This window comes from Flavobacterium filum DSM 17961, from assembly GCF_000425465.1.
Taxonomy (GTDB): Bacteria; Bacteroidota; Bacteroidia; order Flavobacteriales; family Flavobacteriaceae; genus Flavobacterium; species Flavobacterium filum.
In genome coordinates this window covers 57,672-115,342 of the sequence record NZ_AUDM01000009.1, presented here as the reverse complement: position 1 = coordinate 115,342, position 57,671 = coordinate 57,672, and the positions used below count along the sequence as shown (strand labels likewise).

51 protein-coding genes and 1 pseudogene (2 of these 52 cut by a window edge) are annotated in these 57,671 nt (G+C 33.1%); 14 read left to right on the top strand and 38 right to left on the bottom strand.

Annotated elements, in window-relative coordinates:
* A protein-coding gene (locus H601_RS0106750; protein ID WP_026710797.1) for a hybrid sensor histidine kinase/response regulator crosses the window boundary here: on the bottom strand, positions 1–1,606 show its 5' portion. It extends 779 nt beyond the left edge of the window; 1,606 of the gene's 2,385 nt are visible here — the first part of the coding sequence; it begins with the start codon at positions 1,604–1,606; the stop codon falls past the left edge of the window.
* A gap of 183 nt (positions 1,607–1,789) precedes the next feature.
* Complete coding sequence (trhA, locus tag H601_RS0106745) at positions 1,790–2,428, bottom strand: PAQR family membrane homeostasis protein TrhA (protein ID WP_026710796.1); 639 nt, start codon at positions 2,426–2,428, stop codon at positions 1,790–1,792.
* A 114-nt stretch (positions 2,429–2,542) separates the two neighbouring features.
* Between trhA and H601_RS0106740 the strand changes: the two genes are divergently transcribed.
* A complete protein-coding gene (locus tag H601_RS0106740; RefSeq protein WP_035655649.1) occupies positions 2,543–3,124 on the top strand; it encodes a non-canonical purine NTP diphosphatase in 582 nt (193 codons plus the stop codon).
* A gap of 5 nt (positions 3,125–3,129) precedes the next feature.
* Here the strand turns inward: H601_RS0106740 and H601_RS0106735 are convergent, their stop codons facing one another.
* The gene (locus H601_RS0106735; protein WP_026710794.1) at positions 3,130–3,750 is read right to left on the bottom strand and encodes an SOS response-associated peptidase; all 621 of its coding nucleotides are present in this window, start codon (positions 3,748–3,750) and stop codon (positions 3,130–3,132) included.
* A 98-nt stretch (positions 3,751–3,848) separates the two neighbouring features.
* A complete protein-coding gene (locus H601_RS0106730; protein ID WP_026710793.1) occupies positions 3,849–5,726 on the bottom strand; it encodes an alpha-amylase family protein in 1,878 nt (625 codons plus the stop codon).
* A 240-nt stretch (positions 5,727–5,966) separates the two neighbouring features.
* Between H601_RS0106730 and H601_RS0106725 the strand changes: the two genes are divergently transcribed.
* Positions 5,967–7,931, top strand: coding sequence for an AAA family ATPase (locus H601_RS0106725; RefSeq protein ID WP_026710792.1), 1,965 nt, complete (start codon positions 5,967–5,969; stop codon positions 7,929–7,931).
* A 2-nt stretch (positions 7,932–7,933) separates the two neighbouring features.
* A complete protein-coding gene (locus H601_RS0106720) occupies positions 7,934–8,833 on the top strand; it encodes an HNH endonuclease (RefSeq protein ID WP_026710791.1) in 900 nt (299 codons plus the stop codon).
* Between the two features lies 1 nt (position 8,834).
* Here the strand turns inward: H601_RS0106720 and H601_RS0106715 are convergent, their stop codons facing one another.
* The 15 genes from H601_RS0106715 to fabG all read right to left on the bottom strand — a co-directional run bounded on the left by H601_RS0106715 (position 8,835) and on the right by fabG (position 26,416).
* On the bottom strand, positions 8,835–9,653 hold the full coding sequence (locus H601_RS0106715; RefSeq protein WP_026710790.1) for a prohibitin family protein: 819 nt from the start codon (positions 9,651–9,653) through the stop codon (positions 8,835–8,837).
* Positions 9,654–9,718: 65 nt separating this feature from the next.
* Complete coding sequence (locus H601_RS0106710; protein WP_026710789.1) at positions 9,719–10,213, bottom strand: hypothetical protein; 495 nt, start codon at positions 10,211–10,213, stop codon at positions 9,719–9,721.
* Between the two features lie 10 nt (positions 10,214–10,223).
* Complete coding sequence (locus H601_RS0106705) at positions 10,224–11,336, bottom strand: efflux RND transporter periplasmic adaptor subunit (protein ID WP_026710788.1); 1,113 nt, start codon at positions 11,334–11,336, stop codon at positions 10,224–10,226.
* Between the two features lies 1 nt (position 11,337).
* Positions 11,338–15,675: a CusA/CzcA family heavy metal efflux RND transporter gene (locus H601_RS0106700; RefSeq protein WP_026710787.1), complete on the bottom strand. Its 4,338-nt coding sequence runs from the start codon at positions 15,673–15,675 to the stop codon at positions 11,338–11,340.
* 87 nt (positions 15,676–15,762) lie between these two features.
* Positions 15,763–16,101, bottom strand: a complete 339-nt coding sequence (locus H601_RS0106695; protein WP_084139944.1) for a hypothetical protein — start codon at positions 16,099–16,101, stop codon at positions 15,763–15,765.
* Positions 16,102–16,206: 105 nt separating this feature from the next.
* Complete coding sequence (locus tag H601_RS0106690; RefSeq protein WP_035655647.1) at positions 16,207–17,607, bottom strand: sensor histidine kinase; 1,401 nt, start codon at positions 17,605–17,607, stop codon at positions 16,207–16,209.
* Positions 17,600–18,262, bottom strand: coding sequence for a response regulator transcription factor (locus tag H601_RS0106685; protein WP_026710784.1), 663 nt, complete (start codon positions 18,260–18,262; stop codon positions 17,600–17,602). Before H601_RS0106685 ends, H601_RS0106690 begins: the two co-directional genes overlap by 8 nt.
* 10 nt (positions 18,263–18,272) lie before the next feature.
* The gene (locus H601_RS0106680) at positions 18,273–19,877 is read right to left on the bottom strand and encodes a hypothetical protein (protein WP_026710783.1); all 1,605 of its coding nucleotides are present in this window, start codon (positions 19,875–19,877) and stop codon (positions 18,273–18,275) included.
* A 63-nt stretch (positions 19,878–19,940) separates the two neighbouring features.
* A complete protein-coding gene (locus H601_RS0106675; protein ID WP_026710782.1) occupies positions 19,941–21,257 on the bottom strand; it encodes a DUF3570 domain-containing protein in 1,317 nt (438 codons plus the stop codon).
* Between the two features lie 157 nt (positions 21,258–21,414).
* A complete protein-coding gene (locus H601_RS0106670; protein ID WP_026710781.1) occupies positions 21,415–21,624 on the bottom strand; it encodes a DUF4266 domain-containing protein in 210 nt (69 codons plus the stop codon).
* Between the two features lie 48 nt (positions 21,625–21,672).
* The gene (locus H601_RS0106665) at positions 21,673–22,659 is read right to left on the bottom strand and encodes an FAD:protein FMN transferase (RefSeq protein WP_035655646.1); all 987 of its coding nucleotides are present in this window, start codon (positions 22,657–22,659) and stop codon (positions 21,673–21,675) included.
* Positions 22,659–23,093: a thioredoxin family protein gene (locus tag H601_RS0106660; RefSeq protein ID WP_026710779.1), complete on the bottom strand. Its 435-nt coding sequence runs from the start codon at positions 23,091–23,093 to the stop codon at positions 22,659–22,661. The genes H601_RS0106665 and H601_RS0106660 overlap by 1 nt, the downstream gene beginning before the upstream one ends.
* A gap of 77 nt (positions 23,094–23,170) precedes the next feature.
* A complete protein-coding gene (locus tag H601_RS0106655) occupies positions 23,171–25,198 on the bottom strand; it encodes a hypothetical protein (RefSeq protein ID WP_026710778.1) in 2,028 nt (675 codons plus the stop codon).
* Positions 25,199–25,254: 56 nt separating this feature from the next.
* Entirely contained in the window at positions 25,255–25,626 is a 372-nt protein-coding gene (locus tag H601_RS0106650; protein ID WP_026710777.1) for a four helix bundle protein, read from the bottom strand.
* Positions 25,627–25,669: 43 nt separating this feature from the next.
* On the bottom strand, positions 25,670–26,416 hold the full coding sequence (fabG, locus tag H601_RS0106645) for a 3-oxoacyl-[acyl-carrier-protein] reductase (protein ID WP_026710776.1): 747 nt from the start codon (positions 26,414–26,416) through the stop codon (positions 25,670–25,672).
* A 127-nt stretch (positions 26,417–26,543) separates the two neighbouring features.
* Between fabG and H601_RS0106640 the strand changes: the two genes are divergently transcribed.
* Positions 26,544–27,725 (top strand): cytochrome-c peroxidase, encoded by a 1,182-nt coding sequence (locus tag H601_RS0106640; RefSeq protein ID WP_035655645.1) that lies wholly within the window; start codon positions 26,544–26,546, stop codon positions 27,723–27,725.
* 41 nt (positions 27,726–27,766) lie between these two features.
* Here H601_RS0106640 and sucD read toward each other — a convergent pair whose 3' ends face one another.
* The 8 genes from sucD to H601_RS0106600 form a co-directional block, all read right to left on the bottom strand.
* A complete protein-coding gene (gene sucD, locus H601_RS0106635) occupies positions 27,767–28,639 on the bottom strand; it encodes a succinate--CoA ligase subunit alpha (RefSeq protein WP_026710774.1) in 873 nt (290 codons plus the stop codon).
* A 117-nt stretch (positions 28,640–28,756) separates the two neighbouring features.
* Positions 28,757–29,119 carry a nuclear transport factor 2 family protein gene (locus H601_RS0106630; protein WP_026710773.1) on the bottom strand — a complete coding sequence of 121 codons (363 nt, stop codon included), beginning with the start codon at positions 29,117–29,119 and terminating at the stop codon, positions 28,757–28,759.
* A complete protein-coding gene (locus H601_RS0106625) occupies positions 29,120–30,049 on the bottom strand; it encodes a UDP-3-O-(3-hydroxymyristoyl)glucosamine N-acyltransferase (protein ID WP_026710772.1) in 930 nt (309 codons plus the stop codon).
* 72 nt (positions 30,050–30,121) lie between these two features.
* Positions 30,122–30,688: an elongation factor P gene (efp, locus tag H601_RS0106620; RefSeq protein ID WP_026710771.1), complete on the bottom strand. Its 567-nt coding sequence runs from the start codon at positions 30,686–30,688 to the stop codon at positions 30,122–30,124.
* 74 nt (positions 30,689–30,762) lie between these two features.
* Positions 30,763–31,548, bottom strand: coding sequence for an acyl-ACP--UDP-N-acetylglucosamine O-acyltransferase (gene lpxA / locus H601_RS0106615; protein WP_026710770.1), 786 nt, complete (start codon positions 31,546–31,548; stop codon positions 30,763–30,765).
* 11 nt (positions 31,549–31,559) lie between these two features.
* Positions 31,560–32,948, bottom strand: coding sequence for a bifunctional UDP-3-O-[3-hydroxymyristoyl] N-acetylglucosamine deacetylase/3-hydroxyacyl-ACP dehydratase (locus H601_RS0106610; RefSeq protein ID WP_026710769.1), 1,389 nt, complete (start codon positions 32,946–32,948; stop codon positions 31,560–31,562).
* Positions 32,949–32,956: 8 nt separating this feature from the next.
* A complete protein-coding gene (gene lpxD / locus H601_RS0106605; protein WP_026710768.1) occupies positions 32,957–33,982 on the bottom strand; it encodes a UDP-3-O-(3-hydroxymyristoyl)glucosamine N-acyltransferase in 1,026 nt (341 codons plus the stop codon).
* 24 nt (positions 33,983–34,006) lie between these two features.
* Positions 34,007–35,251 (bottom strand): HD domain-containing protein, encoded by a 1,245-nt coding sequence (locus H601_RS0106600; RefSeq protein ID WP_026710767.1) that lies wholly within the window; start codon positions 35,249–35,251, stop codon positions 34,007–34,009.
* A 168-nt stretch (positions 35,252–35,419) separates the two neighbouring features.
* Between H601_RS0106600 and porX the strand changes: the two genes are divergently transcribed.
* From porX to H601_RS0106570, 6 genes are all read left to right on the top strand, one after another.
* Positions 35,420–36,973, top strand: coding sequence for a T9SS response regulator signal transducer PorX (gene porX / locus H601_RS0106595; protein WP_026710766.1), 1,554 nt, complete (start codon positions 35,420–35,422; stop codon positions 36,971–36,973).
* 279 nt (positions 36,974–37,252) lie between these two features.
* On the top strand, positions 37,253–37,657 hold the full coding sequence (gene tsaE / locus H601_RS0106590; RefSeq protein WP_026710765.1) for a tRNA (adenosine(37)-N6)-threonylcarbamoyltransferase complex ATPase subunit type 1 TsaE: 405 nt from the start codon (positions 37,253–37,255) through the stop codon (positions 37,655–37,657).
* Positions 37,658–37,793: 136 nt separating this feature from the next.
* Positions 37,794–38,987, top strand: a complete 1,194-nt coding sequence (locus tag H601_RS0106585) for an alanine dehydrogenase (protein WP_026710764.1) — start codon at positions 37,794–37,796, stop codon at positions 38,985–38,987.
* A gap of 37 nt (positions 38,988–39,024) precedes the next feature.
* Positions 39,025–39,411, top strand: coding sequence for a DUF4258 domain-containing protein (locus H601_RS0106580; RefSeq protein ID WP_026710763.1), 387 nt, complete (start codon positions 39,025–39,027; stop codon positions 39,409–39,411).
* Position 39,412: 1 nt separating this feature from the next.
* Positions 39,413–39,850, top strand: coding sequence for a GNAT family N-acetyltransferase (locus H601_RS15400; RefSeq protein ID WP_035655673.1), 438 nt, complete (start codon positions 39,413–39,415; stop codon positions 39,848–39,850).
* Between the two features lie 449 nt (positions 39,851–40,299).
* Complete coding sequence (locus H601_RS0106570; RefSeq protein ID WP_026710762.1) at positions 40,300–42,747, top strand: FG-GAP repeat domain-containing protein; 2,448 nt, start codon at positions 40,300–40,302, stop codon at positions 42,745–42,747.
* Positions 42,748–42,880: 133 nt separating this feature from the next.
* Here the strand turns inward: H601_RS0106570 and H601_RS15395 are convergent.
* The 6 genes and pseudogenes from H601_RS15395 to H601_RS0106530 form a co-directional block, all read right to left on the bottom strand.
* Positions 42,881–43,902: pseudogene (locus H601_RS15395) on the bottom strand (IS3 family transposase); the annotation flags it as partial.
* Between the two features lie 329 nt (positions 43,903–44,231).
* Positions 44,232–45,704: an IMP dehydrogenase gene (gene guaB, locus H601_RS0106555; protein WP_026710761.1), complete on the bottom strand. Its 1,473-nt coding sequence runs from the start codon at positions 45,702–45,704 to the stop codon at positions 44,232–44,234.
* 52 nt (positions 45,705–45,756) lie between these two features.
* Complete coding sequence (locus tag H601_RS0106550) at positions 45,757–46,455, bottom strand: lysoplasmalogenase family protein (RefSeq protein WP_026710760.1); 699 nt, start codon at positions 46,453–46,455, stop codon at positions 45,757–45,759.
* 288 nt (positions 46,456–46,743) lie between these two features.
* Positions 46,744–47,037 carry a hypothetical protein gene (locus H601_RS0106540; RefSeq protein ID WP_156900357.1) on the bottom strand — a complete coding sequence of 98 codons (294 nt, stop codon included), beginning with the start codon at positions 47,035–47,037 and terminating at the stop codon, positions 46,744–46,746.
* Between the two features lie 198 nt (positions 47,038–47,235).
* Positions 47,236–47,787, bottom strand: a complete 552-nt coding sequence (locus H601_RS0106535; protein ID WP_026710758.1) for a hypothetical protein — start codon at positions 47,785–47,787, stop codon at positions 47,236–47,238.
* Positions 47,787–48,203 carry a hypothetical protein gene (locus H601_RS0106530; RefSeq protein ID WP_026710757.1) on the bottom strand — a complete coding sequence of 139 codons (417 nt, stop codon included), beginning with the start codon at positions 48,201–48,203 and terminating at the stop codon, positions 47,787–47,789. Before H601_RS0106530 ends, H601_RS0106535 begins: the two co-directional genes overlap by 1 nt.
* Before the next feature lie 55 nt (positions 48,204–48,258).
* Here H601_RS0106530 and H601_RS0106525 point away from each other — a divergent pair, with 55 nt between their 5' ends.
* Positions 48,259–48,759: a BTB/POZ domain-containing protein gene (locus tag H601_RS0106525; RefSeq protein WP_026710756.1), complete on the top strand. Its 501-nt coding sequence runs from the start codon at positions 48,259–48,261 to the stop codon at positions 48,757–48,759.
* Between the two features lie 247 nt (positions 48,760–49,006).
* Positions 49,007–49,240, top strand: coding sequence for a hypothetical protein (locus H601_RS0106520; protein ID WP_026710755.1), 234 nt, complete (start codon positions 49,007–49,009; stop codon positions 49,238–49,240).
* A gap of 296 nt (positions 49,241–49,536) precedes the next feature.
* On the opposite strand, the gene ligA is transcribed toward H601_RS0106520, so the two are convergent.
* The 3 genes from ligA to H601_RS0106505 all read right to left on the bottom strand — a co-directional run bounded on the left by ligA (position 49,537) and on the right by H601_RS0106505 (position 54,560).
* On the bottom strand, positions 49,537–51,531 hold the full coding sequence (gene ligA / locus H601_RS0106515; protein WP_026710754.1) for an NAD-dependent DNA ligase LigA: 1,995 nt from the start codon (positions 51,529–51,531) through the stop codon (positions 49,537–49,539).
* A 50-nt stretch (positions 51,532–51,581) separates the two neighbouring features.
* Entirely contained in the window at positions 51,582–52,058 is a 477-nt protein-coding gene (locus tag H601_RS0106510; RefSeq protein WP_026710753.1) for a DUF6495 family protein, read from the bottom strand.
* Between the two features lie 180 nt (positions 52,059–52,238).
* Positions 52,239–54,560: a UvrD-helicase domain-containing protein gene (locus H601_RS0106505; RefSeq protein WP_026710752.1), complete on the bottom strand. Its 2,322-nt coding sequence runs from the start codon at positions 54,558–54,560 to the stop codon at positions 52,239–52,241.
* 422 nt (positions 54,561–54,982) lie between these two features.
* On the opposite strand from H601_RS0106505, the gene H601_RS0106500 reads away from it, so the two are divergent.
* On the top strand, positions 54,983–55,507 hold the full coding sequence (locus H601_RS0106500) for a DUF7935 family protein (protein ID WP_026710751.1): 525 nt from the start codon (positions 54,983–54,985) through the stop codon (positions 55,505–55,507).
* On the opposite strand, the gene H601_RS15385 is transcribed toward H601_RS0106500, so the two are convergent.
* Both H601_RS15385 and H601_RS16905 read right to left on the bottom strand, forming a co-directional pair.
* Entirely contained in the window at positions 55,504–57,324 is a 1,821-nt protein-coding gene (locus H601_RS15385; protein ID WP_342663348.1) for a M1 family metallopeptidase, read from the bottom strand. The two genes, H601_RS0106500 and H601_RS15385, sit on opposite strands and share 4 nt — an antisense overlap.
* 9 nt (positions 57,325–57,333) lie before the next feature.
* On the bottom strand, positions 57,334–57,570 hold the full coding sequence (locus H601_RS16905; protein WP_342663347.1) for a hypothetical protein: 237 nt from the start codon (positions 57,568–57,570) through the stop codon (positions 57,334–57,336).
* A 53-nt stretch (positions 57,571–57,623) separates the two neighbouring features.
* On the opposite strand from H601_RS16905, the gene H601_RS0106490 reads away from it, so the two are divergent.
* Positions 57,624–57,671: the 5' portion of a tetratricopeptide repeat protein gene (locus H601_RS0106490; protein WP_035655669.1), read on the top strand. Its footprint extends 888 nt past the window's final position; the window shows 48 of its 936 coding nt (coding positions 1–48); the start codon lies at positions 57,624–57,626; its stop codon lies off the right edge, out of view.

Sequence of the window (57,671 nt, the reverse complement as noted above, 5' to 3'; positions counted from 1 at the left end):
CGCCTAAAATCATTTCCGGTAGTTCATCTGAAATATCAATATTAAATCCAAGTCCTTTATTTTTGGCACGATAGGCCATATTTTTAACCAAATGCTCTATCATTTGTTTTGGATTAAATTCCTCACTATCCAATTTCAACTCTCCCTTTTCAATTTTAGAAAAATCCAAAATATCATTGATGGAACTCAACAAACTATAGGATGAATCTTTAATCAAATTGCTGTTTTTTTGAATAGCATCATCTGCTGTATCTTTCGAAATTTCTTTCGATAAATTTAAAATAGCATTTAAGGGAGTACGTAATTCATGACTGATATTCGATAAAAAATAAGACTTCATTTCGTTCATTTCTTCTGACTTTTGAAGTGCATCCTGTTGAAATTCTTCTCGCTCATCACGCATTTTTCTAATCAAGTTAGCCATCGAAAGCGAAAGAAAAATCACTTCCATTCCGGTGCCTAATTTAGAACCGTTTTCTGTAGTGAAATTTACAGGCAATACACCAAAATTCTTCAAAATGAACATGATAAATCCGATAATCAAAAACAAAATACCAAAAACGAAAAAACGATCTATTTTTTTAGTTTTGTTATAAATTACAACAACCGAAGCGATGATTAATATCAATAAGATCAATCCGAGAGCATTGGCCAAAGGATAGGATATTTCTAAAGCTTTTGGTGAAACTATTAAGGAAAGTAATAAAGCAAAATCAAGTATAAAAATGATGTAAAAAGCTCCATTTATAAATTCACTATATTTTTTGATCTGAAGAAAAACTTGTGCATATCTACCTAAAAAGAAGTTGGCTAAACATGCTGATAAAATTACCGCATTCAAACATAACCATCCTGAATTTGGCGTAATTAATTGATAAAAATATCCATCTAACGAAAATTGTAAAGCTCCAATAAATACCACATATAAACTGTAATACAGGAAACTTCTTTCTTTCATAGCAAAAAAGAAGAACATATAAATGATAGCCGCAATCAACAAAATGCCATAAAAAATTCCAAAAATAACTTGTTCAAAAGACATTGTTTGCATCAAGTTATCCATTGAACGAAGCATAATTCCGGCATTAATTACTTCACCATCACTTTTTAAATGTAAATAATAGGTTTGCAATTCATTAGGTGGTAATTCTATTTTGAATAAAATTTTTCTGTTTTGAATACTTCTTTCCTTGAAAGGGATTGCATCACCACTAACCTGTTTGTTTATTTTTTGTTCCTGATCAATGGTATAAAAAGTTGCATAATCTACAATTGGTCGACAAGCTTCCAAATAAAATGTTTGTATCTTGGAGGTTTCATTTTTAATTTGAAAGGTTAACCAATAATGATTACTTGTAAAACCTAAATCTGTGTTCTCGATGGGCAATATTTCAAAAACAATTTTACCGTCCTTTAAAATTTGATGTAAAGAACGGTCTTCTTGCTCTAAATTGGCGATTTTGGCATAAGGGTGTAATGAAATTTCATCAATTTTTTGATTGTCATTGATAACAAACTGTGACCATAATGGATTATAGAATACTAACAGCAATAGGAATAAAACACAGCTTCTAACAAACGATGGGGCTTCGTTTTTTTGTTTCATTTTGTATTTTGTTTTGGTTTTGGTTCTTTACTTACGTAAAAAATTAAATTATGGTTTTATTATTTTTAATATTTTTTTACCATGATATTTAACTATACGAAAAGCAATAATAAACAAAATTGTAAAGTATAAAAAAACTTTAACTTTTGTAGAAGTAAGAATCAACAATAAACTGATAATTAATCAATTATAAATACTGATATAAACAGAAACAAAATGAGCAATTGTTCCGAAAAGAACAAATAAATGCCAGATGGAATGATAATACATTTTATGGTCTTTCACATAAAAATACACCCCAATGGTATAGCTTAAACCTCCCAAAATAATCCAAAGAAAAACTGAAAATGGAATGGTTTCAAGTAGTGGTTTAATAACAAAAACAATCATCCATCCCAATGCTAAATAAAGCACTGTAGATAAAAATTTAAATTTTTTAGTAAAGAAAATTTTAAAAATAGTACCCAACAACACAATAGACCACATAACACTTAAAAAAAGTATTGCTGTTTCCGTTTCTAAATATTTAACCATCAGTGGAGAATAGGTTCCGGCGATTAAAAAATAGATACTAATGTGGTCACAGACTTGAAGTATGTTTTTTGTTTTATCATCTTTTGAAATGTGATACAATGTTGAAAAAGTATAAACCAACAACATACCTATTCCAAATGCAACAAGAGATACAAACAAACTAAATTGCTGATTATCAAAAGCATCTGTCAACAAAAAAGGAAGTGCTATGAAACAAAACAGTATGCCAATTCCGTGTGAAATGGCATTTACAATTTCTTCATTTCGAGTTTGTTCACGATTCTTCATTTTAGTAAATTAATTAAGTAAACAAAAAATACAATCAAAGTTGCAAAATGCTCACACAAAATTAAAAATTAAATAGTTGAAAAAGTTATCTTTATACACAAAAATGAGTTAAATATGGCTTTATCTATTGTATTCGCTTCCAATAATTTACATAAAATAAATGAAATACAACAATTAATTCCTTCTGAATTAAAATTACTTAGTTTAGATTCTATTGGCTGTTATGAAGAAATACCTGAAACTGCTTTGACTATTGAAGGTAATGCCATTTTAAAAGCCAATTATGTTACTGAAAAATATGGTCACTTCTGTTTTGCTGATGATACCGGATTAGAAGTTGAAGCCCTTAATGGCGAACCCGGCGTTTATTCCGCTCGTTATGCAGGTGAGCAAAAAAATGCAAACGATAACATGCAAAAGTTGTTGAAAAATCTTGAACATTCAACCAATCGAAACGCACAGTTTAAAACAATTATCTGTTTGAATATCAATGGTGAACAACATTTATTTGAAGGAATCGTAAAAGGAAAAATTGGTTTTGAACCAAAAGGAAATCAAGGTTTTGGATATGATCCAATCTTTATTCCGGATGGTTATACTACTACTTTTGCTGAAATGAGTAGGGAAGAAAAATCAAAAATCAGTCACCGTGGACTTGCTGTTGAAAAGCTAGTACGTTTTTTAACATCAATGTAGATGCTTTACACAGGAAAAGCCAATAAATTCGCACTATACGGAAAAGCAAATTCTTCAATCTTGTGATGTGTATCCAACCAAGTTGATTCATCTTCTTTTTTAAGTACAATCGGCATTCGCTTTTTGTGATTATGTACAAAACGCATCGTCTCATTGGCTTCCGTTGTCAGAATAGTAAATGAATTTTTAGGCTCTCCATCGGCAGGATTTCGCCAAAAACTATATAAACCCGCCATGGCAAAAAGCTCCTCTTCGCCATAAATAATGTATTTCTGTTTTGATTTTCCTTTTTCATCCAACCATCGCCATTCATAAAAAGCAGTGGCAATCACTAAACAACGTTGATGAATGATGTTTGAAAAACTAGGCTTTTCAGTAACCGTTTCCATTCTTGCATTAATTGTTTGTTGCTGAATAGATACATCTTTTGCCCAATGCGGAATCAATCCCCATTGAAAATTAGTTACAATTTCCGTTGGGTTCGTATTTAAGATAATAGGCGAACATTTATGTTCAAAGGCATTGATAACATCGGCTTGCAAAAAAGATTCGGGCTTTTGGACAATCGCTTTAAAACGTTTTTCCACTTTTGGTATCGCATCTTTTTGTTGCATGTAAAAGCACATAGCCTTTTTATATTATTTCTAATAAGAATTGAAATTTACGATTAACACCTGACAGGTTTTCAAAAAAAACCTGTCAGGTGTAACTTTCTTAAACAAATCTATAATTTATAAATAAAACTCTCTCCCGGTTGAATCTCAATTGAAAATTTCCCTACGCCATTTTTGATGATTAATTCCGTTGCATTTTTTAAATACAATTGGTCTTTCATTTTATAACTACCATCTTTCAGATTCATTTTTTTCACTACTCCGGCCGGCAAAATAACTTGACATTTCACAGCCGTATTTTGATTAAAATTGGTCACGATAATCAATTTTTCATTTTCACTCCAACGCACATACGAATATAACCCGAAATCATACCCTAAACCGGCTTCTAAATTGGCATCGTGAATTTGTTCGTAATCACCCATCAACGCACTACTTTTCAACGTAAAATTCAATAATCGTTTGTAAAAATCACGTAATTCTTTTTCTTCTTTAGATAGTTGTCCGCCATCAAATTTTCCGCCATTCATCCAACGTTGGTGATGTGGAACGCCTACATAATCAAAAATTGATGTACGTGATTGTTTCCCAAAACCGGCATCAATTGCACCTGGTTCACCTACTTCCTGACCAAAATAAATCATCGTTGGTGAAGAACTAATAGTAGCTGAAACCACCATCAACGGCATTCCTTTTTTCGGATCACCAGCAAATTGCGGACTCGCTAAACGTTGTTCGTCATGGTTATCTAAAAAGTGAAGCATGTGGTGTTCAATATCTTTTAAATCTTCTTGAATACCCGAAATATGCTTAGGTAAACCTCGTCCTTGCACAATATTTTTGAGTGTATCATACATTTGTACTTTGTCATACAAATAATCCATTTTTCCTAAATGAATGTAATTTCTATATTCCGCAGGATTATACACTTCAGCCAACAAAAAAGCATTTGGATTTTTCATTTTGATAGAGGAATTCATATAACTCCAAAATTCTACCGGCACCATCTCAGCCATGTCATAGCGAAAACCATCTACGCCTTTGTCTATCCAATAATGCGTGATGTCTTTGAATTTTTTCCAGGAATCCGGAACGTCTTTTCCTTTCCAAAAAGCAGCATGAGCTTTATAATCTTTTTTGTCATATCCTTCCGGTAAGGTTGGAAAATCCTTTGTACCGTCCGGTTTTACACCATAATTGATTTTTACTGTTTCATACCAATCATTGATATCCGGTTTAGCTAATCGTGAACCATTTCCGGTCCATTTTGCCGGAATTTCTTCAAATTTTCCATCAGCTAATGCATTTTTTTCACCACCAAGTGGTTTATAATTGGCATCGGTTGGCACTTCAAATTTAGAATTGGGAATGTAATAAAAGTTGTTATTTCGTTTGTATTCCACAGACTTATCATCATCCGCTCCAAAATCTTTCACCCCATTCGGATTGGTTTTTCCTTCATAACGACGAGCAATGTGATTGGGCACAATGTCAATGACAACCTTCAATCCATTTTTGTGTGTGCGTTCAATCAACGCTTCAAATTCTTCCAATCTTTTTGCAGGGTCAACCGCCAAATCAGGGTTTACGTTGTAATAATCTTTTACGGCATAAGGCGAACCGGCACGACCTTTTACCACATCCGGGTCATCATTGGAAATTCCGTATTTGGTATAATCACGAACTACGGCATGATGCGGAACACCTGTATACCAAATGTGCGTTACGCCTAACTCTTTGATTTCTTGAAGTGCTTTATCTGTAAAATCATTGAACTTCCCTACTCCGTTTTCTTCGATGGTTCCCCACGGTTTATTGGTAGTATTCATATTACCAAACAAACGTGTAAACACTTGATATACCACTATTTTATTTTCTCTATTCGATTCATTAACGGTTTCCGATTGACCTTTCATATTTTTTTGTTCGCAGGATAAAGTTGAAAATAAGACGATAGAACTTAATACAACTGATGACTTTTTAAACATAATTCATTTTTTTGAGGTTGAAAGGTACAAAATGAATTGATAATTTTCTTAACTTTTTGACATAAAAAAACACCGAAAAATATTTTCTAACGGTGTTTCAAGAAGTATAGATATTTTTTACTGATTCCCCAAAATAATCGGCATTCCGTCTTTACCGGAACCAATGACAATAACTTTGCAAATATTTAATTTACATTATTAATTATGCAGATTTAGTATATTTGGGAAAATACTATATTTATGAGACTAGCAGCAGTTTTAATTAAAAATCATTTTTTATTTGATGAACCACAAATAATAAATTTTGGTGGTGAATACATTTATGATTATAAATTTGAAAATATTGAAAATGATAATTTTATTTTAATAAAAACAAAAAATAAAGATTTTATAGCTGATTTTTTTGGAAAGAAAATTGAATTATTAACTGCAATAGTTGGAGAAAATGGTTCTGGTAAATCAAGTTTATTAAATGAATTTTCTTCAGAATCTCAAAACTTAGGAAATAATTACAATTACCAAATTAATAAAATTAACACAATCTTTATATATGAAAAAGATGAAAATAATATTTTAACAACCAAAATTTATTATAATAACGATGAAAAGAAATATGATGAATTTCAAAAATTTAAAAGACCCACAGAATCATTAAGACAGTCAACTATATTATACAATATTTACGACAAAAACTTTGATTCAATTTATATAGATTTTAAAGAATTTAAAAGAGGTAATCAGTATGCAACTTACTTTTACAGTTACAATTCTCTAGAACTTAACTATAAAGCTAACAATAATATTGAAATTTCAGGTTTAGCAGATTTAATGGATGAAATCATTTTCTTTTCTAATGAAGAATTAATTGAAAATTTGAATCAAATTTATTCAGATATAACCTTTTACAAAAGTATTAATTTAAAAGCTAATCAATATGGTTTTAATTTGAAGAGCCTTGAATCATTCATTAATTCAAACTATAAAAAACAATTTAAAACAGAAGATGAACTTTTTAGTTATATCGAAAAAGAATCTTCAAAAGATGGTGTTTTTTTCTTCTTTAATCATTTATATAAAATATATTTAAAAGAAAATGAAAATAGTGCTTCTTTTGATATTGATGGTAAAATTTTTGTTACAGGGCTAAATGAAAATTATAAACTATTTGAAATATATTATCATTTAATAGCTAGATTGTTCTTTTATAATTTAAAAAATTTAAATTTTTATGATTTGCTTTGTAATAGATATAAAGATGATATAACAGTTGAAAATTTAAATAACAAAGTAAGATTTTTAAGGCTTATAGAAGTGATTATAAATTTCATAAAAAAATCGAATCTAGAATTAACTCAAATAGATATAAATTTTTACGATTCTCTTTTAAATTTTATAACAGTTTTGCCCGAAGATTTAAAACTAAATTTAAAAAAAGAAAACATTGAAAAAAACAGTACTCTGATTAAGAACTATATGAATATAGTTAATACCGTTAGCTTATTCTGTATAATTGACAACACAGAAAAATACGATTTCTTTAATAGATATTTTATTAATTTCCTTCCTGATTTTAGAATTTCACAAGGGGAAAAATTTTTAATTAAGCTTTTTTCTAAATTATATGCTAATAAATTTTATTCAAGCAGAATGTCTGTTGACAATTATCTTTTATTAGATGAGCCAGATATTGGATTTCACCCAGAATGGAAAAAAAAATATATTAATGCAATGTTGAAATGTCTACCGTTAATTTTAGATATTAAAGATGAAAAAAAATTACAAATAATATTTACTACACATGAGCCATTAACATTATCAGATATTCCAAATAACAATGTTGTCTATTTAAAAAAAGATAAAAAAAGCGGGAAAACAAAAATTTTAAAAGACTCAGAAAGACCGCAAAAATCATTTGGTGCAAACATTACAGATTTATTGGCAGATAGTTTTTTTATAGAAGATGGATTAATTGGCGATTTTGCAAAAAGTAAGATAAGTGATGTAATTGAATTTTTAAATAAAAGAGACTCAAAAATAGAAACTAAGGAAGAAGCCAAACAAGTCATTGAGATAATTGACGAACCTTTGATGAAAAATAAATTATTAGAAATGTATTTTAATCGTTTTCCAGAAGAATACGATATAGAAAAAGAAAAAGACCAAATCCGAAAAAGAGCTATTGAATTAGGATTAATCCCAGAATAAATATGATAAAAATAACTCCAACTTCAGAAGCAGTTAAATTTCATAACGAAAAGGTTAACGAAATCTTTGATAAATTAATTTCTGATGGTTACATTCTAAGAAATAAAAAACAAAAAAAAATATGTAAAGATTTTATTAACTTTCTAATAAAATACAAAGATGAGTTGATTAATGCGTTACCAAATCGATTACTTGAAATTCATGAAGAATTTGAAATGAAAAATTTTTCAAAACATCAAATAGTATTAATAAGAAGTTTTTTTATCCAAACGGGTTATGGTAAATTTCAAAATAAAGAATTTTTAAATTTTCTTGGTATTGACACTTGTGTTTACTGTAATCGAAATTATACTTTATATTTTGGAGAAAATAATGCCAGAGCTGAATTAGATCATTGGTTTCCAAAATCTGAATTTCCAATATTAGCATTATCTTTCTATAATTTAATTCCAAGCTGTCATTCTTGCAATCACATTAAACTTAATAATTCGCCAATTGGTGGATGGAAAAATGCTTTAAACGTTATAAATCATCCATATTTGGATAAAAATGATTTTAAATTTAGTTATTACTATAATTCATTTTCCGATTTTAATCTAAACATAAACGTTAAGATGAATTCAAAATCTAATGAAACTTTAAAATTTAATAAAATAAATGAAATTTATTCAGCACATTCTAATAAAGAACTGAATGATTTATTAAGTTTAAGATATAAATATTCAGATAACTATATTGATATTTTAGTAAACAAAACATTTATAGGCACTCCTTTTTCAAAAGAAGAAATATACCGAATGATTTTTGGGATCGAGATTCATCCTGAAGATTATCACAAAAGACCATTTAGTAAATTTAAACATGATATAATAGAGGAATTAAAACAAACTAAAAAATATTAATTTACTGATTCCCCAAAATTATCGGCATTCCGTCTTTACCTGAACCGATAACAATTACTTTTGAATTGGTTGACTTTGAAAGTTCTAAAGTCGCTTGAATTCCTTTTTCCTGTAGAATTTTATCGGTTAAAGAAGCACTTAAAATTTGGTTGGCACGGGCTTTACCTTCAGCTTCAATACGTTGACGTTCGGCTTCTTTTTGAGCTTTTTCTAAACGGAATTCATATTCTAAACTTTCTTGTTCTTGTTTAAGCTTAGTTTCAATCGCAGTTTTAATGGTGGATGGTAACGTAACATCACGCACTAATACTTCATTTAATTGAACATATTGATTGGCTAAAATCTTTTTCGTTTCAGTAAAAATTTCGTCTTGAATGGCATCTCTTTTGGTAGAATACAATTGTTCAGGTGTATATCTTCCTACCACACTCCTGGCAGCAGAACGAATAGCAGGACGAATCACTCTTTCGATGTAATTTTCGCCTTTTTCTTGATGTAATTTTCCGGTATTTTCATATTGGGGATGAAACCAGGCAGTAGCATCCAATTTGATTTCCAAACCATTGGAAGACAAAACTTGCATTTGTTCAGACAATTCTTGTTGACGTACTTCGTAAATAAACACTTTATTCCATGGAGCTACCAAATGAAATCCTTCACCAAGTGGCGGTTCATCTGTAACCACACCTCCTCCAAACGTTTTGTATAAAACTCCGGCTTCACCAGAACCAATAGTTACAGTAGATTTTGCGATAAAAATGATAAGAAAGATAACGCCAATAATCATCGGAATTAACTTAAAATTGAATGGTTTATTCATAAAAAAGTATTTTGGTTTACTTTTTATACGCAGAAAAAGAAAGAAAGTTACAATAGAACGTTCAATTAATGATCGTCGTCTTCATGTTTCATTTCTTGCATTTCATTGGTTTGAGTTGTCATATTTTCGCGAATTTCTGTATGGCGAATTTCACCACCGGAAGTACCCACAAATTTAGAAAATACCACTCCAGCAACGGCTAATAAAAGTACCAAATAAGAAACCAAACTTGCCTTTGCATGTTTTTTGGTATTGGTTACCAATCCTGCAATGGATAGTAATCCTAAAGCATACAATACTTTCATGTACTTTTCAGCCAATTCTTCGTGCTCATGAATAATGTCGTGTGATATGCCTAATTCTTCCACAATTTCCTCGGCTCCTTCGCCGGTCATCATGGTGGCTTTAGCCATGATCATGCAAAAAATAAACATCATATAAGCCGTGTTGATGAGAATGGTTTGCTTTTTCAAGATTCCGTAAAGTAAGATAGCTGTTCCGAAAAATAATCCGATAATGGGGAAATGGTTAAAAACCATGTGTAAATGAGCTTGATTCATGAGATAAAAATTAATTGGTTAGTTCATAGACTCCTTTTGTTAGTATTTTTGCATTTTGATTAACGTTTTGATTGAGTTTAATTTCTGTAAAACTTTCAGTTACTTCACCAATTTCACTCAACGTTTTTTTAAATACAAAACGGTCTTGTTTTTGTTGTCCTAAAAGTACAAAATATTTATTGTCTTCTTTAATAATAGCATCTTTTGGTACACTCCATCCTTTTTTTGTAGAAGTAATAACTTTAGCTTCTACAAACATACCTGAAAGAAATTTTTCTTTTAGTTCTTTTTGCAAAGTTCCGTAAACTGAAATGCTTCTATCTTCATTTTCAATAGATTTACCTACTGTTTGAACATTAGAATAAAATTGTTCTTTACTGGCTTGCGGAATGGTAAAAAGAATTTTTTGACCCTGCTTGATGGATAAAATATCACTTTCAAAAATAATCAGGTTTAGCATTAAATGTTCGGTATTTACTACTTCCATCATTACGTCTGAAGGTGACATAAACATGCCAACATTGGCATTCATTTTTGTGACATCGCCGCTAATTGGTGAAGTTAATGTAATGATTGATGTAAATTTTCCATTCTCTACATTATTCGGATTAATGTTCAATAAAAGCAATTTTTCTCTTAATCCTTGGTACATTCCTTTCGCTTGACGGTAATCACTTTCTGCTTTTAAATAATTTTTTTGAGAAGTAATTTTTTCTTCGAATAATGTTTTTTGACGTTCGTATTCTGATTTTAGATACTTGATTTGCTCTGCCACTTCTACATAATCTTTTTGCAAATCCAAGTATTCTGTATTTTCAAGCGTAATTAGAGCTTGTCCTTTGGTTACTTTATCCCCAATTAACAATGAGGTTGATTTTACATAGCCCCCAATAAACGGAGAAATTTTGGCTTTGTATTGTGGCGGTACATCAATTTTTCCTGTGGCTTGAACTACCACATCAAAATCTTGTTCTATCGGAGAACTAATTTCCATTTTACTGGCTTCAAATTGTTGTTGAGTAACGGTAATTAATCCGTTATCACTTACCTTCTCTTCTTTTTCTTTTTGTTTACAAGAAAGTAAAAATGTTGCTATTGCAAACAGTATAACTATATTTTTCATTTTATTGATAATTGATGTATTGAATATCGAGTTGTGTTTGATTGAATTGATTCACAGCCGATAGATAATCGACCTGGATAGAAGTGGCGTTTTCTAAACTAATGATGTATTGAAAGAAATCAATTTCACCCTGTTGATAACTTAAATTGGCTACTTTTATAATTTCTTCTGCTACTTTTTTGCCAAATTGATTATAATAGTCAATGGCTTGAAAATGTTGCTCCAATTCATTTTTTTTCTGAATGATATGTGATTCAAGTCTAATCGCTTCGTTTTGCTTTTGCTGCTCCCAAACTTGTGTTTCCAACTTTGCTACTTTGGATTTAGCCAGATTTCCGTTGCATAAAATTGGAACAGCAATACCCACTTGAAAACCATACAAGGATTGTGACAAACCGGTATTTCTTCCCTGAAAGTATTCCAAGTTCAAATCGGGTAACCAATTTTGCTTTTGTAATTTTTCATTGGTTTGGTATTTTTTGGAAACACTTTGCCAATAATCCTGATAAAGTCCTTGACTTTTGGATTGTTGAAAGTCAATTAATGGCACAATTGTAGTCGATTGAATAACTATTTTTTCATCCGTTTGAACCAACGATTGTAAAATTTCAAGTTGTACTTTTTTTTCTTTTTCCAACTGAGAAAGCTTAGTTCTTATTTGTCTAAACTTAGCCTCTGCGGTAATCTTTTCTAAATAATTGGTTTCACCCAATTCAAAACGACGATGACTGGCTTTTGAAAAATTTTGGTACAAACTATCCAAATAACGATACAGTTTCTCTTGATGTTGAATATATACAATCTGATGATATACTTTAGAAATATTGTTTTGCAATTCATTTTTCTGCAATTCAAATGATGCTTTTTGAATTTCGGATTCTGATTGCAATACCTTTTTTTGAGCTCCATAAACAGTTGGAAATGCAAACGATTGTTGCACACCAAAAACCTTTAAAGGTAAATTATTTAACGCTAAGTTATTCTGATCATAACCATAATAAAGCGTGGTTTTATCAAAATTATAAGCCGTTTGAATGGCAGCATTTGCTTTATCAATTTGCAATTTTCCTGCTTTTATTGCCGAGTTATTTTGCAACGCTTTTGCCATTATCGAGTCTAATTCAGATGGATTGTTCTGAGCAAATCCAACACTAGTTACAAGTAAAAATATTAAGCAATACGTTCCACTAACATGCTTTTTGAACTTAGGTTTTTTAAATTCTTTTTCGTCAAATATTTTAAATAATAATGGTAGAACGATCATGGTTAATAAAGTGGCCGTAAACAAACCACCAATCACAACCGTTGCTAAGGGTCGTTGTATTTCTGCACCGGCACCGGAAGAAATAGCCATTGGCAAAAATCCTAAAGCAGCAGCGGTAGCGGTTAATAATACGGGACGTAATCGATCGGTTGTTCCTTTTAGAATTAATTCATTCATATCTTTCATACCGCTGTGTTTTAGTTCTTTAAAATGTTCGATTAACACAATTCCATTGAGTACTGCAATTCCGAAAAGAGCAATAAATCCAACTCCGGCAGAAATACTAAACGGTAAATCACGCATCCATAAAAATAAAACGCCACCAACAGCCGATAATGGAATAGCAGAATACACCATCAATGCTTCTTTAATGGAACCAAAAGCAAAGTGCAACAACACAAAAATTAAAAACAAGGCAATTGGAACGGCAATTAACAATCTGGCTTTGGCACTTTCTAAATTTTCAAATTGACCACCATAAGTGATTCGGTAACCCGGTGGTAACGTGACTTTAGACTCAATTTGCTTTTTCACATCATCTACCACACTTTGCAAATCTCTGTTTCTGACATTGATTCCCACTACAATTCGACGATTAGTATTGTCCCGTGAAATTTTTGCCGGTCCTTCAGTGTAAGTAATATTAGCCAATTCACGTAACGGAATTTGGTCGCCGTTGGGAGTAGAAACAAATAAATTTTGGATATCTTCAATATCCGTTCTGTTTTGTTTTTCTAATCGAATGACCAAATCAAATCGTTTTTCTCCCTCAAAAACATTTCCAACTGTTTTTCCGGCGAATCCTAAAGCAATCATATCATTTAAATCGGCAATATTCAGTCCGTATCGGGCTATTTTTGTTCGGTCGTATTCCACAAACATTTGAGGCAAACCTTCCGTTTTTTCAATGATGATGTCTGATGCTCCTTCTACATTTTTAATTGCTTTTTCAATTTCATGAGCTTTTTTGGCCAAAACTTCCAAATCTTCACCAAAAATTTTAATGGCCACATCAGAACGTGAACCGGAAATTAATTCGTTGAATCGCATTTCGATAGGTTGTGTAAATTCAATTTCCATGTTTGGGATTTTTGCTTCCAAAGCCGCTTTTATTTTATCGGCCAATTCATCTTTTGAAGTTGCAGAAACCCATTCCGATTTTGGTTTCAATTTTACAATAATATCGCTTTCCTCCATACTCATTGGGTCGGTTGGCACTTCTGCTGCCCCTATTCTACTCACTACTTGAGCAACTTCGGGAAAATTATTTAAAATAATAGACTCAATTTTAGTAGTTGTTTCGATAGTTTTTGAAAGAGATGTTCCGGTTTTTAAAACAGGTTGAATAACAAAATCACCTTCATCAAGTTGTGGAATAAACTCTCCACCCATGGTAGAAAATAAAACGATGGCAAAAAACAATAAACTTACTGCTCCTACCAATACTTTTTTGGCATTTGCTAATGACCATTTCATCACCGGTAAATACCAATTATTCAATTGACTTATTAAACGATTGGAAATTGAATTTGGATTTTCTTCTTTCGGTTTTAAAAACAAAGAAGCAGCCACCGGAACATAGGTAAAACAAAGCAACATGGCACCCAATAAAGCAAAACTAAATGTCATGGCCATGGGTTTAAACATTTTACCTTCGACTCCGGAAAGGGATAAAATGGGTATAAAAACGATAAGGATGATTAACTGACCAAACACAGCTGAATTCATCATTTTGGAAGCACTTTTATAGGTAATTTGATCAATTTCCATCTGACGTTCTTCTTTTGCTAAACCTACTATATGTTTGGATTTATGAGCAATTTGAAAGGCAATGAACTCAACGATGATAACCGCTCCGTCAATAATGATTCCGAAATCGATTGCACCTAAACTCATTAAATTAGCATCGATTCCGAAAATATTCATAAACGAAATCGCAAACAACAAACAAAGTGGAATGACAGAGGCCACAACCAATCCAGAACGCCAATTTCCTAACAATACAACCACCACAAAAATGACGATTAAACATCCTAAAATTAAATTTTCAGCAACGGTGAAAGTTGTTTTTCCAACTAATTCACTTCTTTCTAAAAACCCGTTGATGTAAATACCTTCGGGGAGTGTTTTTTCGATTTCAGTTACGCGAAGTTTCACATCTTCAATAACTTGTTTGGAATTGGCTCCTTTGAGCATCATCACTTGACCTAGTACTTTTTCACCTTCTCCATTACCGGTAATGGCTCCAAAACGATTGGCATGACCAAATTGAACTTTGGCGATATTTTTTATGTAAATCGGATTTCCGTTTACATTTTTAATCACGATATTTTCAATATCTTCAAGTTTTGTTACTCGACCTTCACCTCGAATAAAGTAACTTTGATTGGTTTTTTCTATATAGGAACCACCGGCAATACTGTTGTTTTTTTCTAAAGCGGTAATAACATCTGACACAACAACATTCATCGCTTTGAGGCTAGAAGTGTTGATAGCCAATTCGTATTGTTTCAAATAGCCGCCCCAAGTATTGATTTCAACTACACCTTTTATTCCGGATAGCTTTCTTTTTACGACCCAATCTTGAATGGTACGCAAATCGGTAATCGAAAAACGGTCCTTAAATTCAGGTTTGACCTCCAACGTGTATTGATACACTTCACCTAAACCGGTTGTAATAGGCCCCATTTCAGGTGTTCCAAAACCTTGTGGGATTTTTTCAGAAGCGGTTTTTATTTTTTCGGCAATCAATTGACGGGGTAAATAGGTGCCTATTTCATCTTCAAAGACAATGGTTACGACAGATAAACCAAATTTAGAAATGGAACGAATTTCGGTCACGCCGGGTAAATTGGCCATTTCTAATTCTACAGGATAGGTAATATATTGTTCAATATCTTGTGTGGAAAGATTTCTTGAAGTCGTAATAACTTGTACTTGATTGTTGGTGACATCCGGCACGGCTCCTATTGATATTTGAAAAACGGAGTACAATCCGAATCCTAAAATACCCAATGTAAACAGGAGAACAATTAGTTTATTTTTTAAACTAAAAGCAATTATTTTTTCTAACATTTTTTGATATAATTAAACTAAATAAATAGTACTTATTTGATAAACAAATAAATACACAAAAACACTTTTGTTAATTTGTGAAAAATGTTATGCTATTTTTGGCGGAAGCCAAATCGAAGAAGTTAAATTCGATTTAAAAGTAGAATGGTAATGAAAGATTTTTTTTCTAGTGTTGAAAAAGGAAATCGTTTCAAATTGGTTGTTTTCCATCATCGCAAAATAAATGATTGATGAGGTGTTTTCTAGGGTTTTAAAGGGTAAGTCATGGTGTTCTTCATGACTGTGCTCAGCATTTTTGGAATAATGTAATTTTATAAAATCAATAAACGAAATGAAAGCATTCTTGGTTTCGTTTTTATGTTCGTTGTAATGTTCAATTAAATATGGAAGTTTTAGCAATTGCCCTATTGATGTGTTGGCACACATAAAAATCGATATTAAAAATATGGCAATTAATTTATTCATTATCAATAAGTAATGATTCATATACTAAACAAAGATAGGCAATTAAAATGAGGTTTGGCTTAAGAACTACTTAAGTTTAGTGATGGGAAGAAATAGGCTAAATTGAGTTTTTTCGTTTAATTTACTCTCAACGGAAATTTCAAAATTTAATACATCACAAAGTCTTTTTACAATGGATAAACCTAAACCAGTTCCTTTAATTTCAGGGTGATTGGAAACATCAGAACGATAAAACGAATTAAAAATTTTATTCAAGTCTTGTTCAGAAATTCCGATTCCATTATCGGAGATTATTAAAGTAATTTCGTTGGTGGATTTTTTTAATTCAACTTCTATAGTACCGTTTATATGGTTATATTTTATCGAATTAGAAATCAAATTTTCTATAATTATTGACAAAAGGTAGTTATCCGATTCTACATAAAAATCAGCATCAAAATGAGTGATGACGCTTATTTTTTTGGCTTCTATTTTATCAGAATATCGAGATAAAGTATCTAAAACCAAAGCATTCAAATACACACTTTCTTTTTTACTGTTGCTTTTTTGATTTTCAAATCGAGCCAATAAAAGCAACTGGTCTACCATTTTATTCAATCGATCTACTTCGTTAATACAAAAGCGAATTTTGTCTTTGTATTCCTCTTCATTTCGGGGTTTGCGAATGAGTACTTCCATCGTGCCTTTAATGACTGCCAAAGGTGTTCTTAATTCATGCGAAGCATCGGAAGTGAACTGTTTTTCACGATCAACAGCATTTTCAATCCGATTTAAAAGATTGTTGATATTTTCGGATAAAATATACAATTCATCTTTATTTTGAGGTAAAGGAATTCGGCTCTTTAAATTGTCTTTGGTAATTTGATTGGAGGTTTCAATTATTGTTTGGACAGGTTTAATACTTCTTCCGGCAAAAAATCGAGCAATCAAAAACAATAAAAAAAGAATTAAAGGAAAAGTAATTAAAAGAATGTTTTTTAATATCAATACAATCTCAAAATCCTCCAACGACATGGCAACTACCAGAAATCCAACTACTTTGTTAGAATTGAGAATGGGAGTTTGAATTTGCCTGATGGGAATGGAATTTAATTCAGAATTGACAAATACATCATTTTTTGATGAGTCAAACAACTTTAAATCAGACTCTTTAAGATTGGGAGATTTATCGATGGTTTCGCCATTGGTATCATAAAATTGCACAAAAACCGGATTCACACTTATTGAATTATGCTCTCTGGCTCTCCATTGGTCCACTTGAATGAGATAGGTATCATTAGAATCGGTAGTTACATCATCCAAATGTTTCATCAATTCGTCATACACTTCTTCGTTAATATGATTGTTAACGCTCAATTTTACAACTTGAAAAATGGCAATAAAAACCAGGGCAATAAAAATAGAACTACTCACAATGTAGTTAAAAGCGATTCTGTTTTTAAAAGAAAAATTAAAATACTTAATCATTTGCGATGTAGCCTACTCCCCTAATAGTTTTGATTAGTTCTTGATCTTTGGTTAGGTTTAATTTCTTACGAATAGCATTCATAAAAACATCAATCACACCGGTATCGTATTCAAAATGAATATCCCAAACGTCTTCAATGATGCTCGTTCGGGTGCAAACAGTACCCTTATTTTTAATTAGATAGGCTAATAATTCAAACTCTCTCTGTGTCAAATTTACTTCATTTTTATCTACAAACACTTGAAAAGTATTTTTATCCAAAACTATATTGCCCAACGTTAAGACTTTATTTTCGTCTTTATTTCTAAAATGAATTTTAATGCGTTCCAATAATTCTTCAAATGAAAAAGGCTTTTTAATGTAATCATTGGCACCGGCTTTGAGTCCTTCAATGGTTTCTTGAATAGTATCTTTCGCGGTTAAAAAAAGAATGGGCGTTTGCGTATCTTTCTTTCTAAAAGCTTTACAAACCTCTAAACCGGAAAGTTTGGGCAACATCCAATCTAAAAGAATTAAATCCGGTTGTTCAGTAAGAGCTTTTTGTAAACCCTCTTCTCCATTTGAAGCTAAAGAAATTACGTAATTTTCTTCCTCCAATCCTTGTTTTAAGAAAGAGGCGATTCCGGATTCATCTTCTATGATTAAAATGTTCATTTCTAGATTTTTACTTTTCCACTAACACTTTTTGAGAGGCATAAAACTTATTGTCAAATATAAGGGTAAGTATAAACGATTGGGTCATTTTTTGAGGTAATATAAATTCCATTTTATTTTTACCGGAATTAAAATCAGTTATTTCACCTTCGCTGATAATTTTTCCATCGAATGAAGTAATAAAATACGTCAATTCTGCAATATATGGAACCGAAAATTCCATATCTATTTTTTTGCCTTTAATCGGATTGGGTGCAATTGTAAACGATACCGGATTCTTACTATCCGTTACCGGAATAGACATCGATTGTTCTCTAATCAATTTTACTTCATAAACCGTTGGATTGGCAGAAGTAGTATTCGTTTGATTGGCCGAAAACGGATTTAAAGAAGAGCTTGAAATTCCTCCAACCAAATGACCTATTACAAATTCATCTTCTGCAATATCATCCAATTTTATCACTTCATTTGAAAAATGAGGTAAACTCAAATTCGGAATAAATTCAGCTCCGGCACCATTTAACAAAGGCATTTCGTTGGGAAATTTATATTCTGTTAAATTACCATTTGCTTCTCGTGTTACTCGACTAATGGTTTTGACAAATGGAACCAAATTATCTTGTACTAAAGTTGTTCCGTTGTAATAATATTGACTCATTCCGCCAAAGAATAGATTATGCATCGTATTGGATGTTGCTTCAAATAATCCTACTTTACCACAGTGGTAATTGCTTAAATATTGATTGAAAGACGTTTGCGGAATATGTCCGGATGCCTTCACATCTACAGGGTACAAAAAGGGTAAATCTTGATTAATTTGAAAAACACCTGAAGAAATAGTATAACCTAATTCTCCATCCGGAAAAACCTGAGGCACTAAATTATAATCTCTTCGATGCAAATGAATGGGGTCTGTTATTTGTTCCACTACACTAAAACTCAATTGAGTTTCTGAATTATCAATCGTAAATTTTCTAATTTGATTGGTGTAGGTCTGTGTGAATGTTGGATTACCCATTGGGTTGTATCGACCATCAAAACGATGACCCCCAACTAAGTAAAAAGTAGTATCAATTTTTCCCAATTGTCCTCCCGTTACAGCGAAAAAAGAATTGCTAATTTGCTTAAAAAAAGAAGAAATCGGTAAATTATTTTGAATCGCATTCATCAATCCCGGAACATCAATTGCGGTTAATTTATCAAATGTGATATGATCATTGGCCGAGGCCGAAAAAGCATAACCGCCTATAATGTAAAGCGTATCACCATCTTGATAAAAATTCATATTGGTGGACTGTAGCTGCTCTTTAATTCCGGTTGGTAAAGAGGATAATGAAACTGACCAACTTTGTTGAGTTGTTCTATCTACAACATAAATTGAGGAATTATTGTTGGAAGCCGGAAATGCATTGAAAGGCTGACGTGCATGTAAACCGTCTAATCGTCCACCAATAATTAACCATTTTCCTTGACTTTGTCCAAAGGCAAAAGAATGCAAACCTGGAAGTCCGCTTATGGTAATTGGATTTATTTGAACCGTATAATCAAATTCACTTTGTGAAAAAGAAAACTGAGCAAAAAATAAAAGTAAAAATGTGCTAAAAATTGTTTTCATGGGTTAGGTTTTCCACAAAGTTAATTCCAAAAAACGAGCTGTTTTGCTACTAAAGTTACACAACTATTGCATGACAAATTTAATTCCAAACGACACGATATCAGCTTCCAATCCATCACTTCTGGAGTAATGATTGTATCGGAAATCTAAGTTTTTTATACCGAATTTCCAAATTTTAGCGGCTGTAAAAATATCGGTATAACTTACTCCCATTCCGTATTGATGAGCATCAAAAGAAGATAAATCATAGTCTGACGTATAATATTTCTCAGTAGATAGATGCTGTTCGTACGGAGCAAAATATTTTGAGGCTTGTTGCGTGTAAAAACGATACATCGGAATTAAGGTAAATCGGTCGGTAATTTTATATGGCAATTCTAAACTAGCCGTATGCGAATTAATGCCCCAATTATCAGTATAAAAACGATAATAGGTTCGTAACACCAACTTTTCATTCACATAATAATTCAAACGAGCTCCGATGGGTAATTTAAATCGGCTATCGGGCAATCGCTCAATGTCATCGGCCAATTGAAATTCGTTGATAAAAGCATTGTCAACATCGGCAAAATAAACCCGTTGATACGGTGTAGAGAGCAATCCTTGCTGTTGCAAAACATCAGCAAAAATTGAAATTTGTGTCTTTTTATTCAGTACTTGCGAAAAACTGAAAGACAAAGCAAAGGAATTTCTGTTTTTGTCTTGATGAAAAATAAATTTAGTTGGAGCATAACTAGTATTACCAATAATCGTAAAATTATCGAATATTCCCCCATTCAAATTATTACCGTTATCGGCAAAATCTTGTAACTCCTTTGGATAAATGGGTTTCCAAGTATCTAAATACACATTAGCGGCGATACCTAATTCTGTATTTTTATTGTTGAATAATTTAGTTAAACCTCCACCAAAACCAATCGAAGAATAATCATACTCCACCGAACCGGAAACATGGGCATTCCAGATGGTATTGCGATCATCTGAACTATGGCTATAATTTATCACTAAGGTAGTTAACACATCTTGAGCCGAAGCACCTGAACTCGCTTGCCACGGACTAGGCGTATTACTATCAAAAGGATTGATATTTCCTGAAGAAGCAGAAGAATAAGCCGAAATTCCCATATCTACCGTTAAAACATCGTCGTCGTTTAAAGGAACTGCCACTACAATGGTTGGCGTAATATCAGTAAGTTCTTCCATCCCTTTTCCACCGGCTACTGCTGAATGAATCCCGTCTTGTTTGTAATAACTCATCAAGAAATCAACTTCTATAGATTCTAAGACACGTTTTTTGTAACTCACTTGTGTAGAATCATTCACTTGAGCAAATCCAAATGATGTGATGAATAACAAAATGAATACATTATAATTTTTCATAAAATGTTTTTTTTTGAACACAGATTTAAGAAATTGAAAAAATTTTAAAAATGACTTAAGACTCTCAATCCAGTATTCTCAAAACCTTTTAAACTTTTAAATTCTTAAACTTTTAAACTCTTAAACCCTTAAACTTTTAAACTTTTAAGCCTATAAACTAATTACACCCACACCCACCACCGGTTTTACCACCATTGGCTCCGGCTGCTGCTTCGCGATAGACTTGAAAATTGGTTTCAAAACGTTCAGAGGGTCGTGCGGCCAATTTCATGTCTGGGTCATTTATTTTTTCTTTTTCGTATTCTTTTACTGAATTGCAGGATTGAAGAATGATAAGAAGTAAGGTTAAAATTGTTATTTTTTTCATTACGCTATTTTTAGAACACAGATTTATAAAATTTTATAAAATCGAAATTTACTTATCAAATTTTTTCATATCGATATTTTTAGAAGTATGCACCACACCCTTATCATCTACAATAATACATTCAATTCCTTTGAGTTGGTTGATTAAGTCGAGTCCGACGTCAACACCCAACACAAAAACTCCGGTAGCGAGTGCATCGGCTACTTCTGTGGTTTTGGCAAAAACCGATACACTCACAATGCCCGTAGCAGGATAACCTGTTCTTGGATCTATAATATGCGAATAGCGTTTTCCATTGAAAGTAACATACTTTTCATAACTTCCGGAAGTTTCAACAGCACTGTCTTCTAATGGAAAAGTGGCAAATACTTTATTTTTATTAATGGGATTTACAATAGCTACCGTCCAAGGTTTACCATCGGGCTGTTTTCCCCAAGCGAAAATGTCGCCTGAAACATTGACAATTCCAGATTTGCATCCACTTTCAATTAATAAAACTTTAATTTTATCGGCAATATAACCTTGTCCAATTCCACCCAAACCGAGTTTCATTCCTTTATTTTTCAGAAAAATAGTCGATTCTTTTTCGTTTAAAATGATGTTTTGGTATCCCACTTTCGCAACCGAATTTTTGATGGCTTCTTCAGTTGGCATTTCTTTCATGCTACCGTCAAACTTCCAAATTTTATCCATCGAAGCATACGAAATATCAAAAGCTCCATTGGTTAATTTTGAAATTTTAATAGCTCTATCAATTAATTGAAATACTTCTTGATCCACTTTTACAGGAGTGATACCAGCACTTTGATTCACTTTTGAGATTTGTGTATTGGGTATCCAATCAGAAATTAAATGCTCAATTCGTTTTACTTCCTCAATAGCTTTTTGAATAAAATAATTTCCTTCAACCGAATCTTTGGCTACAACAGTCATCTCAAACGGACTGCCCAACATATTTGTTTTTTGGGTATAAACCATCTGTGCCGACAAAACAGTTGAAAAAAAGAATGATAATATGAAAAATAGTAACCTCATTATTTTTCAGCTGAATGAATTAAGGCAATATAATCAGAAGGAGAAATATTTTTAAATCCGAACATACCCAATACTTTTCCCGATGGAGTAAGTAAAACTACAAGAGGGAAACTCCCTTCTTTATTATATTTTTCAGCTAATTTTTTGTTTTGTTCAGTCAATTCCGTAGGAAGTTGATTCGCTTTTTTCTTTGGAAAATCCGCTTTGTAGGTAATCCAATTGTTTTGAGATTCCGTCTGAAATTCTTGCGACATCCAGATATTTTTCTCCAATTTCATACAAGGTGCACACCAATCAGAACCGGAAAAAACCAACACAATATTTTTATTTTCTTTTTGATCTAAAACTTTGGCTTCTTCAAAATTAGTTTGCCAATTTTGAGCTATTAAAAGCGAATTTACTAGCAGTAAAACGAAAAGAAGATTTTTTTTCATCCGTCAAATTTTATGTAAAAATAACGGAATTACGTTTACTTTATTGAATGTAAATTTGTTATTAAGTAAATCTTAAGTTAAAGCAATCCATTGTATTTTCGAATAAACCACTCCGAAGCCAAAGCCAACACAATGATGATTAATAACCAAAACCAATCAATTATCGGTGTCTTTTTTACAATTTCTTTCTGAATAGGTTTGTAATTTTCATTAGTCAAAAGCGATTGAATTAATTCTTCCACTTGATTGGCTAAATAGGTTTTCCCATTCGTGTGGCTGGCCAATTGGTTTAATTTAGCATAATCAGGATTCACAAATTGTTTTTCAATATCAAAATCTAAGACTTCAAAAAAACCGGAATAAGACGTTTTTGAATTGTTTTCAGTAACCGTAAACGAATAATTCCCGGCAGAAAGTCCGTCTAAATTTACTTTATACGAATTGGTTGATTTTAGTAAATCATACGATTTGGTTTGATTGGTTGCTTTGTTTTTTACCGTGATGGATAAACGGGCATTGTCATCAAACTCATAATTTTTGTTGAAATATTGAGCATTGATTTCAATAGCATCGCCGAAATTATAGAAGTTTTCGTGGGTTACCACCAATGATTTTCGAGCATTGTTGGAAGATAAAAACTGAATGGTTTTATCAATAAACACATCAAATTTTTCAAAGCTTTGTTGATCGATATGGCTTTGCAAACGCCATTTCCAGATGTTTTCTCCCAATAAAAAAGCAGTACGTTTTCCTTGATTTTCAGTATAAGCCAGCAAAGGTGATTCTAGTTCAACATTTCTGATTCTGGCTCCAATTAATTTATCATATTTTGTTTTTGACGTAATGGTACCAAACGGATTTTGCAGTGGCGGAAAATTCTCAAATCCAATATTATCAATGGCAAAGAGATTAAATTCAGGTGAAAAACTGGCCAAATAATCTTCGAGTTGTGAAGACATTTTAAAATCAAAAGTAGATTGATGTTGATTTAAAAAATTAAAATCGGTTTTCAATCCGGTAATTATCCACGTATTCAAATTTGCCAAACTATTTTTTTCAAAAACCGATTTAAATTCAGCCGTTGGTTGATACAAAATCAAAACATTAAAATCTTGTAGTGAATTGATTTGATTGGGTTTAACAATCGTAACTTTACGTTGTTGATTGGACTCAATTGCTCGTTTTAACGCTCCAATATCCGGATGATTAATGGAGGAAACAATAGCAACTTCTGTCTTTTGGTCGATGATTTCAACCGCAAAATTCTTGGAATTGTTGTAGGTGTTTTTTTCCTGTTCAGAAGAGGAAATTGTCGCTTTAAAAACTTGCACTCCTACTTTTTCAGCCGGAAGTAAAACAGTTATCATTTGTGATTTTTGACTGTTTGAAAAACTCACATTTTGTTTACTCAAAACCGAATTGCCTTGTGAAATAGAAAAAGTAGCATTCAAACTTTTATTTCCGGAATAATTGACAAACACTTCCACCGGAAATTTATTCTTTAAAAAAGCGTATTTGTTAACGTTGAGTTGACTGATTTTTAAATCTAGAACTGCTGTCGTATCGCCCAAAACAATAGGGTAAACCGCTTTATTTTCGTCAAAAGAATAAATATAATCGCTTCCTTGGGTTTGGTTACCGTCCGTTACAATCACGGTGGGATGATTTACGCTTTTGTGAATACTTTTTAAACCCTTTCCTACTCCATCAATTCGAGTTTGCGTTCCTTTGAAATCGTATGATTCAGAAGATTCCAATTCATTTGAAAATTGATAGGATTGCACATCAAATTTATCTTTTAAATCGGCATTGGATGTCAGTTTTTTATACACTTCTAAAGCGGATTCATTTGACTTTAATTCAACTATTGAAGAAGAATTATCCACCACAATCGGCAATGGTATTTTAACCGTTTCAAATGATTTTTGGGTAAGAATGGGATTAATTAATAAAACTAACAATCCGAAAATGGCGATGAAACGCAAAAAAGCCATGAACCAATTGATTTTTGAATGGGTTTTGACTTTGTAGAAATACTGAAAAAATGATACACCTCCGGCCAGTAGTACTGAAAGTAAGAGTAAAAGGACGGTTGAGGAAGTCATTTTTTTAGTTTAAGAGTTTAAAGGTTTAAAAGTTTAAAAGGGATTGAGGTTAAAAATTACTGCTCCAATTTTTTAATTTGTGATTTGTATAAACCATCAATTAACATGTTAACTTCTGCTATTTTTTCTCTTAAACTTAAATAATCATTTTCATTTATATATTCAAAATCGTTAGATAAAATGACTTGATTTAATAATTCTAAAGATGAACTATAGGCAATTTCAGAAAATCTGGCTTTTTCTTTTAAAGATTGTCTTCCGGAACCTTCTGCTAAATTAGATGCGATGGAAATGGAACAACGTCTCATTTGACTCGTTAAACCGAAAATTTCTTCTTTCGGAAATTGTTTTGTTGTTCTGTAAATTAAAAGAGCTAATTCTCTTCCTTTTTGCCAAGCAATCAACTTTTCAAAACTGAATGTTCTCATAAGCACTCCCTTTTAAACTTTTAAACTTCTAAACTTCTAAACTCTAAGTTAACATTCCCCCATCCACATTCATTACTTGTCCGGTTACGTAAGCACTCAAGTCTGAAGCTAGGAAAAGACAAGCATTGGCCACATCCTCCGGTGTTCCGCCTCGTTTTAGTGGGATAGAATCTCTCCAACCTTGTACCACTTCTTCATTTAATTTTCCGGTCATTTCGGTTTCGATAAAACCTGGTGCGATGGCGTTGCAACGGATGTTACGCGAACCTAATTCTAACGCAATTGACTTGGTAAATCCAATCATTCCCGCTTTTGAAGCAGCATAGTTCGCTTGTCCGGCATTTCCTTTTACACCCACAACCGAACTCATATTAACGATGGAACCTTTGCGGTTTTTCAACATTACTTTTTGCACCGCTTTGGTCATGTTGAAAACCGATTTTAAGTTAATTTCGATGACTTTATCAAAATCTTCTTCTGACATTCTCATTAAAAGGTTGTCTTTCGTGATTCCGGCGTTGTTAATTAAAATATCGATGGTACCGAATTCTGCGATCACATCATCAGCTAATTTTTGAGCTTCATTGAAATCGGCTGCGTTTGATTTGTATCCTTTGGCTTTAATTCCTAAAGCGTTTAATTCATTTTCTAAAACCAAAGCCGATTCGGCTGATGAACTATACGTAAATGCCACATTAGCTCCGTGTTGAGCAAAAACTTTAGCGATTCCGCTACCAATTCCACGACTGGCACCGGTGATGATGGCTACTTTTCCTTCTAATAATTTCATATTTATTGTAAATTAGATTCGTTTGATTGAGCATCAAAGATAGGAATATTTTAAGGTTTTAAAAATATTGAATTGGTTTTAAACCTTTTTTAAGAAATTACGTCTTATTGAAACTAAACCTAACCAAATGAAAAAAACAATCTTTTTATTTCTGCTCTCAACTCTTCTTTTTTCTTGTTCTGATGAAGATAAAAAATATGAAGAAATTATTGATCCCTTTCAACAAGTAAAAGCCACTTTTGGTGACAATATTGATCTTGAAAATTTGGCAAATTATGCCAATCAACCTTTACCGAATTACATCACTCGATTCAATGGTCAAAGTAATCCCATTACGGATAAAGGAGCTACTTTAGGCCGAATCTTATTTTACGATAAAAATCTTTCGTCCAACAATACGATTTCATGTGCAAGTTGCCATCAACAAGCCAATGGGTTTAGTGATGTTGCAGTTGCCAGTCAAGGAGTAAACGGAACAACCGGAAGACACTCCATGCGATTAATCAATGCTCGATTTGGAGCAGAAGCAAAGTTTTTTTGGGACGAAAGAGCATCTAATTTGGAAATTCAAACAACAATGCCTATTAAAGACCATGGAGAAATGGGGTTTAGTGGAACAAATGGAGACGAACCCTTTTCAGCTTTGCTAACCAAATTAAGTAACATTGGTTACTACAAAGAATTATTCAAGTTTGTCTATGGTTCTGAAGAAGTGACAGAGGTAAAAATCCAGAATGCTTTGGCACAATTCATCAGAAGTATTCAGTCTTTTGACAGTAAATATGATGCCGGACGAGCATTGGCTCCAAACGATGGTGCTCCATTTCAAAATTTTACTGCACAAGAAAATCAGGGAAAAAACTTATTTTTAGCTCCTCCAACCTTTGATGCGAACAGCGTAAGAACCGGAGGAGGTTTAGGCTGTCAAGGATGCCATCGAGCACCTGAGTTTGATATCGACCCGAATGCATTAAGCAATGGCATCGGTGGTTCCATCAATGGAGGTGCGGATTTTACCAATTTTAGAGCTCCTTCCCTACGTAATATTGCAAAGCCTGACGGAACACCAAACGGACCAATGATGCATACCGGAGTGATCACTACATTACAAGCTTCAATTGGTCATTATGGAAATTTAGTGAATGCCGCAAACAATAATCCGAATTTAGACCCAAGATTGAAACCCAATGGAATTGGTCAACAATTGAATTTGAACGCACAGGAAGTGAATGCCGTAATTGCCTTCTTAAAAACATTATCGGGAACGGATGTGTATACGAATCCGAAATGGAGTAATCCTTTTGAATAAAAAAATCCCGCTAAAAGCGGGATTTTTTATTTTATAGTTTTTTATCCTAAAACCTCTTTTACTTTCTTACCAATCTCAGCCGGAGAATCTACCACGTGAATACCGTTTTCTCTCATGATTCTTTTCTTGGCTTCAGCTGTGTCATCGGCACCACCTACGATAGCACCGGCGTGACCCATGGTTCTTCCTTTTGGAGCGGTTTCACCAGCGATAAAACCAACAACTGGTTTGCGGTTTCCGTCAGCTTTAATCCATTTGGCTGCATCCGCTTCCAACTGACCTCCGATTTCACCAATCATCACGATACAATGTGTTTCCGGGTCATTCATCAATAATTCAACTGCTTCTTTGGTTGTGGTTCCGATGATTGGGTCACCACCAATTCCGATAGCCGTTGTAATTCCTAAACCTTGTTTTACAACTTGGTCTGCCGCCTCATATGTTAACGTTCCCGATTTAGAAACGATACCTACATTTCCTTTTTTGAAAACAAAGCCAGGCATGATACCTACTTTCGCTTCTTCCTGTGTAATTACACCAGGACAGTTTGGACCGATTAATCGACAGTTTTTAGTTTTAATATAAGCGTATGCTTTAATCATATCTGCCACAGGAATTCCTTCCGTAATCGTAATAATTACTTTTATTCCTGCATCAGCAGCTTCCATGATAGCATCAGCAGCAAAAGCGGGTGGTACAAAAATAATGGTTGTATCGGCTCCGGCTTGTTCAACAGCATCTTTCACTGTATTAAAAACGGGGCGATCTAAATGTGTTGTTCCTCCTTTACCGGGAGTTACACCACCTACTACATTTGTACCATATTCAATCATTTGAGAAGCGTGAAAAGTTCCTTCGCTTCCGGTAAATCCTTGAACAATTATTTTTGAATTTTTATTAACTAAAACGCTCATGATTGTGTTTGTTTGTGTTTAATTTTTCGAGTTACAAAAGTAATTCTTTATGAAAAGATTGTTTACTTTTTTTACTTTTATTTTTAATTATTTTGCTAATTTACTATACAATTCTATTTAAGGCAATTGACTCATTTGATACCCTTTATACAATTTTCCGTCTTGAATTTCCCAAATCACAAAGAAATACGCCAATCGATTGATATGATTTGGATTTTCAATCGTTGTTCCAAAATGTGTGTAATGCACTGAAACTAAATTATCTTCTGCAATAATTTGATGAATTTGAACTACAAAAGCCTCGTAGCCAATTTTTAATTCATCGGCCAATTGCAATAATTCTTCCTTGTTTTTCTTTAGAAAACCTTTACTACTGTTCCATTCCAAAATAACATCGGGATGCAGAAATTCTGCTAACGTTGTACTATTATACAACGCATCAGAATCATAAAAAGATTGGACTAATTCTTTAGGAGTCATTTATTTAAGTTTTTCAATAATTTCAGGAATTTTTTTAATGTTGGCCAATTGTTTCAATTTTTCTCTAGATTCTTCAATTGGTGTACCAAAATAGGTTTTACCTCCTTCAATAGATTTTGTTACTCCGGTTTGGCCCATCACTACAGCTTTTGTTCCGATAGTAATACCGCTCGTAGTTCCAACTTGACCCCACAATGTAACTTCATCTTCAATTACAACGCAACCTGCAATACCGGTTTGTGCTGCAATCAAACATTTTTTACCAATTACTGTATCATGACCCACGTGCACTTGGTTGTCGATTTTTGTACCGGCACCAATGGTTGTATCGCCTGTTACGCCTCTATCAATCGTACACAAAGCTCCAATTCCAACATTATCTTCAATCACTACACGACCTCCGGAAAGCAATTGATCAAAACCATCCGGTCTTTTCTTATAATAAAAAGCATCGGCACCTAGAATAGTTCCAGCCTGAATGACAACGTTATCGCCAATCACACAATGGTCATAAATGGAAACATTGGCATGAATCAAACAATTTTTACCGATTTTTACATGATTACCAACAAAGCAATTTGGTTGAATTACAGTTCCTTCTCCAATTTGAGCCGAAGTTGCTATGGATACATTTGAAAACGTAAACGGTCTAAAGTGATTCGTCAATTTATTAAAATCACGAAATGGGTCATCTGAAATCAATAATGCCTTTCCGTCCGGACAATCCACTTGTTTGTTAATTAAAACAATAGTTGCAGCCGATTGAAGAGCTTTATCGTAATATTTCGGATGGTCAACAAATACAATATCTCCAGGTTCCACAACATGAATTTCATTCATACCCAAAACAGGAAAATTATCCTCTCCCACAAATTCACAGTTGATGATTTGAGCGATTTCTTTGAGCGAATGCGTTTTTGTAAATTTCATAAAACTTGAAATTTGTTATTGAAATTGATATTGTTTTTTGTAATTGATATTGCTTTTTGAAATTGATATTGACTATTCTTTCACACGCTCCATGTATGCACCCGAAGCAGTATCAATTTTAATTTTATCACCTTCATTGATGAATAAAGGAACGTTTACACTCGCTCCAGTTTCCACTTTTGCCGGTTTAGTAGCATTAGTAGCAGTATTTCCTTTTACACCGGGTTCTGTGTAGGTTACTTCTAAAATAATAGAAGCCGGCATATCAACAGACAAAGGTAAATCGGTTTCAGTATTGATTTGTACCATTACATTGGTTCCTTCTTTTAATAAATCCGGTGCATCTAACACATCTTTATTCAATGTAATTTGCTCAAAACTTTCTGTATTCATAAAGTAAAACTCTGTTCCTTCTGCATATAAAAATTGAAAAGTATGCGTTTCTACACGAACTACATCAATTTTGTGACCGGCAGAAAACGTATTATCTAATACTTTTCCGTTCGTCAAACTTTTTAATTTTGTACGCACAAACGCAGGACCTTTTCCCGGTTTTACGTGAAGAAATTCAATAATTTTGTAAATATCGTGGTTGTGTTTAATACATAATCCGTTTCTAATATCTGCAGTACTTGCCATTCTAATTTATTTTAATTTTTAATTTATTTACTTTTTAATAACCTATTACCCATCACCTATCACCCATCACCTCTCTAATAAACTCCCGAATATCCTTTCATTACACCACGTGATGAGTTTCTGATAAACTGAAGAATTTCGTCACGTTCCGGTGAAGCTGCCATTTCTGCTTCAATGATGCTTACTGCTTGTGATGTATTATAATTTTTTTGATAAAGAATTCTATAAATTTCTTGAATTTCACGGATTTTTTCAGTAGTAAATCCTCTTCTTCTCAATCCAACAGAATTTATACCCACATACGAAAGTGGCTCTTTTGCGGCTTTTGTATAAGGAGGAACATCTTTTCGAACCAGTGATCCTCCGGAAATCATTGCATGGTCACCAATATTGATAAATTGATGCACCGCGGCTAATCCGCCAATGATTGCAAAACTACCTACTGTAACATGACCGGCTAACGCCACTCCATTCACAATTATGGCATTATCACCAATATGACAATCGTGAGCCACGTGAGCAGTTGCCATAATCAAACAATTTTTACCAATTGTTGTTTGTCCGGAAGCTATTGTTCCTCTATTGATGGTCACACATTCTCTAATTGTGGTATTATCACCAATAATGGCTAAGGATTCTTCGCCACCAAATTTTAAATCTTGCGGCACAGCAGAAATAACTGCACCCGGGAAAATGTTACAATTTTTACCAATTCTTGCTCCTTCCATAATGGTTACGTTGGAACCAATCCAGGTTCCTTCGCCAATAACTACATTATTATGAATGGTGGTAAACGGGTCAATTACCACATTTCTGGCAATTTTTGCTCCCGGATGTACGTATGCTAACGGTTGATTCATACTTTTCTTTTTTAGTTCTTTTTAGCAATTTGTGCCATTAATTCAGCTTCTGCAACTAATTTTCCATTGGCATACGCATTGGCTTGCATGTGACAAATTCCTCTTCTGATAGGAGAAATCAAATCACACTTAAATATTAATGTATCGCCGGGTAACACTTTGTGTTTGAACTTTACATTATCTATTTTCATAAAATACGTTAAATAATTTTCTGGATCCGGAACTGTGCTTAATACCAAAATTCCTCCGGTTTGAGCCATAGCTTCCACAATCAAAACACCCGGCATTACAGGTGCATCCGGAAAGTGACCAACGAAAAATGGCTCATTCATAGTTACGTTTTTTAAACCAACCACATGCTGATCTGATAATTCAAAAATTTTATCAACCAACAAAAAAGGTGGTCGATGTGGCAACATAGCCATTATTTTATGAATATCCATCAAAGGTTCTTGATTCAAATCATAGGTTGGCACTTGATTACGTTGTTCAATTTTGATGATTTTGGATAATTTTTTTGCAAATTGTGTATTCACAAAATGTCCGGGTTTATTGGCAATCACTTTTCCTTGAATTCGAGTTCCGATCAAAGCCAAATCACCAACCACATCTAGTAATTTATGGCGAGCTGCTTCATTTGGATAATGCAACGTCAAATTATCTAAAATTCCGTTTGGTTTAACGGAGATATTATCTTTCCCAAAAGCAACACGAAGATTGTTCATGGTTTCAGGAGAAATCTCTTTGTCCACATATACAATCGCATTATTCAAATCGCCACCTTTTATCAAACCATTATTCAGTAAAGATTCTAATTCGTGTAAAAAGCTAAAAGTTCTTGCATCAGCAATTTCACTTTTAAAATCATGAATAGTTTTTAGTGTTGCATTTTGTGTGCCCAATACTTTTGTACCAAAATCAACCATTGTGGTAACTTGATACGTTTCACAAGGCATAACCAAAATTTCACTTCCTGTGGCTTCGTCTGTATAAGAAATAACTTCTTTAACTACATACACTTTTCGTTCAGCCTCTTGTTCAACAATTTCCGCCTTTTCAATTGCTTCCACAAAAAATTTAGATGATCCATCCATAATTGGCGGTTCAGAAGCATTTAATTCAATAATCAAATTATCCAAATCACAACCAATACAAGCTGCTAACACATGTTCGGAAGTTTGAATTTTTACTGCATTTTTTTCAAGATTTGTACCACGTTGCGTATTCACCACATATTGAGCATCTGCTTCAATTATTGGATGACCTTCTAAATCTACGCGTACAAAAGTAAAACCATTATTAACCGGTGCCGGTTTAAAAGTCATTGTTACTTCCTGACCAGTGTGTAAACCTACTCCGGTTAAGGTAATTTCATTTTTAATGGTTTTTTGCTTTACCAATTGTGACATTATTCTTTTGTTATTGATTTTTTAATTTCATATATTTCGTTTACAATTTTTGGTAAGTTCTTAAAATGAACATACGATTTACTGTAATCGCCGTAATTGAAGGATGGAGAACCTTGAACCGTTTCGCCATCTTTTAGATTTTTACCGATACCGGATTGAGCTTGAACACGAACACCATCACCAAGTGTTAAATGCCCGGCAATCCCTACTTGTCCGCCAATGATACAATTCTTACCGATTTTGGTTGAACCGGCAATTCCGGTTTGTGCGGCTATTACGGTATTTTCACCAATTTCAACATTGTGTGCGACCTGAATTTGGTTATCTAATTTCACTCCTTTACGAATGATGGTTGAACCTAACGTAGCTCTATCAATGGTTGAACACGCTCCAATTTCTACATTATCTTCAATAATTACATTGCCAATTTGTGGAACTTTGTTATACGTACCATCTTCATTTGGAGCAAATCCAAAACCATCAGAACCAATAATGGTTCCGGAATGTATTGTACAGTTGTTGCCAATCTCAGTTTCAGAATAAACTCTTGCTCCCGCAAAAAAAACACAATTATCACCAATCAATACATTATCACCAATAAAACTATTGGGATAAATCTTCACATTATTGCCAATTTTTACATTTTTACCAATATAACAAAAACTACCCAAATACAATCCTTCTCCATACGAAACACCTTCAGAAACAACTGAAGGTTGCTCAATTCCGGATTTCATCAATTTGACTTGATTGTAATATTCCAATAGTTTTGAAAAGGATTTATAAGCATCATCCACTTTAATCAGCGTTGCCGATACTTCAAATTCCGGCTCAAAAGATTTATTTACAATTGCAATAGATGCTTTAGTAGAATAAATAAAATTGAGGTATTTTGGATTGGCTAAAAAAGTAAGAGAACCTTCAGAACCTTCTTCAATTTTAGACAATTTGAAGACTTCAATATTGGGATTTCCAACTACTTCGCCTTCTAATATGGATGCTATTTGTATTGCAGTAAATTTCATTCCGACAAAAATATAAAAAAGTACCTAAAATTTGTTAAATTCTTTCAGTACTTTTGGATAACAAATATAATACTTTGTTACCGGTTTTGAGAATGCTCTCGAATTTAATTGATCCGAAGACAAAACAACTTCTTCAACTGTTCTGTCTTTCTTCACTATTTTAATAGGCTGAGCTTCTTTATTGTAACCCAACGTTTTTACTTTTCCTTTAAACACAAAATAATCTGATTCTGAAATGCTTACAGGATAAATTTCAATTAGTTTTTCTTTAAAAAAGTCAAGTTTTTCTTTGCTGAATTTTTCTTTGTCCAACGAAATTTTTAACAAATCGCGATGAATAATCATTTTGCTTAATGAACTCAAGATAAAATCATCATGAAATTGCCAACTTTTCAAAGCACTCATAATGTCAAAATCATCCAATTGCGAAAATTTCATCACCACATCATCATTGAAATCTTCCAATTCTATTTTATGACTCAAAAAAAAGTGCAACGGCTGAGAAGCTTCCAATTTGATCCCTTTTTGCGTCAATTCTTTGGCTCTTTTTAATACTTTGGTCAAGATTAATTCTGCAACCAAACTCGTTTTATGTAAATAAGCTTGCCAATACATTAATCGTCTGGCCATCAAAAACTTTTCAACCGAATAAATTGCTTTTTCTTCCACCACCAATTCATCTTTTTCAACTTGAAGCATTTGAATTAATCGGTCAGAATTAATGTTTCCTTCTGCCACACCGGAATAAAAACTATCCCGTTTTAAATAATCCAATCGATCCATATCGAGCTGACTCGAAATCAATTGCAACATGAATTTTCGATGGTATTCTCCTTTAAAAATCTGAATGGCCAACGTTAATTTACCTTCAAAAAAATCATTTAAACGATTCATCATCAATAAGGAAATTTCTTCATGATGCACATTTTCAACAATACTTTGCTCTAAAGCATGCGAAAAAGGACCGTGACCCACATCATGTAACAAAATGGCAACATATAAAGCTGTTTCTTCTTCTTTGCTAATGATAACCCCTTTATACCGTAAAACTTCAACTGCTTTTTGCATGAGATGCATTGCTCCTAACGCATGATGAAAACGAGTATGATGAGCACCCGGATACACCAAATAAGACAATCCCATTTGTGAAATTCTTCGTAAACGTTGAAAATATGGATGCTGAATTAAATCAAAAACCAATTCATCGGGAATGGAAATAAAACCATAAATAGGGTCGTTGAAAATTTTTAATTTATTGGTGTAACTCACAACTTTTTAATTGGGCAACAAATATACTGATTTTTAAAATGGAAATAATCACTGATTTTTTACAATAACTTTAATACTTCTTACGTTCGATAATTGTTAAATTGCACGAAATTCACATTTCTAAATAATTTAAAATACAACCTACAAAATATTTAAAAAACTTCACAGATGACAAAAATAAAAATCCTTTGGGTAGACGATGAAATTGATTTATTAAAGCCACATATTCTTTTTTTAGAAAACAAAAATTACGATGTAACCACGTGTAACAACGGTAGAGATGCCATTGATGTTTTTGAAGAAAATCAATTTGATATTGTCTTTTTGGATGAAAATATGCCCGGTATGAGTGGTTTGGAAACCCTTTCTGAAATGAAAGAAAAAAAATCTTCCATTCCGGTCATTATGATTACCAAAAGTGAAGAAGAACATATCATGGAGGAAGCCATCGGTTCTAAAATTGCCGATTACCTTATAAAACCCGTAAACCCAAATCAGATTTTATTGGCGTTGAAAAAAAACCTCGACCATTCGCGTTTGGTTACAGAGAAAACCACATTGGATTACCAAAAAGAGTTCCGAAAAATTGCAATGGATTTAGCAATGGTTAATTCATACGACGATTGGGTAGAATTATATAAAAAATTATTGTTCTGGGAAATTGAATTGGAAAACATTGAAGACCAAGGCTTAATTTCCATACTTGAATCGCAAAAAACGGAAGCCAACAGCCAATTTGGAAAATTCATTGAGAAAAACTACGAAAAATGGTTTGAAGACAAAACAGACAAACCGGTTTTATCACATAAATTATTCAGAGAATATGTGGTACCTGAAATCGTAAAAAAAGATAAACCCATTTTGTTTGTTGTGATAGACAATTTGCGTTACGACCAATGGAAAGCGTTTGAAAACGTAGTCAACAACCATTACAAACCCGAAAAAGAAATGGCATATTTTGCGATGTTACCCACTGCAACACAATATGCCAGAAATGCCATTTTTTCAGGATTAACACCTTTAGAAATGGAAAAACAATTCCCGCAATACTGGAAAAATGATGTTGAAGAAGGTGGAAAAAACCTTTATGAAGGTGAGTTTTTAGAAGCTCAATTAAATCGTTTAGGTCTAAAAATTAAGAGCGAATACTACAAAATCACCAACTTCAAAGACGGTAAAAAGTTAGTAGAAAATTTCAAAGGATTAAAAAACAACGACTTAACTACCGTTGTCTATAATTTTGTGGACATGCTTTCTCATGCCAAAACAGAAATGGAAGTGGTAAAAGAACTCGCCTCTAATGACAAAGCCTACCGTTCCTTAACCTTAAGTTGGTTTAAAAATTCTCCCCTGTTAGAAATGATTCAACTTGGGCAACAAATGGGTTTCAAATTGATTATCACAACCGATCACGGAACCATCAACGTAAAAAATCCATCTAAAGTAATTGGTGATAAAAACACCAGTCTCAACCTTCGTTATAAAACCGGACGTAGTTTGACCTATGAAGAGAAAGATGTGTATGCCGTAAAAGACCCAAAAAAAATAGGTTTACCCGCAATCAACATGAGTAGCTCTTTTATTTTTGCAAAAAATGATTTGTTTTTGGCGTATGTGAACAATTACAATCATTATGTGAGTTATTACCGAAATACTTACCAACATGGCGGAATTTCATTGGAAGAAATGATTGTGCCGTTTTTGGTGTTGAGTCCTAGGTAGTGGAGGTTGTCTGTTGTCGGTTGTCAGTTGTCGGTTTTCTGTTGTCGGTTTTCGGTTTTCGGTTGATTAAGGCTAATTTAGAAGATTTGAATCTGCTTTATCTATTATAGTGAAGCTATCAAAATCTGTGAAAATCAATTCAATTCGTCCCGATAATCATCGGGGTCTGTGTGCTATTACCTAACCCATCTCAAAAAAAGTGGATAACTTAAGACGATAAAATTTACTAAGTTTGCCACTCAATTTAATTTTGTGTTCCACTAAACGTGAAAAACTAAAATGCAATACCAATTTCAACTCCACGAAATAGACAAAATCGCTCAAGAAATTCTCCACCAACATCCGGAAAAAGTGATTCTTTTTAACGGACAAATGGGTGCCGGAAAAACCACTTTTATTAAAGCATTATCCAAAGCTCTTGGCGTACAAAACGCAACCTCCAGCCCAACATTTTCATTGGTAAATGAATACGAAATCCCAAGTGGATTGGTCTATCATTTTGATGTATATCGACTTAAAAATGAAACCGAAGCCCTAGATTTTGGTATAGATGATTATTTGTATTCCGGTCATTGGTGTTTTATTGAATGGGCAGAAAAAATTCCAAACCTCATTCCTGAAAAACATAGTGTGATTACGATTGAAATTTTAGAAAATGGAAATAGAATATTAACTTTAATGTAATTATTTTCAACCTCCTTAATGAATCTTAATGCCTTAATGGTTTAAAAAAAATCTCAAAAAATAAATGTTTAAACTATTCCACTTTCTATTTCCAAAATAATTCCTAACTTAGACACTAATTTTTTTAGCATCGTTTATGCCGCTTACTCCTTTTTCAAAACAACAATTACTTCCTCAGGAAGAAAAATTGGAAGTCGCACGACACAAAAGTGAATTGTACATTGGAATTCCAAAAGAAACTTCCTATCAGGAACGCAGGATTTGTTTGACACCGGATGCCGTCAATTCATTAGTATCACACGGTCATCGCGTGTTAATTGAATCTGGAGCCGGAGAAAGTGCGAGTTATTCCGACAAAGAATACAGTGATGCCGGGGCAGAAATTACCCAAGATCCGAAAAAAGTATTCGGTTGTCCCATGATTTTGAAAGTAGAACCGCCTACTTCTGCAGAAATTGAAATCATCAATCCCAATACAATTATCATTTCGGCGATTCAGCTGAAAACGAGAAAAAAAGAATATTTTGAAAAATTAGCCAAGAAAAAAATTACTGCCTTTGCGTTTGAATTCATTAAAGACGATGATGGCTCCTACCCTGCCGTAAAATCACTCAGCGAAATTGCAGGAACCGCTTCCATCTTAATCGCTGCCGAATTGATGATTAACAACCAATTTGGAAAAGGCTTACTTTTTGGCAACATCACCGGCGTTGCTCCTACTGATGTCGTAATTATTGGTGCAGGAACCGTTGGCGAATTTGCCGCAAAAACCGCACTTGGTTTGGGAGCTAACGTCAAAGTGTTTGACAACTCCATTACTAAATTGCGTCGTTTACAAAACAATTTAAAACATCCGATTTTTACTTCTACCATTCAACCAAAAGGTTTGCTAAAAGCCTTACGCCGTTGTGATGTAGCGATTGGGGCCATGCGTGGACAAAACCGCACGCCTGTGGTGGTGACCGAAACCATGGTGGAACACATGAAAAAAGGAGCCGTAATTGTCGATGTGAGTATTGATACCGGCGGTTGTTTTGAAACCTCTGAAATCACTACGCACGAAAAACCTACGTTCATCAAAAACAACGTGATACATTATTGTGTGCCGAATATTCCGTCGCGGTATTCCAAAACGGCTTCGCTTTCCATTAGTAATATTTTGACCCCATATTTGATTCAAATTGCGGAAGACGGCGGTGTGGAAAGTGCCATTCGTTGTAACCGTGGCTTGAAAAACGGACTCTACTTTTACCATGGTATTCTAACCAACAAAGCGATTGGCGATTGGTTTGATTTACCCAACAGCGACATTAATTTGATTGTATTTTAAGGAATTTGTCCGTATTTTTGTGGCTTAATTTAGTATCATGAAATTCTATCAACGGCTTGCTTTTTTTCTATTTGGTTTATTGATTGGCGTCATTTTTTTGGTGTACTTTTTGGGTGCAAAAGCTGAATCCAGAGGGGTTTCATTTTGTTATTTGCCCAATTGCCGTGTGTTGAAAGACATTCGTACCAAGCCCTTTCACTATTCCGAAAAAGCATCGCTCGTATTGGCTGAAACATGGATTGACACCATCGATATCAAAAATACGCTGACCCACGGCGAAGTAGATTTCAGTCAAAGTAATGTAAAAGTGGGCAATGCCAAACGCTACCGTATCGAAGGAAAAACCATAAAACAAGAGCCGATTGTGCTTTCAATTCTCAACTATCCTGATAAAGCGGAATTGGAATCGATTGAAAAAAGATAATATGGCTTGCATCATTCGTCCTGTTGTTGCTGATGATTTTGACCAAGTCTATGATTTCATCAACGCCCTTGAAAACCATATTTTTCCAAAAGAGAAGCAACTTGCTATTTTTTTGGAAAATCTTGCTCATCCCAAACATATTTTTCTATTAGCTGAAATCAATCATCAACCCGTTGGATTCTTGAGTTGTCATGTGCAAAATTTGATTCATCACGGTGGTTTGGTAGGCGAAATTCAGGAAATGTTTGTGGATGAAAAATATAGAAGTCAGCAAATTGGTAAACAACTGCTCGATGCATTAAAAACCCTCGCTAAACAAAATAATTTGCTACAAATAGAAGTCACTTCCGGCTTTAAACGTGTACAAGCCCATGCTTTTTATGAGCGAGAAGGCTTTCCGCATACGCACAAGAAATTTGTGTGGAAGGTGGAAGAATAGTTTTGTGTTTTTTAGGAGCTTATCCCGCTTTTCGTTGTAAGGTTTTCTATTAAATTTTTACATTAATAATGGCTAAAAATTGTACTTATTTTTCAATATGAAAATCTTTAAATGAATTTGATTAATTACAAAATAATAAAAATGAATGGTTTATTTAAAAAATAATAATCATCTATAATATTTATCAAGATAAACATAATTGTTAACTATTCTAAAAAATTAACTAAAAATATAAACTTAAAAAATACCTAAATTGATTTTAAGAATGATTTAATTTTGAAAAAAGGACTGTTAAAGATATCTGTATTAATTTATCAAAAAATCTATTGTTTTTTTATAAAAAAGTTATTAATTCCAGCTAAAATGATTACATTTACAAGTTGATTCATTCAAAACAATAAAATATAAGTTATAAATTTTTATTATTAACGGTGAAAAGTTTTATATATATGAGAAAAATTATCTTTTTATTTTTTTTGACAGCTATACAATTAAATGCACAAATTAATTTTAGTAATGAAAATATATTAATTGATGGCACACACCATTCCTCTGATGTAACTTCAATAGTAACATCAGATTTAGATAATGATGGTTTTAAAGAGGTTATTGTTGGTTCTAGTAATAGTAATTCAATAATATTTTATAAAAATATTAATGGAGACATTCAATATTATCAAAGACAGATAATTTATGAAAATACTCAAGCAAATTTTAGTTCTAATTATGAAATTACTTGCTCTGATTTAGATAGCGATGGATTAAATGATATTATTGTAGTCAGTGGATTTGAAGATAAATTATTTTGGTTTAAAAATTTAGGTAATTTTAATTTTAGTCTATCAATAATAATTAATTCAACTATTGATAATCCCAGATCTATAGTTTCTTTAGATATAGACAATGATGGAGATAATGATATCATAGTAGGTTCTTTTAACCATAAGAATGTTAGCATATTCAGAAATAATGGTGATGGAAATTTTTCAAATCAAGAAATTATTTATACCGTATCCTCTGGAATTAATAGACTGGTATTAAAGGATTTAGACAATAATGGTTTTTTAGATATCATAAGTGGACAAAATGATGGTGGTATATTTTGGGTAAAGAATATTAATGGTTCAAATTTCAGTACACCAAACTATATTACAGGATCTGCTGATAACGGTACAGGTTTTGACTTTATTGATATTAATAATGATTCATATTTCGATATAATTTTTTCCTCGAGTTATCAAGATAATATTAAATATGTATTAAATTTAAATGGTAATATATTTTCTACAAATTCTATAATTATTGATAATAATATAAGTGATCCATTTCAAGTTAAAGCAGTTGATTTTGATTACGACGGATTACTAGATGTTGTTATATCAACATATACTAATGATAAAATAGGCTGGTATAAAAATAATAATGGCATATTTTCTAGTCTACTTCTAATTACAAATAATATTTTTAATCCAAAGGAATTTGTAGTAGAAGATATTAATAATGATGATATTTATGAAATTATAAGTTCATCATACGAATTAAATAACTCTTCAAGACAGAAACTATCAATTTTTAAAAAAAATGATGTAGGAATTTTTAAAGAAAATATAATCAATTTCTACTTTAGTAATGGAAGGACAGCAAAAATTGCTGATTTGAATAATGATGGAATGAATGATGTAATTTCGGCTTTAGGTTCAGTAGTTTGGAATAAAAATTTAGGAAATAATGTCTTTTCATCACAGAAATTAATTAGTTCAAATATTATGACATTAAGTGTTCATGATTTAGAAATAAGTGATATTAATAATGATAATTTTTTAGATGTTATTTGTGTCAATAATTTTGGTTTAGAAGTATATAAAAATAATGGAGATGAAACTTTTGATTTAGTTTTAAGTTTACCATTAACAATTGTGGCTGGAGATATTGAAGTAGTTGATATTAATAATGATGGTAATAAAGATATTATATTATCTTATCATTATATAAATACTAATTTAATTAAATTGGTTAATAGTGGAAATTTTAATTTTCAACCTTTGGAAAATATTCTATCCCCACTTTCTGGAAATAGTTTATACAAAATCAAATGTGGAGACCTTGACAATGATGGACATATAGACATAGTCATTATCTCTAATGAATATTCTAGAATTAATTGGTTAAAAAATGATGGTATTGGAAATTTTAACAATTATTTGATCCAAAATTCAATTTCATTAAATAATATTGATTTAGCTGATATTGATAATGATAATGATTTAGATATTATATCATCAAGTTATTCTGGTAATCAAAATATTTCATTAATTAAAAATAATGGAAATGGAACTTTTCTACCTCCAATAAATATAGACAATGAATTAATAAAATCTTTAAGTATATCAGATATAAATAACGATGGATATTTAGATATCGTTGGGTTCTCTACCAATCTATCTCTACAAAATGAAAAAATTTTCTATTTTCTAGGAAACGGTTCAACTTTTGACAACAAAATTATTATTGAAACACTAGTAGGAGATTTAGCATATTACCAGAATTTAAGTTTTGGAGATTTAAATAACGACAATAAAATTGATTTTGTTACTGCAAGTTACACAACAAAAAAAACAATCAAATTTTACATTAATAATACAACACTTTCAGTTTTAGATAACAATATTAAGAACAATATTTTTGCATTTTCACCAAACCCTAGTAATGATATAATAAATTGGTCAGATCAAATGAGAGTTAAAAGAATTATGATTTTTGATTTATTAGGGAAGGAAGTATATAACAAATTAGTAGTAAATAATTACATTAGAATTAATGAAATTCCTAAGGGAATTTATATAATAAAAGCTATTTCTGAAAATGAAAATTATATTTCTAAATTGATTATTAATTAATTTTTTGTAGACTCCCCATTTTTAGTACAGTTCTAAATTATAAAATTTATTCCACATAAACATGTTTTTGATATTGTTCATGGGTTGAATGAAGCGTAGCGGAATGAAACCCATGAACAATAGACTGTTCTCTATATTTTACAGGACTTAATCCTCCTAATGATTCATGTGGTCTATAAAGATTATAATCATTTATCCATTGGTCTGTAAGTTCTCTTACTTCATCTAAGGAATCAAATAAATAAGCATCTAAAACACCGTTGCGATAGGTTTTATTAAATCGCTCTATTAGTGCATTTTGGGTTGGCTTTCCTGGCTGAATATATTTGAACTCAATTTGGTGCATTTCACTCCATTCTTGGGCTAATTTTGCAATAAATTCCGGACCATTATCCATTCTTATTTTTTGTGGTTTCCCATATTTGTTAATCAATCGATTCAAAACCCAAATCACTCTACTGCTCTTTAAGCTATAATCAATTTCAATGTGAAGTATTTCCCAGTTAAAGTCATCCATCACATTAAAAGATCTAAACTTACTACCATTACTCAATGCATCGCTCATAAAATCAATACTCCAAGTATGGGTGTAATTAGTTGGTATAACAATAGCTTCTTTTACTCTGGCTGGTAATCTTTTCTTTACCTTTCTACGTAAAGGTAGTCCCATCTGTTTGTAAACGCGATGGAGCCGTTTATGATTGACTTTTTCTCCCTTGTTGCGAAGTCTATAATAACTCTTCCAAAATCCTTCCCGTGGATGAGCTTCACTCAAAGAGGTTAAGTGCTCTATTAAAGTTAAATCATTTTTCTTTGATTGATACTTTAATGAGCTCCTGCTGGTTCTTAAAAGACGGCACGCCTTGCTGATGCCTTGAGGATAACGTAAAATTAAATCCTTAACGATTACTCTTTTGCGACAAGGCTTTAAAGCTTTTTTTCAATGATGTATTTTGCCATATCTAACTCTAAGGCCAAATCCGCATACATGCGTTTTAACTTCGTGTTCTCTTCCTCTAATTGCTTAATGCGTTTGAGTTCACTGGCTTCCATACCACCATAGCGTTGACGCCATTTATAAAAGGTTGCTTTGCTAACTCCATACTCCCGTGATAGAGTCTCTGCATCTTTGCCAAGTTCAAATTCTTTTAAAATCTAGGCAATTTGGGTCGGAATGAATTTACTCTTATTCATATTGACAGTTTAAAATTAATACTTTTTTTTCTACTTTTAAACTGTACTATTTTTGGGGGAGCTTAAATCTTAACTGAAAAAATTTAACTAAAAAAAATAATAAAACAATATAACAAGGGAATATTTAATATTCAAATGTATTAAATAATTAAAAAAACTAAAAACAGTAACAAACTTTTTAATGTTGTTTTTAGTTTTTTTCTAATAATCAATATCGAATATTTAGAACTAGACAATTTATGTCCAAAAAAAACAACCCAAGTCAGCAAGACTTTTCATAAATAATCTTTCTACCTCGAATAATTCGGAGCTTCTTTTGTAATCGTTACATTGTGTGGGTGGCTTTCCCCTATTCCACTGGCTGTAATTCGCACGAATCTTCCTGTTTCTTGTAAAGTCGGAATATCTTTTGCTCCGCAATAACCCATTCCGGCACGAAGTCCACCAATAAACTGCTGCATACTTTCGTTTAATTCTCCTTTGTACGGTACGCGACCCACAATGCCTTCTGGTACTAATTTCTTCACATCGTCTTCTACATCTTGAAAATATCGGTCTTTTGACCCTTCCTGCATCGCTTCCACCGAACCCATTCCACGATACGATTTGAATTTTCTTCCTTCAAAAATAATGGTTTCTCCCGGCGATTCTTTGGTTCCGGCTAATAATGAACCCAACATTACACAATCTGCACCGGCAGCAATCGCTTTTGGAATATCACCCGTATACCGAATTCCGCCATCGGCAATCACGGGAACGCCGCTGCCTTTTATCGCTGCTGCCACTTCCAACACCGCAGAAAACTGTGGAAATCCAACACCGGCCACCACTCGCGTCGTACAAATAGAACCCGGTCCGATACCCACTTTAACCGCATCTGCACCGTTTTCAACCAAATATTTGGCGGCTTCCGGAGTAGCAATGTTACCCACCACCACATCCAAATCCGGGAATTTCGCTTTCACTTGTTTTAAAACCGTCACAACACCTTGTGTATGTCCGTGAGCCGTATCGATAATTACCGCATCTACACCGGCATTTACCAAAGCAGTAGCACGTTCCAACGCATCTGCCGTTACACCAAGTGCAGCTGCTACTCGCAAACGACCAAATTTATCTTTGTTCGCAATCGGTTTTTGATTCAGCTTCGTAATATCTCGAAACGTAATCAAACCTATTAGCTTGAATTGGTTATCGACTACCGGTAATTTTTCAATTTTATTTTGCTGCAAAATGCCTTCTGCTTCTTGCAAGGTAGTTCCTTCGGCAGCAGTAACCAGATGTTCAGACGTCATCACTTCCAAAATCGAACGCGAATTAATTTTTTCAAAACGCAAATCACGATTGGTCACAATCCCTTTCAAAATGCCATTTTCATCCACCACGGGAATACCGCCAATACTAAACTCACGCATAGCCGATTTAGCATCGCCAACCGTTGCTGTCAAAGGTAACGTTACCGGATCGAGTATCATTCCGGCTTCAGCACGTTTTACTTTTCTGACTTTAGTGGCTTGTTGTTCAATGGTCATGTTTTTGTGCAAAACGCCTATTCCGCCTTCTTGAGCCATCGCAATCGCCATGGAGCTCTCGGTAACCGTATCCATCGCAGCCGAAGCAATAGGAACATTTAGCGTAATATTTCTTGAAAATTTAGATTGAATACTGACCTCTCGGGGCAAAACTTCAGAATAGTTGGGAATCAGCAGAACATCATCGTAGGTCAATCCTTCACCGATGATTTTAGTGGTGTGTGCGTTCATGTTGCAATTTGTAGTTAAATTGCGTGCAAATATACGAAAAAACACGAATGATTTATTCTTCTACCCTACTAAATTTAGATGGACGATCGTTTCGTACCAAAAAGTAGGAAACAATGCAATAATAGGTAGCCAATTGAAAAAAGACATTAATGTAATGAAACATTTCAATCGGTTCAATAAAATGGTAAAATGCGTAAAAAACATCCGAAATTACAATGCTTAAGGCCATGATTGAAAAATACAACGCTTGTTTTGATGCTTCTGAGAAAAAGTTGTACAAGGCAATTTCGGTCAACAACAACAGGGAAAGTCCATAAATTACGAACATCCCATAACTGATTATTCCGTTGGGTTCAATCAAATCGATGATGGAATACAAAACATACACCAAAGCACCTATTCCAATAATGATTTGAAATAGAGAAATCCATGAAAATTGCTGAGGAATTCTGTCTTTTATACCATAAAAAATTAAAATCACATAGCATATAAAGAAACAAACCAAGGCATAATAAATGGGGATATTATCATTAATCAACAACATCATATCGCCCACAAAACAGGCAATAAGTGAAATGATCAACCAATTATTCACCCTCCTGAAACGGTACTGTAAATAGTAAAACATTATGGAAGGAACCACCATCGGTTTTACATAAAATTCCAGTTCTTCCCATTTAAAAATAACGGATAACAGTACAATTATACTGGAGGCAAAATATAAAAAAATGGAAGGCTTCACGTTATTCATGCCCCAAATGTAGAAAAATTTTTCATTCGTTTATTGTTTAGTAGCTTTTCCGTCTTTCCGCTACAATTTTGTTTGTTCCGGTTTGTTTTTCTACAAAAATCGGGAGAGCTTCCGTTGGTCGCTTCCCCATTTTAAGAAAAACTAAACCGCAACGGCACAAAGATTTTTGCTGCAATACGGGCTAGGGAATTGTGCTGTTAAGGAATTATTCCTCAGATATTTCTATTTACAAAGAAGAAATATGATTTAATTTTTCAAATTTATTTTTAAATTATTCTAACTGTCAAATTATTTCCAAAATTGGGTCGTCTCAGTAAATACAAACTCGTGAACATCTTTAATAAACCATTCTTTAAAACCTTTATCTTCAACACCTTCTAAAAATCTTTTATATAAAGGTTGAATAGTTAAATATTTTGGAGAGTTTAAAAACTTATATGCACCTATATAATATTTTTCTATATATTTTTCTATATATTTTGGGGTAAATTTATAAGGTTTAATTTTATGCTCAATTATTTCTTCAATAGAAATATCTTCTCCATAAATTCTATTTAAATCTAATTCTTCCCTTAAACGCATCATAATAAATTTTTATTAAATGTTTTTACTTTTTCTATAAATTTTCCAGACTAAAATTTACTTTTAAAATATTGAGCTAATTGTTAATCGTCTATAAAAAAACCTCCTGAGTAATAACTGTAATTTTTAATTAATTGGCTTTTTTTTCTTAGTAAAAAGAATGATTTTAGTATAGTGTTGCTGTACAATTACTATTTTTTAGCATCCACATCTGCCAAAAAGCCCTGACACGTAAATTTTATCAACAATTATACCTCCTGATAAGTATAATCCTTCTTCAGATTCTATGTTTTCTTTTTTTAATTTAATAAGAGCTTCGTGTTGAGAATTTGTATATTTATAATATACTTCAGAATCAACTTCATCTTTACCATCAAAAAATAATCTTTCGGTTTTGTCATTTATTAATAATTCAATATTTGAGTCTTTTTCTCCCAAAAATGTTCCAAAAAATACATTTTTATCTCCTGCATAAAAATCCTCTTTAGTACTTGCAAAATAACATCCACAACCATCATAATGATTGTATATTTCAGAATTGGAGTCAAATGTTTTTATTAAAATACTTTTTGCAAAATCTTCGCCACTAATTTTTGATTCTATTTGTAACGGTTGAGCATATTCAATTTCTTCAACTTCTTTTTCAACAATTACATTCTCGATTTTGTCCTCTTTTTCTTCAGCTTTTTTTGGTTCTGTAAAACAAGATATAAATAAGAAACTTGATATTACAATTAATCGCTTTTTCATTATGTTAATTTAATTTTAAAGTTTGTGAAAAATAGAGAAATAATAAATAAACCTAAGGAAATATATATTCCAAATTTGTAATCTTTTATTGCTGCTTGTGTATAGTAATAACTTTTAGTGGAATACTTATTGAAATCCGTGTCTGAATAATGTAAATCATATAAATCAAAACCATTTCCATTAGTTTCTATTCTTTTGCCGAAATATGAGTCAAAATTAATTCGTAAAATTTTTGTCGAGTATGGAACTTCAACCACCGCTTTTATTCTACCATCACTACTGTATTCAGTTGGTGCATCAGGAAGATAACTAAAATTTCCAAAGTGCTCTAATCCGTATAAAATGACGAAACCTAAAATTAATGATAAAAATAAATTTCTAATATGTACTTTTTTGATTTCGATTGTTTTACTCATTGCTTATATTTTTAATGCAATTTATATAATATATTTGTGTTTTAAAATTTTAATTATGTGTGAATTTATTATTTTACGTTCTGATTTTGACTTTTCTATTTCTCCTCATAAAGAAAATATTGAACTTGCTACACTTAATATTATTGAGTTCAACAAGAACTTCGTTGATAATAAAGTAATCATAAAATACAATCCTTCTTCAGAAAAGTTTGAAACTATAGATGATAAATATTCTTCTAATTTTATAGTTTCTGAAATTAACCATTTTTTATATTGGCAAAATTTATTTGATAAAGAATCTCATATTGATACTTATTTAAAAAGTATTAATAATAGAATATTTGGTGAAATAAGAACATTAAGTAATAGTTATGTTGGTAAAGTAACAAAAAACGATATTGACTATTTTAACGATAGAAAAGGAGAAGTTTTTGAATCACTTTTTAATTTTTATCCTGTTGGTTTATTAAGTTATAAAAATGAGAAATACATAGAACAAGAAATAAATAGAATGTGTAGAGAAATGGAACTATTTACACCAAAAGTATCTTTGTAATCCATAGTTAGTCCAAGATGTTAAAGTTACGTCTTTTCTACTTTATCATAACCACCAACGTTTTATAGCTTTGCTAGGTAAGGAACTCGATAAGCCAATTGTTTATATTTTTGTATGCCACAAGTAAAAACTGTTGATTCTGTTATGCTGAAGCTCTGCATATTGCAAAACCGCTGTTAGCAAATCGGCTTTTTGCTAAATTAGTTAATTTTTCTTACTTTTGATTTTCACAGTTAAATATTTTATTATGACTTATCAAGAAGCTTTAGAATTTAAAGAAACTGTCACTGGGCACACTACGATGATTGGCAACAATGAGCACGTATTTTTAGTAGTACCTTCTAACAAAGAAGATTTTGTAAAATATACTGTTGATTACTTCACTAAGTACAAGGAAAAAACTTTTTTTGATGATACAGCTAAAGAGTATTCAACTGATAACAATTACAGTGTAACCAATTTTATGATGATGCGAGATTAATGTTGTTCATAAAAATAATACAACCTAATTCCTCCTCACATCTTCTCCTTAAGCATTATATTTTGTATTAAGTTGTTACGTTTTTAAGGTGTAATAGGTAATCCTCTTACTAATAATTTCACTTTATTACTTTGTTTAGTAACATTAGAAACAGTTTAATTTGCGTATTTTTTCAACGCTTCTACTAAGCTGTTTACTAACTACTAAATAGCAACCAATTCATACAACATTATTAATTTATTTACAAATTAATAAAATTTTCCTTAAAAATTTAATAAATCTAACTTTCAATTACCTTAATTATTAATCATCCCCAAAAAATCATCTTCGCTAATAATCGGAATTTTCAATTGATTCGCTTTTTCTAATTTGGCTGGTCCCATATTCGCACCGGCAACTACATAATCGGTTTTAGCTGAAATGGAACTTCCTACTTTTCCGCCGTTGTCTTCGATGGCTTTCTTTAAATCATCACGCGAAAATTTTTCAAAAACTCCTGATACCACAAAGGTTTTTCCCTCCAAAATGGCACTCACCACCGTAGATTTCGATTCGTCAATAGCCATTTGTACACCGGCCGTTTTCAATCGGTCAATCGTGTCGCAATTGTCCTGGTTTTCAAAAAACTCAATAACACTTTGAGCAATTTTATCTCCAATTTCATCCACCAAAATCAAATCCATTATACTGGCGGTGGCAATGGCATCAATATTTTTGTAATGTTTGGCTAATTTTTTAGCAACGGTTTCACCTACATACCGAATACCTAACGCATATAAAACCCGTTCAAACGGAACTTCTTTGGATTTTTCAATTCCGTTAATCAAATTCTCCGCACTTTTTTGAGCCATTCGCTCCAACGGAAGAATTTGTTCGATTTTTAAATCATATAAATCGGCATAATTTTTCACTAAACCATTTTGATAAAGCAATGCCACCGTTTCACCGCCCAATCCTTCAATATCCATCGCTTTTCTAGTGATGTAATGCTGAATACGTCCAATAATCTGCGGCGGACAACCATAAAAATTCGGACAATAATGATTGGCTTCGCCTTCTTTGCGTTCCAACTTCGTTTGACATTCAGGACAATGCGTGATGTAGTACGTAGGTTCAGTTTCATTGCCACGCTCGGCAACCGCAACAATTTTGGGGATAATTTCACCCCCTTTTTCTACAAAAACTTTATCACCAATGCGAATGTCTAATTTTTCAATTTGGTCGGCATTGTGCAACGAAGCTCTTTTCACAATCGTTCCGGCTAATTGTACCGGTTCTAAATTCGCCACCGGGGTAATCGCACCTGTTCTACCCACTTGATAGGAAATGGAATTTAGTCGTGTAGAAACTTGCTCCGACTTAAATTTATAGGCCATAGCCCAGCGAGGCGATTTAGCCGTATAACCCAACTCGTCTTGGTATTGCAAACTATTGACTTTAATCACCACTCCATCGGTTTCATAGGGTAAATCGTGACGGTGAACATCCCAATAGGCAATATAATCCAATACTTCCTGCATGTTTTTGGCCAGTTTGGATTGCGAAGGAACTTTAAATCCCCAGTCCCGTGCGGCTTGTAAGCCTTCAAATTGTGTTTGAAACGGCAAATTATTCCCCACAATAAAATACAACAAACATTCTAATGGACGTCTAGCTACTTCAGTACTATCTTGCAATTTTAAACTTCCCGAAGCGGTATTTCTGGGGTTAGAATAAGGTGTTTCGCCTATTTCAATCAATTCCTGATTCATTTTTTCAAATCCGGCAAAAGGCAAAATGATTTCGCCTCGAATATCGAACTTCGGTGGATAATTTCCTTTTAATTGCAAAGGAATCGAACGAATGGTTTTGATGTTATTGGTCACTTCATCGCCTTGAAATCCATCGCCTCGTGTGACCGCTTTTGTCAATTTTCCTTCTTCATAGGTGATGCTGATAGAAGCACCATCGTATTTTAATTCGCAGGTATAGTCCAAATCAACATTCCCTAAAATCTTTTGGATACGAACTTCCCAATCCATCAAATCTTCCGTAGAATAAGAATTATCCAACGAATACATCCGATGTTCGTGTACCACCGTATTGAAATTTTTGGTGATGCTCCCACCTACGCGTTGCGTTGGCGAATTTTCATCAAAAAACTCAGGATGTTGGTTTTCCAAATCTTGCAATTCTTTCAATAACTGATCAAATTCAAAATCAGAAATGGTGGGTTTATCCAACACATAATAGTTGTGGTTGTGTTGGTTAAGAGTTTCACGAAGGGATTGAATTTTGTTTTGGACGTTCATTTTTTATAGGTGCTAAGGTTCTAAGTGGCTAAGGTACTGAGGTACTGAGGTTACTTTGCGTTTACGATGTTATCAATTTGTTGGTACAATTGTCCGTCGCTTAAAATTGCTCCTTGTTGGATGATGTCAAAAATGGCGGCATTTCGTTCGCCTTGGTATTCTTTTCGTCCCACATGAATGTCAATGGCATCGGTAAATAAATTATTGACCATCCATTCCAATCCTTTGGAAGTCATAAAATCAACTTCGGGTTCCAAGGTTTTCAACACAATCGATTTTACTTCGGTTTCCAAAAAATGGAATAGAAAAATATGATTTTTTGAAAAATGCTCTACATATTTCGTTTGTGCCAAAACACCTTCCCAAATCAAATCCGAAAACACATCGAGTTCTTGTTCGGCTACTTCGGGTTTATTCATTTTTAATTCATCCCATTCTTTTTTATCAATGGATTGAGTGGCTAAAAAATTAGCGAATTCTTGGTGGAGGGCTTCGAATTGTTCTTTGGTTAAACGGGTATATTTCATCTTTAAGGTTCTAAGGTGCTGTGGTACTAAGGTACTAAGGGTTTTTTCTATATCGTATTATTAATTTTTCTTTATTTAAGAGTTTCCTCCTTTCGGAATGACAAGATTGGGTAAATACTTTGTTTTGAAAACTAAGTGCCCAAAACCTTTTAAACTTTTAAACACTTAAACTTTTAAACTTTATCCAATGACATCCAGTTTCGCAAAACGCAGCAACAACTTCTTAATTCCACCCACTTCAAATTTGATTTCAGCTTTTTTGTCGGCTCCAACGCCTTCTAAGTTGAGGACTTCACCTTTTCCAAAACGTTCGTGCATCACAATATTTCCGGGAATTAATTTGGAATCAAACAAGTTATTTCCACTGGGTGCATTTCCAGAAACCGGTTTTAATTTTCGGACAGTGGATGTCGGTTCTTCACCATATCGTTTAGGTGGCGTTCCGTTTGTAGGTTTCGCTAATCGTAATTTTGATTTATCAATATCACCAAAAATGTCGGTGTCAATCATCGGTTTGTATCGATAACCTGTTTCAACCGGACTCACAAATTCCAGATATCGGTCGTCAATTTCTTCAATAAAACGCGAAGGTTCACTATCCATTAATTTCCCCCAACGGTAACGGGATTGTGCGTAAGTTAAATACGCTTGATGTTCCGCACGTGTCAAAGCAACATAAAACAAACGGCGTTCTTCTTCCAATTCGCTTCGGGTGTTCAAACTCATCGCACTTGGAAATAAATCTTCTTCCATTCCCACGATAAAAACCGTTGGAAATTCTAATCCTTTCGCTAGGTGAATGGTCATTAATGCCACACGGTCGTCGTCGCCGGTGTCCTTGTCTAAATCGGTTGCTAAAGCTACATCTTCTAAAAATTCTGATAAGGCACCACGTGCACCGTCTATTTCTTTTTGCCCTTCAATAAAGTCTTTGATACCATTGAGTAATTCTTCAATATTTTCAATGCGTTGAATGCCTTCCTGTGTGCCGTCTTTTTTCAATTCCTGAATCAATCCGGTTTTTTTCGTCACATGTTCAGCCAAATAAAATGCATCCTGATTTTCGTTGATGACCTGAAAACTTTTAATCATCATCACAAAATCTTCCAATTTTTGCTTGGTTCCGGAGTTGAGTTTGAGGTCAATCTTATCAATATTTTCCATCACTTCAAAGATGGAACGTTTGTAATGATTTGCCGCCACTGTTAATTTTTCAATGGTGGAATCCCCGATTCCACGTGCGGGATAATTGATGACCCGAACCAATGCTTCTTCGTCTTTTGGGTTGATAATCAAACGTAAATAACTCAACACATCTTTGATTTCTTTACGTTGGTAAAACGATAATCCACCGTAAATTCGGTACGGAATGTCACGTTTTCGCAAGGCATCTTCCATAGCACGGGATTGAGCATTGGTGCGATACAAAATAGCGAATTCCCCATTTTTCATTTGGTTTCGCATCTTTTCTTCAAAGATGGTGGAAGCCACAAAACGTCCTTCTTCTCCATCGGTAATGCTGCGATTGACTTTTATTTTAGGTCCGTCTTGGTTGTGTGTCCAAACCACTTTGTCGAGTTTGGTTTTATTTTTATCGATGATGGAATTGGCTGCTTCTACAATGTTTTTGGTGGAACGGTAATTTTGTTCCAGTCGAAACGTTTGCACATCGGCATAATCTTTTTGAAAATTCAAAATGTTATTGATGTTGGCACCCCGAAACGCATAAATACTTTGAGCATCATCTCCCACCACACAAATGTTTTGAAAACGATCTGACAACGCCCGAACAATCAAATACTGCGAATGGTTGGTATCTTGGTACTCATCCACCAAAATATAGCGAAAACGGTCTTGGTATTTGGCCAACACTTCCGGGAAACGGCTCAATAATTCATTGGTTTTAAGTAATAAATCGTCAAAATCCATCACTCCAGATTTGAAACAACGTTCAACATAGTTGTGATAAATTTCACCCAAACGTGGTTTTTTACTCATAGCATCCGCCTCTTGCAATTCAGGATTGTTGAAATAGGCTTTAACGGTGATTAGCGAGTTTTTATAGGAGGAAATTCTACCCAACACTTGCTTTGGTTTGTAAATATCTTTGTCGAGTTGCATTTCTTTGATGATGGCACCAATCAACCGCACACTGTCTTGCGTATCATAAATGGTAAAATTACTCGGATAGCCCAATTTATCCGCTTCAATGCGAAGAATTTTAGCAAAAACGGAGTGAAACGTACCCATCCAAAGGTTTTTGGCTTCGTTGTTTCCCACAATATCCGCAATACGTTTTTTCATTTCACGAGCGGCTTTATTGGTAAATGTGAGCGATAAAATGTTAAACGCATCTACACCCAAACTCATCAAATAAGCAATTCGCATCGTTAACACTCGTGTTTTTCCGGAGCCGGCACCGGCAATGACAATCATAGGGCCGTCTTTTTGGAGAACCGGTGCACGTTGGGCATCGTTGAGTTGATTGATATATTCTTGTATCATATAAATTTCTGTTCGTAGTTAAACCTGACAGGTATTTTGAAACCTGTCAGGTTCAAAGTCCAAAAATAAGTTTACTTCTGATTTATTACAATTAAAATTGTTACGATTTATCAACTAATTTTTGATTGCAAGACAAGTAAATCTGATTGGTTAGTAAACCTGACAGGTTTTTTTTGAAACCTGTCAGGTTTACAGTAATTCCTAAAAAATATTATTACGATTTATCAACTAAAATTCTATTTTTGCACTAAACGTTCTAGCCCCGATTGAAGTGGAAAACATTTTTTGGCAACTTCTATTTTTTCTTGGTAAAAAAAGCGACTGGAAGGAGCTCTTTTTTTGCCTTTAGAAAAAAAGATGTTGTGGAAAAATTTTGGAACGTAAAGCGGGAAAAAGCTCCTAAAAAAAATAATAAAACTATGGAAACCAACAAAATAATTGAACTTTTAGCGTATACTTTACCTGCCTTAATTACAGGAGGTGTAGCGTTTTATTTTTTTCAAACGCACACCAAAAACGAAGAAAACAGACGTCGGTTTTTATTGATGAAAGAAACCAAAAAAGAAGCTTTACCCTTGCGTTTGCAAGCCTATGAACGCATGGTTTTGTTTTTGGAACGTGTGAATCCTTCTAAATTATTGATTCGTGTGGCTCCGTTTTCTGATGATAAAAACGATTATGAAAATTTCTTAATCAATCAAATCGAACAAGAATTTGAGCACAATTTGACGCAACAAATTTACTTGACGGAAGACTGTTGGACCGTGATTACAACGGCCAAAAACACGATTATTCAAAATATTCGCAAAACGGCAATGAGCGATAAAATCGAATCATCACACAAACTTCGGGAAACAATTTTAAGCGATTTATTAGACAAACAATCGCCGAGTTTAGTGGCCATTAGTTATCTGAAATCGGAGGTGATTTCGATGATGGGTTAGTTTTCTAGCAACCTTCTCAATTGAATTTGCTCCGCCGCATTTAAACTCGGTAAAAGTTCCTGAAAGTATTTTTTGTGTCGTTCCGTTTTGAGCAATTCTCTTATTTGATTGCGTGCGAATAACGTAAATTGCCATTTGTGGTGTGTAATAGCATTCACCAAATTACGTAAAATATTTTGATCATTCGGATTGAGAAACAACAAATTGGTTAAGGCATTTTGACGAATGGAACTCTCATATTTTGAAGAACTGTAATCCAACAATTCATCGTAAAAATTGACTTTGTTGGTGTTTTCGTAATTTTCAGTCATCAAAGCTAAGGTCAGCCAAAGTATTCGCAAATTTTTATCGTTAAATCCGACCCACTCTTTGGATTGATTTAAATATGTAGTTTGTTTTTCGGGGAACAATCGCCACAAAGTACCAAGAGCAATTTCTTGGGTGATATACGATTCGTCGTTTAAAAGTGTTTCATAATTCGCTTGAAAAGCGATTGGAATTTCCACCATGATTCGGGCAATGGCCTGGCGTACTTTTAGATTTTTGGTATTCATGGCCAATTGCAAAAGCGGTTCTTTTTCTTCAAAAGGTACTTCTGCCAATTGAAACACAACTTCTTCCTTGAGCGGATAAAAAGTTTCTGTTTTTAAAATGTTTTCAAAAAGTATTTTCTTCTCCGCAAAAGGTTGGTTTTGTAAGTCAACCAATTCCAAATACGACTTCATGAATGCATTTTTTCGAAGTAACATAAGAGCTTGATTGACTTCAAAACCGGGATTTTGCAACCAAATACGTTTAAAATTTTCGGTATCAAAAGTAGAAACGGCTTTGACTTCATTTAAAAAATCATCCGTATTGACGTTTTTAAAACGGTATTTTTTCAAATACGTTGTCACTGCTTTTTGAAAGTTTTCCGGACCAATTTGTTCACGAAGAAAATGCAACGCCCATGCTCCTTTTTGGTAAAATGTGAGTGAACTCGCTTTTTCATTCAGCAACGGAATCGTATCAGATTTGGAAGCTTTTTGCAAACGCTCAGCCATTTCATACAATTCCCAGTTAAAATGGTCGTCGCCAAAAAGTTCTTTTTCGGCTAACAAAGCATAATAGGTAGCAAAACCTTCCTGCAACCAATGGTGTTTGCCGGATTGTGCCGTAATAAGATTACCAAACCATTGGTGAGCCAATTCATGAGCATTGACATTGATATACGTTTTGTCGTTGAAACCGATTTTATCGACTACAAAATCTTGAGCAAAAATAGTCGAAGTCGTATTCTCCATTCCGGAATACAAAAAATCCCGAACGGGCACTTGACGATAAATTTCCCAAGGGTACTTCACCCCTATTTCCCGTTCAAAAAAATCGAAAATTTGTGTGGTGTATTTATAAGTGGTTTCAATTTTATCGGCATCTTTTTCATCTAAATAAATTTCTAACGGTGTGCCGGATTTGGTTTTGGTGGCTTGTTTAGTAAATTTTCCAATGGCCATCATCACCAAATATGACGACATGGGTTGTGTCATTTGATAATGCCACGTTTTGCCATTGTTATTGCTATTGATATTGTCATTTTTTAATTTTCCATTAGAAAGAACTTCAAATGAAGAATCAAATTGAATTGATAAATTGAAGATGAGTTTTTCATTGACATCATCAAAACTAGGCAACCAATGACTGGTATATTTGCCTTGCCCTTGCGTCCATATTTGGAGATTTTCGGCTTCGCCAATAAAATAAAGTGTTTGTTTGGGAGAAGCTTTGTAGGTGAATGTCAGTTTGTTTTTCCCTTTTTTAAATCCTTCAAAAAGTTGCAATGCTTTACCTTAATTTTTAAAATTCACAGCTTTTCCATTGATTTTTACATTGGAAAACTCCATTTTGATGGCATCGATAGCGATAGTATCAATTGACGCTAAAACCTGAAATTCATATTTCACTTCTCCGGAAATGGATTTTTCAATAGAATTAGGTGCTACGATTGCATGCACCGTTTTGAAATCCACTTTTTGGAATTGTTGAGCGAAGGAAAAGGAAAAAAAGAAAAGGAAAATATATCGCATTAGCTTTTGTAGAAAATAAATAGAATTTGATAAATTTACAAAAAATGAAAAATATGAAAACAAAATCAATTAAATTAATTTCTCTTTTTTTGTTTTTTGTT

Excerpts from the sequence above, each read along its gene's own strand:
- trhA (WP_026710796.1), bottom strand. The coding sequence starts at position 2,428 with ATGAAGAATCGTGAACAAACTCGAAATGAAGAAATTGTAAATGCCATT.
- H601_RS0106740 (WP_035655649.1), top strand. The coding sequence starts at position 2,543 with ATGGCTTTATCTATTGTATTCGCTTCCAATAATTTACATAAAATAAAT.
- H601_RS0106735 (WP_026710794.1), bottom strand. The coding sequence starts at position 3,750 with ATGTGCTTTTACATGCAACAAAAAGATGCGATACCAAAAGTGGAAAAA.
- H601_RS0106730 (WP_026710793.1), bottom strand. The coding sequence starts at position 5,726 with ATGTTTAAAAAGTCATCAGTTGTATTAAGTTCTATCGTCTTATTTTCA.
- H601_RS0106725 (WP_026710792.1), top strand. The coding sequence starts at position 5,967 with ATGAGACTAGCAGCAGTTTTAATTAAAAATCATTTTTTATTTGATGAA.
- H601_RS0106720 (WP_026710791.1), top strand. The coding sequence starts at position 7,934 with ATGATAAAAATAACTCCAACTTCAGAAGCAGTTAAATTTCATAACGAA.
- H601_RS0106715 (WP_026710790.1), bottom strand. The coding sequence starts at position 9,653 with ATGAATAAACCATTCAATTTTAAGTTAATTCCGATGATTATTGGCGTT.
- H601_RS0106710 (WP_026710789.1), bottom strand. The coding sequence starts at position 10,213 with ATGAATCAAGCTCATTTACACATGGTTTTTAACCATTTCCCCATTATC.
- H601_RS0106705 (WP_026710788.1), bottom strand. The coding sequence starts at position 11,336 with ATGAAAAATATAGTTATACTGTTTGCAATAGCAACATTTTTACTTTCT.
- H601_RS0106700 (WP_026710787.1), bottom strand. The coding sequence starts at position 15,675 with ATGTTAGAAAAAATAATTGCTTTTAGTTTAAAAAATAAACTAATTGTT.
- H601_RS0106695 (WP_084139944.1), bottom strand. The coding sequence starts at position 16,101 with ATGTGTGCCAACACATCAATAGGGCAATTGCTAAAACTTCCATATTTA.
- H601_RS0106690 (WP_035655647.1), bottom strand. The coding sequence starts at position 17,607 with ATGATTAAGTATTTTAATTTTTCTTTTAAAAACAGAATCGCTTTTAAC.
- H601_RS0106685 (WP_026710784.1), bottom strand. The coding sequence starts at position 18,262 with ATGAACATTTTAATCATAGAAGATGAATCCGGAATCGCCTCTTTCTTA.
- H601_RS0106680 (WP_026710783.1), bottom strand. The coding sequence starts at position 19,877 with ATGAAAACAATTTTTAGCACATTTTTACTTTTATTTTTTGCTCAGTTT.
- H601_RS0106675 (WP_026710782.1), bottom strand. The coding sequence starts at position 21,257 with ATGAAAAATTATAATGTATTCATTTTGTTATTCATCACATCATTTGGA.
- H601_RS0106670 (WP_026710781.1), bottom strand. The coding sequence starts at position 21,624 with ATGAAAAAAATAACAATTTTAACCTTACTTCTTATCATTCTTCAATCC.
- H601_RS0106665 (WP_035655646.1), bottom strand. The coding sequence starts at position 22,659 with ATGAGGTTACTATTTTTCATATTATCATTCTTTTTTTCAACTGTTTTG.
- H601_RS0106660 (WP_026710779.1), bottom strand. The coding sequence starts at position 23,093 with ATGAAAAAAAATCTTCTTTTCGTTTTACTGCTAGTAAATTCGCTTTTA.
- H601_RS0106655 (WP_026710778.1), bottom strand. The coding sequence starts at position 25,198 with ATGACTTCCTCAACCGTCCTTTTACTCTTACTTTCAGTACTACTGGCC.
- H601_RS0106650 (WP_026710777.1), bottom strand. The coding sequence starts at position 25,626 with ATGAGAACATTCAGTTTTGAAAAGTTGATTGCTTGGCAAAAAGGAAGA.
- fabG (WP_026710776.1), bottom strand. The coding sequence starts at position 26,416 with ATGAAATTATTAGAAGGAAAAGTAGCCATCATCACCGGTGCCAGTCGT.
- H601_RS0106640 (WP_035655645.1), top strand. The coding sequence starts at position 26,544 with ATGAAAAAAACAATCTTTTTATTTCTGCTCTCAACTCTTCTTTTTTCT.
- sucD (WP_026710774.1), bottom strand. The coding sequence starts at position 28,639 with ATGAGCGTTTTAGTTAATAAAAATTCAAAAATAATTGTTCAAGGATTT.
- H601_RS0106630 (WP_026710773.1), bottom strand. The coding sequence starts at position 29,119 with ATGACTCCTAAAGAATTAGTCCAATCTTTTTATGATTCTGATGCGTTG.
- H601_RS0106625 (WP_026710772.1), bottom strand. The coding sequence starts at position 30,049 with ATGAAATTTACAAAAACGCATTCGCTCAAAGAAATCGCTCAAATCATC.
- efp (WP_026710771.1), bottom strand. The coding sequence starts at position 30,688 with ATGGCAAGTACTGCAGATATTAGAAACGGATTATGTATTAAACACAAC.
- lpxA (WP_026710770.1), bottom strand. The coding sequence starts at position 31,548 with ATGAATCAACCGTTAGCATACGTACATCCGGGAGCAAAAATTGCCAGA.
- lpxD (WP_026710768.1), bottom strand. The coding sequence starts at position 33,982 with ATGAAATTTACTGCAATACAAATAGCATCCATATTAGAAGGCGAAGTA.
- porX (WP_026710766.1), top strand. The coding sequence starts at position 35,420 with ATGACAAAAATAAAAATCCTTTGGGTAGACGATGAAATTGATTTATTA.
- tsaE (WP_026710765.1), top strand. The coding sequence starts at position 37,253 with ATGCAATACCAATTTCAACTCCACGAAATAGACAAAATCGCTCAAGAA.
- H601_RS0106585 (WP_026710764.1), top strand. The coding sequence starts at position 37,794 with ATGCCGCTTACTCCTTTTTCAAAACAACAATTACTTCCTCAGGAAGAA.
- H601_RS0106580 (WP_026710763.1), top strand. The coding sequence starts at position 39,025 with ATGAAATTCTATCAACGGCTTGCTTTTTTTCTATTTGGTTTATTGATT.
- H601_RS15400 (WP_035655673.1), top strand. The coding sequence starts at position 39,413 with ATGGCTTGCATCATTCGTCCTGTTGTTGCTGATGATTTTGACCAAGTC.
- H601_RS0106570 (WP_026710762.1), top strand. The coding sequence starts at position 40,300 with ATGAGAAAAATTATCTTTTTATTTTTTTTGACAGCTATACAATTAAAT.
- guaB (WP_026710761.1), bottom strand. The coding sequence starts at position 45,704 with ATGAACGCACACACCACTAAAATCATCGGTGAAGGATTGACCTACGAT.
- H601_RS0106550 (WP_026710760.1), bottom strand. The coding sequence starts at position 46,455 with ATGAATAACGTGAAGCCTTCCATTTTTTTATATTTTGCCTCCAGTATA.
- H601_RS0106540 (WP_156900357.1), bottom strand. The coding sequence starts at position 47,037 with ATGCGTTTAAGGGAAGAATTAGATTTAAATAGAATTTATGGAGAAGAT.
- H601_RS0106535 (WP_026710758.1), bottom strand. The coding sequence starts at position 47,787 with ATGAAAAAGCGATTAATTGTAATATCAAGTTTCTTATTTATATCTTGT.
- H601_RS0106530 (WP_026710757.1), bottom strand. The coding sequence starts at position 48,203 with ATGAGTAAAACAATCGAAATCAAAAAAGTACATATTAGAAATTTATTT.
- H601_RS0106525 (WP_026710756.1), top strand. The coding sequence starts at position 48,259 with ATGTGTGAATTTATTATTTTACGTTCTGATTTTGACTTTTCTATTTCT.
- H601_RS0106520 (WP_026710755.1), top strand. The coding sequence starts at position 49,007 with ATGACTTATCAAGAAGCTTTAGAATTTAAAGAAACTGTCACTGGGCAC.
- ligA (WP_026710754.1), bottom strand. The coding sequence starts at position 51,531 with ATGAACGTCCAAAACAAAATTCAATCCCTTCGTGAAACTCTTAACCAA.
- H601_RS0106510 (WP_026710753.1), bottom strand. The coding sequence starts at position 52,058 with ATGAAATATACCCGTTTAACCAAAGAACAATTCGAAGCCCTCCACCAA.
- H601_RS0106500 (WP_026710751.1), top strand. The coding sequence starts at position 54,983 with ATGGAAACCAACAAAATAATTGAACTTTTAGCGTATACTTTACCTGCC.
- H601_RS16905 (WP_342663347.1), bottom strand. The coding sequence starts at position 57,570 with ATGCGATATATTTTCCTTTTCTTTTTTTCCTTTTCCTTCGCTCAACAA.